This is a genomic window from Sphaerisporangium fuscum (genome assembly GCF_018531465.1).
Taxonomy (GTDB): domain Bacteria; phylum Actinomycetota; class Actinomycetes; order Streptosporangiales; family Streptosporangiaceae; genus Sphaerisporangium; species Sphaerisporangium fuscum.
The window spans coordinates 57,672-115,342 of sequence record NZ_JAHDTF010000014.1 but is presented as its reverse complement, the minus strand read 5'-3'; the positions used below and the strand labels follow the sequence as shown (position 1 = coordinate 115,342).

The window sequence follows — 57,671 nt, the reverse complement described above, 5'->3', positions numbered from 1 at the left end:
CCTACGCCGAGAAGCACGGCGGCAAGGCCCCCGAGAACGGCCTGACCGACCTCACCTGCCCCAACTGCGGCACCAAGGGCTCCTTCACCCAGCCCCGCATGTTCAGCGGCCTGCTGAAGACCTACCTCGGCGCGGTCGAGGACGAGTCGGGCCTGGCCTACCTGCGGCCCGAGACGGCGCAGGGCATCTTCATCAACTACCTGAACGTCCAGCAGTCCTCGCGCAGGAAGATCCCGTTCGGCATCGGCCAGATCGGCAAGTCGTTCCGCAACGAGATCACCCCGGGCAACTTCATCTTCCGCACCCGCGAGTTCGAGCAGATGGAGATGGAGTTCTTCGTCAAGCCCGGCACCGACGAAGAGTGGCACCAGTACTGGATCGACGAGCGCTACAAGTGGTACGTCGACCTCGGCATCAACCCCGAGAACCTCCGGCTGTTCGAGCACCCGAAGGACAAGCTGGCCCACTACGCCAAGCGCACCGTCGACGTCGAGTACCGCTTCAACTTCACCGGCACCGAGTGGGGTGAGCTCGAAGGCGTCGCCAACCGCACCGACTTCGACCTCAGCACCCACGCCACCGCCTCCGGCACCGACCTGTCGTTCTTCGAGCAGGAGACCGGCGAGCGCTACATCCCGTACGTCATCGAGCCGGCGGCCGGTGTCGACCGCTGCACGCTCACCTTCATGATCGACGCCTACACCGTCGACGAGGCGCCGAACGCCAAGGGCGTCATGGAGCAGCGCACGGTCATGCGCCTCGACCACCGCCTCGCGCCGGTCAAGGCCGCGGTGCTGCCGCTGTCCCGCAACGCCGACCTCTCGCCCAAGGCCCGCGACCTGGCCGCCAGGCTCCGCCGCCGCTGGAACGTCGAGTTCGACGACGCCGGCGCCATCGGCCGCCGCTACCGCCGCCAGGACGAGATCGGCACCCCGTTCTGCATCACGGTCGACTTCGACACCCTGGAGGACCACGCGGTGACGGTCCGCGAGCGCGACTCGATGGCCCAGAAGCGCATCGCCCTCGACCAGGTCGAGTCCTACCTCCGCGAGCACCTCAACGACTGACCTCTGTCCAGGTGGCGTGGCGACCCTGACCGCCACGCCACCTGGAGCGGCTGCTCGCCGTGACCGTCAGGTCGTCCGGCGCGAAGACCCTCCGACCTCAGTTCACCGGCACGGGGCCGGGGAAGTGCGGGTTCTCGATCACTCCGACCAGCGTGCCGTCCGGAGCCTTGAGGATGGCGGTTCGGATCCCGCCCCCGTAGTCGGTGACGGCGGCATGGACGCTCGCTCCCTCCTTCTGAAGGGCGGCGGCCGCCTGGTCGACATCCTCCACGCCCCAGTAGGTCACGGGCCCGGGGCCGTTCTCACTGTGCCCGTCGGGGTCGAGGGCCAGCTCGTAGCCGCCGAGGTTGTAGCCGACGTAGAACGGCTCGTCGAAGTAGGGCTCGATGCCGAGCACCGCCGACCACCACCGTTTGGCGGCCTGCAGGTCGTCGACGGGATAGACGACCGTCCGAAGTCCGAGAAACATGACCCGGACGCTACACAGCAGCACCGACAGTTCCGGTGATCACGCGCGGACGATCCCCGCGCGCCACGAAAAGCCATGCGTCGATCGCGTAGGCCACCTCACGCCCAACGGTCGCTCCGCCACCCGGGTGGCCGTATGCACTCGTTCTGCCCAACGAAGCGTCTGGGCTGGGGCAACGCGCGGGCCGGTATGAACGGGACACGGGGGAGGTGCGCGACACTGCTGATCAGGGCCGCAGCGACGGAGGGGGTGGCCTGGGATGCGGATCGTCGTGGACCTCCCCCGCTGCCAGGGCTATGCGCAGTGCGTGTTCCTCGCGCCGGAGGTGTTCGAGCTGCACGGGGAGGAGACGCTGCTGTACGACCCGGCCGTACCGGACGAGCAGCTCGACCGTGTACGCCAGGCCGCGGCGGCGTGCCCGGTCCAGGCCATCCTCGTGGGCGAGCAGGTGAGCGCCGGTGCGCGATGACCTCCGCCAGGGCCGCATCGTCATCGTGGGGGCGTCGCTGGCCGGGTTGCGGGCGGCCGAGACGCTGCGCGAGGAGGGCTTCGCCGGGACGCTGACCGTGATCGGCGACGAGCCGCATCCGCCGTACGACCGGCCACCGCTGTCCAAACAGGTGCTGCTCGGCAAGGTGGCGGCGGACGCCACCGCGCTGCCCGTGCGCCGGGACCCCGGCGCGCAGTGGCGGCTCGGGGTGCGCGCCACGGGGCTGGACCCGGTCGGCAAGCAGGTGCTGCTGGCCGACGGCGAGCCGGTCCCCTACGACCGGCTGCTGATCGCCACCGGGACGCGGGCGCGGCCCTGGCCCGACCCGGCGGAGGCCGCCCTGGACGGGGTCGTCACCCTGCGGACCAGCGACGACGCCGGGCGTCTGGCCGAGCGGCTGGCCGCAGGGCCGCGGCGGGTGCTGGTGATCGGCGCGGGCTTCACCGGTTCGGAGATCGCCTCGGCCTGCCGGGAGCTGGGCATCGAGGTCACGGTCGCCGAGCGGGGCCCCGGGCCGCTGGTGGGCGCGCTGGGCGGGACGCTGTCGAAGCTCGCGGCCGCCCTTCAGTGGGCCCACGGCGTGGACCTGCGCTGTGGAGTGACGGTCACCGCGCTGCGCGGGGACGGCCGGTTCACCGGCGCGGACCTGTCCGACGGCAGCCGCGTCGACGCGGACGTGTGCGTCGTCGCCATGGGGGCGGTCCGCAACACCGAATGGCTGGCGGACTCCGGGCTGGCCGCGGGCCGGCTCGGGATCGCCTGCGACGCGGGGTGCCGCGTCTTCGACAGGTACGGGATCGTCACCGACGACGTGTTCGTGGCCGGCGACGTCGCCCGCTTCCCGCATCCGCTCTTCGAGTACCAGATGATCTCCCTGGAGCACTGGGGCAACGCGGTCGAGCAGGCCGGGGTGGCGGCCCACAACATGGTCAACACGGGGCCGTCGCGGCGCCCCCACCTGGCGGTCCCGGTCTTCTGGTCGAGCCAGTTCGGGATCAACATCAAGTCGGTGGGCGTCCCCACCTTCTCCGACCAGGTGGTCGTCGCCCAAGGCTCGCTGGGCGAACGCCGCCTGGTGGCGGTCTACGGCCACCAGGGCCGGGTCACCGCGGCGGTCACCGTCAACATGGGCAAATGGCTGGAGTACTACCAGGGCCTGATCGAGATGGCCGCCCCGTTCCCGCCCGGGCCCGGCGCGGCCGACGGCCGTCCGCTGGTGACCGAGTTCCCGGTCCCCTCCAACGTGCCGGACCCCAGGGGGCTCTTCCACGGTCCCACCGTCGCGCTCACCGGCTACCTGCCCGACCGGCGGCTCACCGTGGTGCGGCCCGGCTGACCCCTGTCGTCCCTTCCCTGCCACGAGGAGCGCCGCATGGCCGTCGACACCCTGCTGGAGCGCATCACCGACTACGCCAACCGCCCCGACCCCTACCCGTTGTACGCGGAACTCCGCGAGGCCGGGGTGGTACGGCAGACGGACGGAAGCTACCTGGTCGGCACCTACTACGACATCACGGCCCTGCTGCACGACCCGCGGATCAGCGCCGATCCCCGCAACCTCGCCGCCCAGTACCGCGGCGTGCTCCTGGAAGAGCAGCAGATCTCCTTCATCCGGCTCGACGACCCCGAGCACCACAGGCTCCGCGGCCTGGCCATGCGGCCGTTCGGGCCGCCGCACACCCCTGGCCGCGTGGACGCGATGCGCGGCGAGATCGCCGCGATCACCCAGGAACTGATCACGGCGCTGGACGGCCGCACGCGGGTCGACATCGTCGAGGACTTCGCCTACCCGCTGCCCGTGACCGTCATCTGCCGGCTGCTCGGCGTGCCGCGAGAGGACGAGCCGGTCTTCCGCGAGTGGTCCGAGACGATCATCGATTTCGCCGACATCAAGCCTGGCGAGGATCCCACCGAACGCCGGCGAGCCGGCGCCCAGGCCCTCGCGGAGATGGGCCGGTACCTGGTGGACCTCGCCGAGCAGCGCCGCGGCCGGCCCGATGGCGACATGCTGTCCGCGTTCGTCAACGACACGGATCCCGCCGGACCGCTCACCCGGGAGGAACTGGCGGCCACCGCTGTCCTCCTGCTCGTCGCCGGGCACGAGACCACGGTCAATCTGATCACCAACGGAGTGCTCACCCTGCTGCGCCACCCCGATCAGCTGGACCGGTTGCGCCGTGAACCCGGCCTGCTCCCCATGGCGGTGGAGGAACTGCTGCGCTACGAACCCCCGGTCCATCTGCGGCAGCGCACCCCCCTCGCCACCATCGACGTCGCGGGCGTCACCGTCCCCAAGGGCGCGCCCCTGGTACTCGTGCTGGCCTCGGGCAACCGTGACCCCGGACGGTTCCACGACCCCGAGCGGTTCGACCCCGCCCGCCCGGACAACCAGCACTTCGGCTTCGGCGGCGGCGTCCACATCTGCTACGGCGCACCGCTCGCCCGGGTCGAGGCCCAGATCGCGCTCGGCGCGCTGATCCCCCGCCTCGGCACCGCGACCCTGGCGCAGGACCCGCCCCCGTACCGGCGCAGCGCCATGCTCCGCGGCCCCCGCCACCTCCCCATCGACCTCTGACTCTCTGTTCAGGCGGGCAGGTTCCAATTCGGCCCGCCGTCGTCGTCCAACCACACGTACTGGCGATCGCTCGTGATCGTGAGACCGAAGGAGGACTGTGGTGGACGACCGGCTTCCTGCCAGGTCAGGACGGCCTGTTCCACCTGGTCCCACAGCCGTAGAGGGCCGTGCTGACGCACCGTCCAACCGCCCGCGCCATCAGATCGGGTTGTGGCCTGGGAACCGGTGGCGACGTCGAGAAGGACGGTCTCGTCTCCGGTCCCCATGCGTTGCGCCGATGGTGCGCCGAGCTGGGCGACGAACAGGCCGGTCGTGTCGTCCAGAATGTTCGGGTCGATCCTGCTTTCCCGCTGTTCTCCACGGCCGATCAGGTAGTGCGAGAGAGGAGGGGCGACGTGCGGACGAGCAGGCATGAACGCCACGCCGAACGGATCGAAACGTCCGGACGCGGTGCCGTCATCGGCAAGGGTGAGGTGGACGAGGCCGCTGCCGTTCATCCATCCCCAGAACGGTGTGGTGATGGTGCCGCCGTCGCGTACCTGCCAGAGCCAGGCCGCGGGGACGTAGCGAACCGAGCAGGTCGCGATCAGGCGATCGTACTCGGCGTTCTCGTCGTAACCCGCGAGCCCATCACCGACCACCAGTGTGGGGGCGTATCCGGCCGAAGAGATCGCTTCCTCGGCCTGCCGTGCCACACTCGGGTCGTACTCGATCGAGGTCACTGCCCTGTCGCCGAGCCGCCGGCACAGCAAGGCGGTGGAATATCCGGTGCCTGTTCCGATCTCCAGCACGCTGTCGCCGTCGGCGATCTGGGCGATCTCCAGCATCCGGACGACGATGCCGGGCAAGGTGGACGAGGACGTCGGAGCACCGGCGATCGGCTGTAGTGCCTCGATGGCCGTGATACCACCGACCTGGGTCACCCAGGTCTGGTTGGCATAGGCCAGCTCCGCCCACTCCTCGGCGCTCACATCACCGCGTCGCAGAGGGGTCCACAACGTGCCGCTCTCCGTGTTCGTCGCCCGGAAGACCGCGCCACCCAGGAAGGCCTCACGGGGAACCGTCCCAACGGCCTCCGCCCATCTCCGGTCGTGCACGTAACCTTCGGTCATCAGCCGTGTGACCAGGGCTTGCCGCAGGCGTGCGGATCGTAGAGCGGTCACGGCCTCCCTCTCTCCAGAAGATCGGCCAGGGCGTCGGCCACAACCGGTTCCTGCTCTGGGATCCAGGCCCACTGCCCGTTGGGGTTGCACTCCAGGAAGACCCAATCGCCGTTCGGGGTGAGCGCAAAGTCGAAAGCGGCGAACATCAGGCCGTAGCTCCGCATGTATCGTCGGATGGACGACTCCAGCGCAGGCGGGCATGGAACCAAGGTATAGGTGAGAGTGTCGTAGTCGGCCCGCCAATCCAGCAGCCCACTGTCGATGCGGATCGCGAACACCTTCTCGCCGACCACGGTGACTCGTATGTCGGCCACCTTCTCCACCTTTGCCTGAAACATATGCGCGGTAACGGACAAGGTGTCATCAAGCTCGACTGGATCCACAGCCCGTACCCATATCATTCCATTCCCGCCGTTCATATCCTTCTGGAGCGGATGGCGAAGTGGTTTGTACACGACGGGTGCGAAGTCTTCGGCGAACGTTCGAGCTTGGTGGGGATCGTTGGTGATCAACGTCGACGGAACGGTGAGTCCGCATTCGGCGGCCGTTACGAGTTGCCCCGGCTTGTACTCGGCTGCCTGGTTGTGCCAAGGATGATTGACCCAGAGGCAATCACGAAGAGCCGCCAGTACGCCGCCGAAGCCGAAGCGTGCCTCAGCCACGGCGAAAGCGACGTCACGGCCAGGCGCTCTCGGTGAGGCCTGGTAGGGAGTGGGGCGGCGCCACCACACCGCCCGCACCCGCTCGAGAGCGAGCTCCCGACTGGGCGTGCTGATCAGTCCGCTCAGACCCGTGGCGTTGAGTTGCGCCGACATCCTCACTCCTGATCCTGCGATCAAGAAGTCCCCGGGATCGAGCCGGACCACCGGAACGCCGCGATCGTACAGACGCTGGATCACCAGATCGGCCGTGACGTCTTCCAGGCCGGTCACCGTGAGGACTGGAAGCTCCATATCCATGTCAGTCGTTGTCGTAATCCATGACGGAATCGCTGTCGCTTGTCGGATTCGCTCCGTCCTGGCCCGTGGTTGCCGTGGACTTCGAGGTCTGCTTGTTCGTGCCGTGCTTACCCGCTTCGATGATGTCTCCGGTTTCGGTGTCGCGATATATACCGGTTTGAGTAACCGGGTCAAGTTCAACACGGTACGGCCGATACGGCGCCTCGGCCAATAGTGGGAGAGGCATTACTCGGGTCAAACCCCAGGGGTGTCTGTTCTGTGTTTGCATGGCATTCCTTCCGTTCGGTACCGATACGGGTTTCGGGGTGGTGCGTGGAGAAGCCGATTGTCCGGCCGGAACTATCGTGGCTTCTTTTCGTCCTGTCGAAGTGGAGATTGGTGCGGAAGCTCGGGTCTGGTCGTCGGGTCTGTCCTCGAGAGCGCGAGGTACGACCGGATCAGGGCGTCATGTCGAACCAGACGGTGCGGTGGGTGCCGTCCTGTCTCCAGCCCCAGTCGCGGGACAACTCCCGCACCAGCCAGAGGCCGCGGCCGCCTTCGCTGAGCGGGTCGATCTGAGCCGGGACCTGAGGGATGGTGGCGTCCGAGCCCTCGTCCGTCACTTCTATCCGCACGGTCTCGCCGTCGTCGTACACCCGCAGCTCGACCATCCCGTCCGGTCTGCTGCCGGACGCCGAGTGCCGTACGGCGTTGGCGACGACTTCGCCGACCAGCAGTTGAACGTCGTCGACGGCCCGGCGGCCGGCGGTGAGCAGCAGCGAGCGTACGTACGCCCGCGCCACCGCGACCGAGCTGAGCCGGCCGAGAAGATCGACGGACCCGAGAAAACCCATCGTCCTCACTGCGGGACCTCCCAGAGTTCACGGTTGCGAGCTGACACGGACTGCCCTTTCTGATCACGGCACCTGAGCGGCGGATGACATCGAGAAGCGGTGGAACCGGATGCGTCCCCGACCCGGTGGCGGTTACGCTCCGATCATCCGTCGGTACGGATCGTCGTCCCAGCCGCCGCTGGACCGCCAGAGAACCGGTGTTGCGGCAACACGCCGGCAACATCAGGGAGGAGCTGGTACCGATGCACTCTCACCACGACGCGACGAGCGCCCGCATGATCGGCCTGGCTCTACGGCACCTGAGAGAGCAGGCGGGCCTGACGCAGCGGGAGCTCGGCCGACGCGCCCTGTACGACCACACCCGCATCTCCCGCGCCGAACACGGAGAGATCCTCATCCCGCATGAGCAGGCGAGCGCACTGGATAGAGCCTTGACCGCCGGCGGGCTGCTCATCGTGTTGCGGCAGGCGGCCGAGCCCCCCTCGGCTGCCCCTTCCCTCGTTCAGGTAACTGGCGTCGACAAAGACGAGCCGGTCATCCTGGACATGCAGACGCCCGAGGGAAGGACCGTGCGCGTGACCCTTTCTCGTCGTGATTTCGCCCATCTGCTGGCCTCCGGAGCGCTCACCTCCGTACTGCCCGTCCTAGGGGACGCCGATCAGACCCGGCGCGTCGCCCAGGCCATCGAGGAACCGGCCCGGGTCGACGCCCAGGTCGTCGAGTACTTCCGTCGCGTCCTGGCTGAGCACTTCGCCGCTGACAAGATCCTCGGCCCGCGGTCTCTGCTGCGACCGGTACTCGCGCAGATCGATGTCCTCGACGATCTACGCCGCCGCGCTCGTACCGCGCATGTCGATCCGCTCCTGCAGGTCCTCGCGCAGTACGCGGAAATGGCCGGATGGCTTCACCAAGACCTTGGAGAGCTACGGGCGGCGATGTCCTGGTCCCGACGGGCCGCCGAGTGGGCCCAGGTCGCCGGGGATGAACAGATGGCGGCTTACATGCTGGTACGTCAGTCCAACATCGCCTGCCTGACGCACGACTACACCGTCGTCGTGCAATACGCCGCCGCTTCCCGCCGCGACCCGGCTCGGTTGGAACCCAAGCTCAGCGCCCTGGCGGCCCAGCAGCAGGCGCGTGGCCAGGTGATGCTCGGCGAGCACAAGGAAGCGTTCGACCTGCTGGACGAGGCGGCTGAGACCCTTCGCGAACACCCGCAGGTCACGCACCCCGATGTGCCGGTGTATCTGCACCACTACGACCTCGACACTCTCCAGGAGCAGTCCGCCGTGTGCCATAGGGCAGCCGGGCGACCGGACACCGCCGTGACGATTCTGGAAGAGCAGATCACCAAGCTTCCCGACAACCTCGCCCGGGATCGCGGGCACCTCACAGCCAAGCTCGCCGTAGCCGTCGTCCAGGCCGAACAAGACCCCGACCGCTCGGCCCACCTCGGTCGCGAGGCACTCGGCGTCGCCCAGCAGACAGGTTCGGCCCGCATCCACCGCGAACTACGCACCCTCGACACCGAACTCCTTCACCGCTGGCCGGACCACGCCGCCGTGCGCGATTTCCACGAGGAGTTGATGTCGGCGACCTGAGTGGCCGTGGTGAAGGCCGTGACCGCCTCTCGGCCGGCAGGTCGGCGTACAGATGATTGTTTTCGCCCGGACGACGGGCGAGCTCGGGTGCTAGGACTTATGGGTGGAATACGTGCGTCTCGGCTCCAGCGGACTGAAGGTTTCGCGGATCGCGCTGGGGATGATGAGCTACGGGGACCCCGCGAGGCTCGCCTGGAGTCTTGACCTGGACGCGGCCGAGCCGATCGTCCGGCGGGCGGTGGAGGGCGGGGTCACCTTCTTCGACACGGCGGACATGTACGGGGACGGCGCGAGCGAGGAGGTCACCGGACGGCTGCTGCGCAAGCTGTTCGCCCGTCGCGAGGACTACGTGCTGGCGACCAAGGTCTATTACCCGACGGGCGCCGGTCCCAACGACCGGGGGCTTTCGCGAGGGCACATCACGGCCGCAGTGGAGGCGTCGCTGCGCAGGCTGGGCACCGACCACATCGACCTCTACCAGATCCACCGCTGGGACCCGCAGACGCCGGTGGGGGAGACGATGGCCGTCCTCCACGACCTGATCCGGGCGGGCAAGATCAGGTACGCCGGCGCCTCGCTGATGTACGCCTGGCAGTTCGCCAAGGCGCAGCACGTCGCGCGGCTGGGCCGCCGGACGCCGTTCGTCTCCATGCAGACCCGCTACAACCTCCTCTACCGCGAGGAGGAGCGCGAGATGCTGCCCCTGTGCGCCGACCAGAAGGTGGGCGTGCTGCCCTACAGCCCACTGGCGCGTGGCCTGCTGTCCGGCGCCGGGTCCCGCGCCACCGCCCGCGCCGCCGCCGAGGGGAGCCGTTCCCGCCGGGCGGACGGCGACCAGGACGTGATCGACGCGCTGCACGCCGGCGCCCGCGAGCGGGCCCTGCCGCCCGCCCGCGTCGCGCTGGCCTGGACGCTCGCGCACCCGGCCGTGTCGGCCTCGATCGTCGGCGCCACCAAGCCCCACCACGTGGACGACGCCCTCGCCGCCGTGGAGGTGACGCTCACGCCGCAGGAGAAGGACCTCCTGGAGCGGCCCTACCGCCCCAGGTCGCCCTACGGCTACACCTGACCCTCGATCAGTCGCAGTAGAAGTAGTTGGTCTTGCTGTAAGCCCAGCCCGGCGTGCCGTACAGGCCTCTCTTCTCGATCTGGAGCCAGACCGCCGACCTGTACCAGACCTTGTACCTGGGCTGGTAGTGGCAGTTGCGGTAGGCGGCCTGGACCTTGCCCTTGCACTTGGTCCATTTCCCGCCGTTGTGCGCGATGACGTGCCACTGGTGGTCGCCCGTCAGGTTCCAGGCCTGGAGGTCGACTCCGGCGTGGCACTTGTCGGGAGGGCCCGCGCTTCCGCCGCAGCTCTTCTTCTTTCCTTCGGCCCAGATGGTGCGGGAAGTGTGGGTCAGGGCGAAGGGCTTGGTGGCGGAGTAGACGCACCATGACGTCCATCTCGCCTGCAGCGCGCTCGACGTGGCGGAGGGCGACGCCGCGGCCGTGGAGTCGTCGATGCCGGCGGATACGGTCGGCGAGTTCAGGTCGCTGGAGGCGTCGTCCGGGTCGGAATCGTCGGTCGGGACGGTGGTCGGCATGTCCGGAGGGGCGTCGGGAGCGCCGGTCGTGGGATCTTCCGCCGTGGCCGGAGCGCCGACGATCGGGGTGTCGTCGGATACGAAGTACCCGCTGACCGCCACCTGGACGTGCACGGCACCGGAACTGTGGTTGGTCAGCGTGATCTTCTGATCGCCGCTGGTCACCACGGTGTCCGACCCGCTGGAGCTTCCCGCACCGGTGGGGAAGGCGACGCTCGGAAGATTCGTGTCGCTGCTGTCGGCCGGGTAGACCGAGAGCCAGCCTCCCTGTTCCGCGCCCCGCGTGGTGATGGTGAGCGCCGCGGCGGCGACCGCGTCGGGTGTCGCGGCGAGTCGCGAGGAGTCGAAGGTCAGGGACTGGCCTGCGGCCAGCGGAGCCGTTCCGCCGACCCCGGTGCCCTTCGCCGTGTCCACGATCGTCTGAGGGGTGACGCGGGTGAAGTCCAGGCCGTCGGGACCGTCGGAGTCGGCGGTGAAGTATCCGCGGACGCTGATGGAGGCGTTGATCGGGCTGGTGCCGTGGTTGGTGAAGGCGAGCAGCCCGTTCGGGTTGAGCGGCACGATCTGGAAGCCGCTGCCCGGACCGCCGGTGGCGGTGTAGTCGAGCGCGCTGACGTTGGGGTCGGCGGAGAGGACCGGGAACAGCGAGACCCAGCCGTCGGCTGTCTGGTCCTTCACGGTGATGTTCACCGCGACCGCCGTGGCCCCGCTCGCGGGAACACCGGCGTGTCCGGCGACACCGAAGGCCGCAGAGCTGTTGGCGCCCAGTTTGTTGCCTGGGATGCCCCAGTTGTCGCCTCGCTCGGTGTCGTACAGGTAGCCGTCGGCCGGAACCGGGCTGTAGGTGTGCCCGGTGACGGAGGCGTTGTCGGTCAGGTAGTAACCGCTGGTCGAGACGGCCGCGTCGACGGTGCCGTCGCTGGCGTTGGTGAGAGTGATCTTGCCGTCCGAGCTCACTTCGATCGTGTCGGTGTTCGAAGCCGTCCGATTCGCCGTGAAGCTGAGCGAACTGACCGAAGCCGTCCGGCCCGCTGGAGTCGTCTTCAGGGAACCACTTCGAGACGGGTTGACGGCCTCGATGGTCACGAAGGCCGCCGCGACGCCGGTAGACGGGATCCCGGCGCGTCCGGTCACCTGGAAGGTCACCGAGCCGTTGGCGGGGATCTTCGCCCTGGCGGCGCCGGTTCCGGTCCGGGTGTCCAGCAGCGCCGTGAATGCCATGGGGACGAAATGCCCTGCGGTCGCCGTGGCCGCGTGCGCGCTTCCGGCATCGGACGGGGGTGCCGTCAGCAGGCCGAAGGTCGCCGAGAGGAACGCGACGACCATGACGCTCGCCCGCATTCTGGTCACTCGGGATCTCCGGCGGTCGGCCGCCACGACACCCCCGTCGCCGCGTTCCGGACCGGCCGCCGCCCCTTGAGACGGTAATCGATTCGCCATGATGATCCCCCTTTGTGGTCGAAGTCACGAGTGACCATACGCGCGGGGCCCGACGTAGATCGTCAAACCGCGGCGGTAGCTCCGGCCTTCTCGGTGCGGTATCCCGGCCTTGCGATCTGCAACTTCGGCGGTATTGACGACCGCGTCGTCCCGCGGGCGGGGGTCACCTTCCCGGCATGGACGGCGACGGCGCGAGTGAGGAGCCGAGGCCGGGATTCAGGAGTTGCCTTGACGTCAACGTCATGGTTCTAACGTGGCGGTCGGAGGGCCGGCAGGGGGTCGGCCCGAGCTACCGCGTATCGAGGAATGTCCATGAAGTTCGCCATCAGCTACAGCACGCCCTTCTACGGGGCCGATCCCGACAAGCTCGTGGCCTTCGCCCGATTGGCGGAGGAGTGCGGTTTCGAGGCGCTGTACATGCCTGAGCACATCGTGCTGTACCCGGGGGCCAAGGTGGGGCCTTTCGAGATGCCGCCGTCGCTGCCGTACGTCGATCCGCTCGACGCCCTGGCCTTCGTCGCCGCGGCCACCGAGCGGATCCTGCTCGGCACCGGCGTGTTGCTGCTGCCGTACCACCACCCGGTGATCCTCGCCAAGCGCCTGGCGACCATCGACGTCCTGTCCAAGGGCAGAATGCGCCTGCTCACCGTGGGCCTCGGTTCCCTGCCCGGCGAGGCGCAGGCGGTGGGGGTCGAGTTCGCCAGCCGGGGCCGCCGCACCGACGAGGCGATCGACGTGCTGCGGCTGCTCTGGACGGGCGGCGAGGAAGGCGTCAGCTACGCCGGTGACTTCTTCTCCTTCGACAACCTCTGCAGCTATCCCAAGCCGCATGAGGCCACCGGGCTGCCGATCCACATCGGCGGGTCGACCCAGGCGGCCGCGCGCCGGGCGGGGCGGCGTGGCGACGGCTTCTTCCCCGGCGGCGCGCTCAGCCCCGAGGAGCGGGCCGCGCAGTGGGAACTCGTCCGCTCCACCGCCGCCGAGGAAGGCCGCGACCCGGACGCCCTGGAGTACACGCGCTTCGGGTCGATCGACATGTCCGCCGAGAGCGTCGAGGAACTGGCCGCGCAAGGAGTGACCCGCCTCGTCGTCAGCTCCTCGGCCATGGAACCCGATGCGCAACGCGAGGAGCTGACGGCCTTCGCCAAGCGGTTCGGCCTCCTCTGACGCGTGATCATCGGCGACCAGGAGATGACCATGTCACCCACTCAGAACGTCCGCGCCCGCAACGTCGAGGCCGTGCGCACCTACTTCCGGGTGCAGCAGGAGAAGGACCTCGACGCCTGGACCGCGCTGTGGGCCGAGGACGGAAGCCAGGCCATGCCGTTCCTTCCCGAAGGGTTCCCCAAGCTGGTCACGGGACGCGACCGGTTGGAGGCCGTCTACCTGAGCACGTTCGGCGACGGCCCGTCCAGTCGTACCATCCTCGACCTGCGCATCGACGCCCTCGACGACCCGGACAGGGTCCTGGCCCGCTGGCGCGTCCACGCCGGCCTCCCCGGGGGAGGTGTCTTCGACAGCGACTTCGTCGGGCTCTTCGAGTTCGACGGCCACGGCAGGATCCGGCTGCTGACCGAGTACTTCGACCCCACTCCCTTCGTCAGGGGCGGAGCCTGACGGCGCCCGTTCAGCCTCGCCAGACGGTGAGGACCTCCTCGACCCGGCCGCGGATCCGCTCGCGGGCCGTCATGCGGGGGACGCCGGACATCAACAGCTCGTCGTAGTCGGTGTCCAGGTGGCGGACGCTCGCGATCACGGCCAGAGTGATCGCGTCCGCGTCCAGCGCGCGGGCGGCGGCCGTACGGCCCACCCGGCCGCTGCCGCGCTGGGCGGCGTGGTGGGCGATCGCGTCGGCGCGCTCCGCCGGGCAGCGGGGGAACAGGCGGCGGATCTCCTCCGCCATCCGGGCCTGGAACTCGGCGTCCTCACCGGCCCGGCGCTCACGGTCGCGTTCCCGGCGGCGCTGCCGCGCCTCCTCGTCGGCCAGGCACTGCTCCTCGGCCTCCGCCAGCGCCGCCTCCTCCACCAGCACGCCGAGCCGTTCGTACCGCTTGCGGCGCCGGTTGAAGCGGACCACGACGGCCGACAGGCCGCTCGCCTTCTTGGCACGGCGGCTCAGCGCGGCGTTCCCGGCGGGCAGGAGACACAGGTGGTCCATGTCCGCGCAGGTCAGACAGTACGGACGGTCGTCCTCCATGATGAGGTACGGCCCGGTGTCGCCGCATCCGGCGCACGTCCACGCCTCCAGCGGCGAGACGGCCACCAGGTCGGGGGCCTTGTTGTGCCGCTCCTCGATCTGCCGCCGCCGCGACTCGCTCAGCTCGGGGGAGAGCCAGTGGGTGCGGAACCGGCGCTCGGTCTCCTCGTCGCCCCCGATGGTGAAGCGCAGCGGTCGCCGGTCGCGGCTCGCCGCCGCGTACGCCGCCTCGCTCGCCACCAGCCCCCGGGCGAGGGCCCACTCGCGCAGGTGTGACAGGGCCTCCTCCATCCGGTCGCCGTCCACGGGCGCCAGCCGTTCCAGGCTGTCGGCGCGGCCCTGCCGCCAGGTCTCCACGTGGCGGGTCTGCAGCCACCGCAGGCCGGTCAGGACGTCGATCGCGGTCACGTATTTGCGGGTGGCGAGGGCGACCTCCGCCGCCTGGGCCACCCGTCCGCCGAGCTTGCTGCGCACCCGTCCAACCTTGCCCTATCCGGGCGTGCGGTCACGCCGCTTCGCCGTGACCGCCGGCCGGGTCCTCTACGCGGGCTCGCGCCTGCCGTTGCGGGCCTGCCACCGGGTGCGGTGGTCGGCGAGCAGGTGGGCGGCGCGGCGGGCCGCGCGCGGCGAGACGGGTGCGGCCCGCAGGGCGTCGAGCGTCGCGAGCATGCCGGTGGCGAACCTTTCGCCGAGGGGGGTGAGCCGGCGGCCGGTCAGCAGTACGCGGACGACGGAGGCGGTGGCGTCGCGCCAGCGGGCGAACTCCGTCTGGGCGTGGAGGCGCGCGGTCCGCTGCGTCTCGGCGTGCCGCTGCCGTTCCCAGAACAGCGCGAGGCCGAGATGCGCGTACGCCCCCTGCAGCAGCCCGCCGACCGGCCTCGGGTCCTCCCGCCACGGCGCGTAGAACCTCTCGCCGTCCGGCTCGGCGACCAGGGGGAACAGCGTGCCGAGTGCCGTCAGCTTGCCGTGCTGCACCTCGTGGGCCAGGGTCTGGGTGAGCGCACGGGCGTCGGACGGGCGTGACAGCGCGACGCACCCGAAGCCTTCGGGCGAGGTGGCGCTGGTGACCTCGCCGGGCGCGCCGAGGAGCGGGACGAGCACGCCGACGCCCGCCGAGACCTCTGCCGCCACCTCCGGATGCACGCCCGCCAGCAGCCGCCGGCCGCACTCCACCACCGCCTGCCAGCGGGAGAGCTCGCCGGCGGGGAGGCGGGGGGCGCAGCGGCGCACCAGCGGGAAGCGGAAGGGGTCGACGTCGTCCACCAGGAAGCGGACGGCGTGGGGCCCGGTTCCGGCGCTCAGCCGGCGCAGTCCGAGCCACGCCCCGTCCTCGGCGAACGGGTCGGGCGGGATCGGCACGAGGTGGCCGGCGGCCTCCACCGCCGCCCCCGAGGGACCGACCCGGACGACCGCCGGGTCGCCGGCACGCGTGCCGGGCAGCGCGGCGAACCCCAGCGACGGCAGCATCACGCCGCACCGGCCCGGCGCGAGCCGCTCCACGGTCACGGTGAGCGAGATCGGGACGCGGGCGAGGACGGCGGCGCCCGCGGCGAGCGCGGCGAGCCGTCCGGGGCCGGTGGACGCGTCGCGCGGGCCGCGCAGCGTGTGCAGCGCCCACACGCCGACGGCGGGGTGGCCGATCACGTGCCGTACGGCCGCGGGGGTGGTCCGCTGGAGGGCCACGAGCAGGTCGTACGCCTGCCGCACCGCCCCCGCTCCACCCGATACGCCCGCTCGCTCGGCCGGGGCACGTTCCATCACGGCGCGCAGGAGGACCAGGCGTTTGCTGTACTCGGCGGCGGTCAGCAGGCGTGCCGCCTCCGCGCCGCCCCCGCCCGCCGCGATGCGGGCGAACAGTTCGGCCGGCAGGGTGTGACGGCGCGGGGTCACGCGGGCGTGGTGGAGCGGAGGCGGGCCACGTCGGCCGAGAGGCGGCGGTGGATGTGGGTGATCAGCCGGTACAGATCAGGGCAGTACACCGTGGGGTTGGCGAAACCGGACCCGGCCCGGTAGCGGTGGGCGTAGTGCCCCGCCCCGCAGACCCGGCGCACCGCGCACGAGCGGCAGGTCGCCCCGAGGGCGGCGGCCCCCAGCTGGCGGGCGACGACGGGCGGCAGGAGCAGGGCGGCGTCGAGGGAGGCGGTGGCGACGTGCAGGCCGGTGCCGGTGGCCCCGGCGTAGGCCGTCTTGAGCGCGTCCCCCTGCTCGATGGCGCCGTCGGTCTCGATCACCACGCAGCGCATGGGCTCGAGGCCGAGCCCCTCGACCCGGGCGGCGCCGCCGAGCAGCATGTGGATGATCTCCTCGAAGATCCGGACGCCGGTCTCCTTGGGGCTCGCGCCGTACCAGCGGTCGAAGACCTGGATCAGCCAGTCGGCGTACGGGGTGGCGGCGGAGCCGGGACGGCGCCCCGGCGGGGGAGTGGTCCAGTTGCCGTGGGGGAGCAGGAAGTCGACACCGGGCGGCCGGAAGCGCAGCAGCTCCTCGTAGGTGCCCACAGGGTCGTTGCGCAGGTCGACGGTGCACAGCAGTCCGCCGAAGATACGCCGGTAGGGCCCCTCGGACAGCCGCCGGACGGCCGCGGCGACCCGCCCGTGGCTTCCGCGGCCGTCGCGGCGGCGCCGGTGCCGGTCGTGCGCCGCCCGGTCGCCGTCGAGGCTCACCCCCACCAGGACGTCGAGGTCGGCGAACAGCCGAAGGTAGTCGTCGGTGAGCAGCATGCCGTTGGTCTGCACCGACACGCGCACCCGGGTGGCGGGACCGACGGCCGCCCGCATGGTGGCGACCGTGTGGGCGATGAGATCGGGGCCGGACAGCAGGGGCTCGCCGCCGTGCAGCACGAGGTTGACCAGGGGCAGGCCGTGGGCCCCCGCGTGCTCGGCGACGCGCTCGGCGGCCTGCCGGACGACGGTGCGGGTCATCGTGAGCGGCTGGGCACGCCAGCCCTGGTCGGCGGCGTTGTACATGTAGCAGTAGTCGCACGCCAGATCGCAGCGGCTGTGGATTTTGAGGATGAAATTCCGGAAAGGCCGAGGGGTCCAGCCCTGGTCGGCGAGCGCGGCGACGTCGAGGGTATAGGGCCATTCCAAACCCTGTTTATGTTCCACGCCGGGTGTGCTCGCCACGCCGTCGGAAGGTCGTCCCGCCGCACCTGGCTCAGCAATCAATGATCGCCCCACATATGTCTGTTCTGGCAATGTACGAGTAGTGGTGCCGGATGAACCGCCGTCAAGGAAGTTCGATGGAACAGCTCACATCATGCGCGGATTACGTCGCTATGATAGTGAATTCTGCGGTGGTCCGCCCAGTCGTCGGCTGTCCAGGCCTCCGTGAATCCAGGCGGCCGGGGCCGCGGATGGTTCCCTCACCTCGACAGGAGGCGAATCAATGGGGCACGGTGAAGAGCGCGACACCCAGGATACGGCGATATTTCCGGACATCATCGAGTCCGATCTCGTCGACCTGTCGGATCTCCCTCTCGACGTCGTGACCGAAATGCCGGTGTCCGTGCTCGATTTCGCGCTTCGCCGTATCCATCTGGAGGCGATCGAAGGGCCGGTCCTGTTTTCCAACGACTACATCGAGAGCCCGCCGGCGCCTTCCTGAGCTGCGGGCGGGGCCTGTGTGCCGGGGGTCGAAGCGTCGACCGCCTATATACTGACTTGGCTGATCACGGCTCGGCCGAAAACCATCGCGACCGTTTTAGCCGCATTTGTGGCACTTCGACGGAGCGGGAAGTGGAGGGGTCATGAACGACGTCGCCGACACTTCCCCGACCGCCGTCTCGGTGCTCTTCTGTTCCACCAGCGACAATATCGGCCGCACCACGACGATCATCAACGTCGCGCTCATCCTCGCCGGCGCTGGCCTGGAAGTGCTCATCGTGGACGCGCATCGTTCCACGATCAGGGCCGACCATTACCTGCGTCCTTTCATCACGCCGCCGGCCCCCGCCGAACCGCCGTCCGGGCCCCGCGTCGTCACCGTCCGGAGCGACGAGACACAGCTCACCGCGCCGATCGCCGTCCTCCGCCTCGACACCACGGAGACGGATGAGGACGCCTGGACCGGCGCCCTCGACGCGGCCGTCCGCGCCGGCACCTACGACTACGTGCTGATCGACGCGCCCGGCCAGGGCTCCGGCATCCGCCCGGAGGTCTTCGCCGACCGGGCCGACACCGTGGTCGCCTGCTTCCCGCTGAACGCCCGCTCGATCGAGAGCTGCGCCGATCTCGCCGGACGCCTCCAGCAGGCCGCGCGCCGCCCGCTCGGCGTCGTCGCGCTCGGCATCAAGGCCGACAGCGCCGCCCCGGAGCCCCTCCAGCAGGCCAGGGGGGTGGTCCAGCGCCGCTTCTCCGAGCTCGGCCCGGGGGAGGCCGCGCCCTATGTCGAGATCCCCTACACCCCGGCGTACGCCTACACCGACACCCTCGCCGTGCAGAACGAGCCGCCGGGCAGGCCCGAAGGCCTCCGCGCGGCCTACGAGCGGCTCGCGCGCGAGCTCACCGACGGCAAGGTCGGCGCGCTGCGCGAGGTGACGCTGGTGTACTCGCCCCGCCACCGCGTCTGGGCCGAGTGGGCGCGCGCCCAGCTTGAACGTTTCGGGCTGCGGGTGAAGACGACGGCCGTGCGGCGGTTCGGTGGCGGCGAGAATCCCCGCAATGCGTCCGCCGTGCTGGTGATCTCGCCCGCCGGACTCGACGACGAGGCGGCGAGCCTGCTGCGGCGCATGCCCGGCACCGGCACCTGCCTGGCCGTGGTCGACGACCTGCCGCTGCCCGAGGGGCTCTCCCACCACGAGCTGCTCGACCTGCGCGGCCTCACCGAGCCTGAGGCGGTGGCCGCGCTGCGGCGGGCGCTGCGCGTCGGAGGCCCGTCCGCGGCCACCCCGGCCGGGGCCAGGTACCCCGCGGCGGCCGTGCTGTCCAACGTCCCCGTCCGCGTCTCGCCGTTCGTCGGGCGTGACGACGCCGTCGAGCAGACGCGCGACGTCCTGCTCGCGCCCGGCACGGGCCGGGCCGTGTGCACGCTGAGCGGGCCGCCGGGCATCGGCAAGACCGAGATCGCCATGGAGTACTGCCACCGTTTCGGCGGCGCGTACGACATCGTGTGGTGGCTGGCGGCCGGCAGCGAGCAGAGCATCCGGCAAGGCCTCGGCGAGCTCGCCGCCGCCCTCGCCATCCCGACGGCCGCCGACGCCGCCGAGGCGGCCCTGCGCCACCTGTCGTCCATGCGGTCGGGCGGCTGGCTGCTGGTGTACGACGGCGCGCCGGACGCCGCCGGCCTTCCCGTCCCCACCCCGGCCACCGGCGAGCACCGCCACGTCGTGGTCACCTCCCGCACTCCGGTCGGCTCCCGGGACGACGGCGGGCAGGAGCCGCCGGTCGAGATCGGCCCCTTCACCCCGTCCGAGAGCGTCGCCCTGCTGCGCCGCCGCGTTCCCGAGCTGCTCACCGAGCAGGCCGAGCTCGTGGGCGAGCACGTCGGTGACATCCCGCTCGTCCTCGACCTGGCCGGGGCCTGGATCGCGGCCCTGGCCGCACGCCTCCGCCACGACAACGTGCTGCCCCGCGACGCCGTACGGCAGGCGGCAGAGCGTTTCGGCGAGGGGTTCACCCGCAAGCAGGCCGAGCTCCTCGACCGGGACGGCACCGCCCCGCCCGCCCGCGTCATGCTGGAGCTGACCCTCGACAATCTGCCTGACGACATCGGCGGCCAGGCCCTGCGCAGGCAGAACATCGGCGGCGCCGCCACGCTGCGGCTGCTCGAGGTCTGCGCCCTGCTGTCGCCCGACGGGGTGGACCTCGCGCTGCTCAGGTCGTCCGGCATGCTCGCGCTGCTCGCCAGGGCCGAGAGGCTCGACGATCCCCTCATGGTCGACGTCATGCTCCGCACGATGTGCCGGTACGGCCTCGTCCAGGTCGACCTCGGCCGCCCCGCCCTGCCGGTCCGCCTCCACAGGCTCGTCGGTGAGCTGGTGCGCCAGAGGATGGGCCCCCGCCTGGACGGGCTGGTGGCCGACCTCCGCCTCGCCCTGGCCTCCTGGATCCCGCTCGACGGGGACGACGCGGGCGAGGGCCACGCCCGGGTGTACGCCGAGCTCGAACGGCACCTCGACGCGCTGCGCCCCTGGGAGGACACCAGGCCCGAGGTGCGCCGCTGGCTGCTCCGGCAGCTCGGCCGCCTCCTCGGCCGCGACGACAGGCTCGCCAGGGACCGCGTCAAGGAGGTCGCGCTGCTGGCGCTGGGCGAGTGGCACGAGGAGTCCGAGCAGACGCTCAGGCTCTACAACCTCCTCGCCCAGGTCTCCCGGCTGCGGGGCGACTACCGCGACAACGAGGAGTACAGCTTCCGCGCCCTGCGATCGCAGCGCGCGGTCCTCGGCGTCAACCACCCGCGCACGCTGCTCACCGCGGGCGCCCACGCGGCGGCGCTGCGGGCGATGGGCGAGTTCGAGGAGGCGCGCGACGAGGAGCGCGACGTCCTGCGGGAGCTCCGCGAGCTCCTCGGCGCCAACCATCCCCAGACCGGGAACGCCATGCACAACCTGGCGATCTCCGAGGCGCTGATGGGCGACCCGCGGCGGGCGCTCCAGCTCGCCGGGCAGCGCCACCGGCTCCGCGTCGCCCTCAACGGCGAGGCCGACGCCGAGGCGGCGCGCACGGCCGTCGCCATGGCCCGCTACCATCGCGACCTCGGCGAGCTGCGGGAGTCGTACAACCTGCTCAAGGACGTCCTCGGCCGCCGGGGGTCCCTCGGGTCCCCCGCCCGCCCGCGCCTTGAGGTGCTGCGGGCCGAGAGCGGCCTTGCCGTCACCGAACGACGGCTCGGCGCGCCGTACGACGCCCGTGAGCGCGACGAGCGCATCCTGGAGGAGTTCCGCGCCCACCAGGGCGACCGCTACCTCGGCACGCTGATCTGCCGCGCGAGCCTGGCGGCCGACCTCAACGCCCTCGGCAAGTACGAGAGGGCGGCCGACGAGATCACCGCCTGCTGGTCCGACCTCCGGGCGACGCTCGGGCCCGAGCATCCCTACACCCAGGTGTGCGAGATCCTCCTCGGCGCCTACCTCCGCAACTCCGGGGTGCTCAGCGAGGCCGCCGAGTGGGGGAGACGGGCCCTGACCCGCCTCGGCGACCGGCTCGGCCCGTCGCATCCGTGGACGCTCGCGGCGGCGGTCGCCCTCGCCAACACGATGGTCCTGCGCGGCGAGCTCGCCCTGGCCGCCGGCCTGGAGGAGCGGGCCCGCGCCGGTTTCCACGACGCCGGCCTGCCCGGCCACCCGAACGCCCGGCTCCTGGCCCGCAACCTCGCCGACACGCGGAGCAGGATGGCGGCCGGCGCCGCGTCCGACCGGCTCGTGCGCGAGGACATCGACCTCGAAATACCGGGCCTGTGACCCGGTGGCGGCTTATTCGCATCGGCCGGAAGGAAATCGGCACATGACCTCGGAAACCGCTCAAAGCCGCCATCCGCAGGTCGCCCATGTCATCGCCGCGCCGCACGTGGGCGACGCGCACCGCACGCTGATCGACCGGTGCCGCGACGCCGTCGAGACCAATCCCGCCCTGCACTACGTGTCCCACTTCGGCAGCGGCGTCTTCGACTTCTCGGTCGACGTCCTGCACTTCGCCGAACACCTCGACCGGCTGCGGGGCCCGGTGGAGACGGCCCGCGAGCAGCACCTTCGCGCCTGTCGCCGGCTCGTCGTCCGCGTGGAGGAGTTCGACGCCTCGCTGAAGGCGCTGAACTCCGGCGAGCTGATGCGCACCGTGGTGGAGACCGCGAGCGGGGCGCTGCACTGCGGCCGCCTGCGGTCGGGCGAGTACCTCGTGGGCGCCACGCTGCGTGCCGCCGACACGGCCGCGATGGACGACGGCATGAACGACCTCGTGACGACGATCCGGACGCGGGAGTTCCGCCTGGGGGACGAGCATCCCGGCGGCGACCCCGCCGCCGAACCGCCCGAGATCAAGTCGCCGTCGCAGCCGCACGTCGAGACCGGCCCCGCCCTCGGCCGCGCGCGGGAGGCCGCGCTGCTCGACCTGTGGGCCGGCGCGGTCAACGCCGGCGACCTGCACTACGCCGCGCTCTACCGCGACTGGTCCCCCGCCTACGCCGGGGACGTCTTCGGCGATCCCGCCCTCGGGGTGTGGTTCACCGACATCACGGTCGCCGCCCGCCGGGCCCTCTACAGGGACATCGCCGAGCGGCTGCGCACCGACCTCGCCCGGTTGCGCCACGCGCTGCGGACGGTGCTCGACGACACGGTGCGGCGCCTGGTGCTCGACGTGCAGGCGGGCGCGCTGTACGTCCACTGGCTGGGCCCGGCGCCGGGCGACTTCGTGCTCGGTGTCACCCTGCTGCAGGACAAGGTGGCCACCGCCGAGCGCCGGCTGACCGCGCTGACCGACGCCGTACGATCGGTGCTGCCGTGACCCCTGAATGACACGGCGGAGATTCGGTCATGTGCGTTTCCCTGGGAAATCGGCGGACAATTCCAGCGCTTTTCCCATAACGCTTCGTGGATCGACGGCCGCCCGCTGATAACGGTGGTCACAGGTGATGGGCGTACCTAGAATTGTGGCTCGGTGCGGCGATCAGAGATCCTCTTCGGAGGGCTGGAGGACACCCGTGAAGGTGCTCATCCGAAGTGTCGAGTCGCCGGTGGGGCGCCTGGTGGCCGTCCTCGTCGTCGCGCTCGCGGGCCTCGGCGTCGCCCGGCTGTACGACGTCGGCGATCTCGGCGCCGCGCCCTGGTACATCTGGGGGGTCAGCGCCCTGCTGGCCGTCGGGTTGTACGGCAGCGCGTCCGGCATTCCACGCGACGCGGTGCGAGACCTGCACACCGTCGTCCTCGCGGTGACCGTCGGCGTGATGCTGAAGACGGCGCTGATCGCGGTGGTGATGTATCTCGCCTCGGGCAGCCGCCCGGAGACGATGATCCTCGGCGTCGCCGTCGCGCAGATCGACCCGCTCTCGGTCGCCGCGCTGGTCGGCCGGTCGCGGATGTCCCAGCGCGCGAAGTCGCTGCTGCTGGCCTGGGCCTCCTTCGACGACCCGATCACGGCGCTTCTCACGATCTACCTCGTGACCTTCACCCTCGGCCGCGGGAGCGGGCCCACGGGAGGAGTCTCCGCCTACGCCCTCGACCTGGCGCTGAACCTCGCCTTCGCCGGCGTGGTCTGGGCCCTGTGGCTCCTCGCCCGCAGGCTCGTCCCCCCACGCGCGAACGCATTCCCCACCTGGTTCCGGGTGGTGGCGGTGCTGGTCCTCGCGGGCCTGGTCGCGGTCGCCGCCTGGCGGTTCCTCATGCTCGGCATCGCCCTCGTCGGGCTGTTCTACCGGCCCGGGATCTCGGCCCTGGCCGAGCGGGTGACGACCGGTGCCTTCTTCCTGGCGACGCTGGCGCTCGGCGCGCTGCTGTCCGGCGGCGTCGACCTGCGGCTCGGCGTGGTCCTCGGCGTCGCGGCCTTCGCCGCGCAGATCGTCGTCGGCACGCTCATCGCCTGGCACCTCTCGCGGGTCGACCGCGTCTACCTCGCGCTCGGCCAGCAGAACGGCATCACCGCGGTGATCCTCGCGCTCGCCCTGGAGCCGTACCTGCCCTATGCCGTGAGCGTGGTGGCCCCGGCGATCCTCACCGTCAACGTGCTGAACATCGCGACGAACGCCGCCTGGGACCGGCGGCGCGAAAGGGCCGAGATCGAGACGGCCACGGCGCAGGCCCTCACGTCTCCCGACCCCGTCAGGACCGGCCCGGTGCCGGTCGTCAGGAGCGCACGAAAGTCATCGCCGACTCGAAGACGCGCTCGCCGAGCCCGATGAGGGCCTCCTGGGCCTCGGCCCGGTGGAACGACCGGTACGCCTGCTCCAGCGGCCCGGGTTCGGCCGCGTACGGGCCGAACGCGGCCAGGCTTTCGAGCCTGAACACCGGCAGCATCTCCGCCGTGATCTCGTAGCTGCGGCAGATCGCCCGCAGCCCGCGTTCCTGCGCGGGAGTGGGCGCCGGGCCGTCGGGCGTCGGCTTCGCCTGCCGGATCCAGTCGCCGACGCTGTCGCGGAAGGCCTCCAGCAGCTTGTGCAGCAGTACGGCGACCCCCACGGCCTGGAACTGGTCGGAGGTGAAGCCGAGCCGGCGCGGTCGTATCCCCTCGTCCCCCGGGCCGGCGGCGTCCAGGCCGAACACCTGCCTGAACGCCGGTGGTACCCCGCCCATCACGCCCACCGCGTCGAAGGCCCGGTCGAAGTGGCGCCGCACCTCCTGGGGAAGCCGGACGCGGGCGGCGGAACCCTCGTCCCCCGCGGCGAGGTCACCGGCCTCCGCGACGGCCTGAAGGACCTCGCCGAGCCTCGCCCCCGTCGAGCCTTCGAGCCGCTCCACGCGGCCCTCGACGCGCTGCAGGCAGTCGAGGACGGCGGTCTGCTGGTAGGCGATGCCCTCCAGGCGCTGCCGCAGCACCTGCAGCACGCTGTCGCGGCCGCTCGCCTCCAGCCGGGCCACCAGGTCGGCGACGGCCCGCCGCATCGTCGAGCGGAAGTGCTTGTCGCTGTAGACGATGGGCTGGGTGACGGTGATGCCCGCCAGCCGCTGCCGCAGCGGCGCGGAGATGTAGCCGTTCACCACCACCAGCACCTCGCACGGGGCCGAGCCGGTGTCGGCGCGGGCGGCCTCCACGACGCGTTTGAGCCGGTCGACCTGGTCGTCGAGCATCACCGAGTCGGTGGTCAGCACCGCCACCGCCGAGCCGCTCTGCCCCACGAGGATCCAGTAGTCGACCATCTCGGCGTCGCGGCCGGGCCTGCGGGCGAACCGCGTCTCGCTGCGTTCGAAACGCCACGCCCCCGCCTCCAGGATGCCCTCGATCGAGGCCCGGATGTCGTCGCGCGTCGCCACCTCGAAGGCCTCGCGTACGGCGGTGCGCACCACGACCTCGTCGACGACCCCGCGCGGCCCGCGCGCCGCCACCTCCCAGGCGTGATGGCAGAGCTTCAACGTCCTGCGGGGCACGCCACCGGCCAGCTTGCGGATGTACCTCACCGACTGCCGGGTGAACGGCGACAGGTCCCCGGGCGGCGCCCCCTCCTCGGGATGGAGGTAGCGGCCGACCAGCTCCACCGTCTCGTCGTCGGTCAGCGGGCTCGGGCGGATCGGCAGGATGCGCTCGTGGAGGCTCTCGCCGAACTCGCTCAGCGCCTCGGGCAGCACGCAGAACACCAGGAGCCCGCCCACGCTGACGTACACGTTGACGAGCTTCTCGAAGTTCTGCATGAAGTCGGTGCGCCGGTCGTAGGGCCAGTCGAGGACCTTCTCCAGCATGTCGACGATGAAGACGAACCGGCGTCCCGCGTGGCCGTACAGGAAGGCGAAGACGGCGAGCGCGTCGAACACCGAGCTCACGCTGTCGATCGGCGCGTCGATGCCGCGCTCGCGCAGCACGTCGCCGGGGGGATGGCCCATCAGCCACTCCCACACGTGGTCCTGGAACTCGGGGAACTGCAGGAGGGCGAGAGCCCGCGCGAACTTGGCGTGCTCGGTCAGCACCTGCAGGCGCCGCTCCAGGTCGCGGCGGATCGCCGCCTCCGACAGGGCGTACGCCTCGATCACCGCCTGCGGATCGAGGTGGCGGTCGCGCAGCCCGTCGGCCACCTCGCGCAGCGACCGCGCCTGGTCGAGGCTCTCGGCGGTGACGTCGGCGTAGTAGTCGAGCAGGACGTCGTAGAACGCGGCCTTCTGGTCCTTCAGGTCGCTGACCAGCCGGTCGCGGTAGATCGCCCCGAAGTCCCACACCGGCTCGTCGATGAGCCACAGCAGCGGTTCGGACGGGTCGGCGGTCACGGCCAGCGCCAGCCCGCGCGCGATGTGGCTCTTGCCGGTGCCGAAGTCGCCCACCAGCGCCAGGGCGCGCCCCCGGGACGGCACACGTTGCTCGAGGTACCCGCTCAGCTGGTGGCGCACGGCGCGGACGGCGTCGGTCTCGACGGTCAGGGGACGGCCGGGCGCCACGCTCCCGCCGGTCGCGAACAGGTCGTACGAGCCGCTCAGCCGCGCGACCGGGACCACGGGAAACGGGTTGTCCTCGGCGTTCACCCCTGTGATCCCCTTCCACGTCGAGGCCGCGGGCGGCGTAGCAGCCGCGGGTCGTTTCGCCGCTGCTCTTCGAGGGTCTTGAAGTCGTCGCCGGAGATCTCGTTTCGCCCGTCGCGCCGGACGATCTCACCCAGCTGGAAGAACGAGTCCTGCAGCCGTCGCACGGTCTCATAGTGAACATCGGGCGCCACACCGGCCAGAGTCCCTGGGGCTATGATGACGTGCTCCTGGGGCAGGCCGGGACGCGACATGCGAGACCTGACGAAGCTTTCGCAGTCGGCGTCGTCGAGCCGCCCGATCGACAGGTGGGTCACCAGATTCCGCTCCTCCCACGAGAGCGTGGGCGCCATCGACGTCATCACGTCGGGTTCCGCGGTCTCGGCGAAGAAGACGATGCGCCGGTCGCTGAAATTGAGATAAGAGCGCAGGAAATCGACGTGCAACTGGCGGGTCCCGAGCCTGACGAAAGGCAGGATCACGAGCATGAAGTGCTCCCTGTCGCACAGGAAGTCGCTGAGCTCCTGGTACAGGTCGACCAGCTCCCCGCTCGTGTCGCTCGCCAGCTCTTCGAGCTGGGCCGCCGGGTTCGAAAGCTGTTTCCGGACGTCCCCGACGACCCTTTTGAATATTTTCTGGTTTATCGCGTCGAGAGGGCACAACTGCCCCTTGTTATCGTACGCAACTCTGCGCGCCTCGTCGCTGAGATCGACCACGCTCACACCGGGAACCGGCGGCCGGAGCGCCCACTTGTCGCCGGCCGCCCCCTGGTCGGGATCGACGCCGAGGGCCCCGGCCAGGCCGCGCTGCAGGATGTACACACAGCGGTGGATCAGCGCCGTCTTCCCGCTGCCCTCGACGCCGGACACCACGACCAGCCGTCCGGTGGCGGCGAGCTCGTCCACGTCCGCGGCCTGCTCGCAGAACTCCTCGAACGCCTGCTGGGTGTGGTCCACCGGCACGTACAGGTCCCAGTGGCCGCGGTAGCGCCAGGGGCACAGCGGGCTGCCGTTGACGTACCGCAGCTCGCTCGTGCCGCCCACCCGGTTCAGGACCACGGGGATGCCGAAGGTGTTGACCGTCACCCGCGCACCTCCGGGGCCTGCGGCAAAGGTCGGCGCGCGGACCGGCGGAACGGGCGCGGGAACGGCCGGCCGTCGTCTCGGATGAGTGCCTCCGTCTCCCCGACGGTCTCGGCGACGCGCCGCAGTTCACGCCCCCGCAGCGCCACGCGCTCGGCGTGGTTCGGCGGGGCGCCCTCGCCGCCGGGGGCGACGGGCAGCGCGGCGAGGATGCGGTCGACGCGTTCGTGACCGCCTCGGGCGTGCCGGACCTTCTCCAGCTCCGCGGCCAGCTCGAACGCCGTACGGGACACCTCGGCGTCGGACGTGCCCGGGTCGTCGACCCAGGCGTCGACGTAGTCGTGGGCCGCGAGCCGGTAGCGGGCGGCCGCGCGGCGCAGCTCCTCGCGCTGCTGCTGCCGCCGGTTGGCCCGCGCGTCCAGCCGCTGCACGGCGAGGGTCAGCAGCGATCCGGCGACCAGCGGGAGCACGACGTCGAGCGCCGAGAGAAGGGGGTTCGGCTCGTCGGCGGGCTTCAGCTGGGGGACGGTCGCCATCAGGGCCGAGCAGGCACGCGCGAAGTCGTCCGGAGCGGCGCGGCGCCACTCCTCCACGGTGTACTGACGCGAGCGGATGCTCAGGTCGTGCATGGAGTCGGCCATCGGCTGCACGAGTTCGAGGCTCGCCGCGGCCGCCACCAGTTGCGCCCGGTGCGCGGCGGACAGGCAGTAGACGCGCTGGAGATCGTCGTCAGCCCCGTCGCCGGCCGCCGCCGCCCGCGGCGCGCCGAGCACCGCGAGAACGCAGAAGACCAGCGTCGCGAATCGGAAGAGCGCCGCCCCACGCGGCATCCGCATGCCACCACCCCTGTCCGGTCCAACTGTGAAAGTTAGTGCCGTCAGAGGGCGGAGAAAACGCTGTCGGTGAATGCGGTATGACACCGTGATATGGGCGCTTCCGCGGCCACCTGTGACAGACGCCGGCAGGCGGACGGGTATCGGCCGAATTCGCGCGGCCGGCCCATTGATGATGCTCCATTTTGTCGATTACGGACGACTCGGTCCTGGTCGCGTTCCCTGGCGGATCTCCGGACGCCCCCGCGACGTCTCCCCGAAGGGCATCCTCCCCGGCTAATGAAGGCCCGCGAGGGGCCGGCGCGGTCCGGTCAGCGGGGTCGGCGGATCTTCGAGGGCAGGAGATCGACGTCGGAGGCCCTGACGAAGGCCACCCGGTGGCCGTACTGGATCTGGTAGTAGAGGGTGCGGCCCTTGACCACGCGGTGGTCGGCCGGGTCGAAGCTCGTCGAGTAGTAGTACTCCCCCCGGGTGGCGAGGCCGACGGAGTACCGCTGCCCCTGCGGGATCGAGTACTGCAGGGGGACGATCTCCTGCACCGGCACGTCCTTCGGGTACGCCTCCGGCTCGGGGAAGGCCCTGCCGTACACCGGCGTCGCCGCCATGCCCGCCTTCGGGGTCACGACCAGGCCGGTGGCGTTCACGGCCGTCGGGCTGTCCTCGGGGTTGCGGAACCAGGCGAGCTGGCCGAGGTACCAGATGGCCGTCCAGTCGCCGCGCCGCGCGGCCAGGGCGTACTGCTGGCCGGTGGTGGCGCGGGCGCCGTGGTCGTAGACGTCGTAGGTGGACTCGCCGACCGCCTTACGGCCGATGTCCCTGACCAGCGGCGCGTCCTCGCTCGGCTCGGTGTGCAGCCACACCGACGCCGAGCCGTGCGGCGGGCAGTCTTCTCCGGCCTTGGCGCAGCCGGTGTAGCGCGGCCGGTGGTCGTCGTAGCCGGTCGTGATCGTGACCAGGCCCCCGCGCGGCCCGGCGGTGGGCACGAAGGGGTGGCGCAGCAGCTCGAAGTAGTGTCCCCAGTCCCAGTACGGCCCCGGGTCGACGTGCATGCCCGCGACGTTCTTCGCCAGCGTCCCCGGCACGTTGTCGTGGCCGAGGATGTGCGCCCGGTCGAGCGGGATGTCGAACCGCTTGGCCAGGTAGCGCACCAGGCGGGCCGAGCTGCGGTACATCGCCTCGGTGTACCAGGCACCGCCCTTGGCCAGGAAGCCCTCGTGCTCGATGCCGATCGACTTGGCGTTGACGTACCAGTTCCCGGAGTGCCAGGCGATGTCCCTGGTCCTGACGTGCTGGGCGACGTGCCCGTCGGAGGAGCGGATCGTGTAGTGCCAGCTGACGTAGGCGGGGTCGGACACGAGCTTGAGGGTGGTGTCGTAGCTCGCCTCGGTGTCGTGGACGACGATGTACTCGATCTTCTGGGTGCGCGGCCGGTCCGAGAGGTCGTGGTTGCCGTAGGTCTTGCCCGGCAGCTCCTGGTACGGCGCCGGGAGCCATTCGCAGGCGAGCTTCTTCGGGCACTCGGCGCCCCGGCCCTCGGTCTCGCCCGGTCCGAGGCGGTCGGCTTGCTCCATGTGCGGAGCGATCTCCGGCGAGGCGGGCAGCGAAACATCCCAGCCGTCGTCGGTGACGCGGCTCGCGCCCTTCCTGATCACCGAGAACACCTCGCCGGCGAACCACCGGGCCGTCCCGGCGTCCCGCGCGCCGGAGTAGCGGGCCACGGCGCCGTACCAGTCGGCGGGATCGGGGCTCGCGCCCAGCCCGAGCCGCCTCTGGTACTCGGCGAGCAGCGCGGCGCCGCCGAGCACGTTGGCGTCCGGGTCCCTGATCAGCCGGTCGGAGGAGAGCCCGGTGAGACGGGCCGCCTCGTCGGCCGTCTGGCCGCCGGGCGCGGAGGACGGCCGCGCGTCCTCGCCCCGGGCGAGGGCCGTACGCGCGTCGGTCAGGTGCATCGGGCCGTAGCCCGCCGTCACGCTGGGGCGGCCGAGGTTGGCGTCCCAGCGTGACTCCAGGTAGGAGACGGCGAGCAGGACGCGCACCGGCACCCCGTACCTCGCCGCGGCCGCCGTGAACGCCTCCTGCCGGGACGGCGACACGGGTGCGGCGCCGGCCGCCCGGGGGAGGGGGAGGAGGAGCGACACCGTCATGCAGGCGGCGACCGCCAGAGTTGTGCGCAATTACCGACCCTTTCCCCCGTCGAGCACGTGCCGGGGGGAGGCGCACCGGCCGACATCACCGCGATCCACCGTACGTGGGCCGTGGCCGGGGGATCTCGTCCCCGCTGATAGGGCGTTTCACGGAGCAACGGGACATCCGGACCGGTCGCCGTCGGGCGTCGGACATCGTCCGAGGCATGATCGCGACTTCTGTCGCCGTCCGGGCGTCCGGCTATCGTGGCGACGGCAAGGTCGCGTAGCCGGGAGAGCCGGCGCCGAAAGCGCTGGGATGAATGCGAGGACGCCGTGAGCTTCGATCTTGGGGTCTGGTACGCGGACCCGCCGATCACCTCCGAGGAGGCCGCGCGCAGGTACGTCTCCCGGCCTGACGACGAAAGCGAGGCCGCCGAGCCCCGCGCGGAGGTGGGGGCCTTCTACGACGCGCTGACCCGCGACCTGCCCGACCTCACCGCCGACAACTACGAGACCTCGCCGTGGTCCACGCCGCTGACCGTGGGCGAGGATTTCGTGGTGATGCGGGTGGTGTTCCCCCGCGCGGCCGAGGTCTGCCGCGTGGTGCTGCCCCTGGTCGACGAGCACGGCCTGGTGTGCTTCGATCCCGAGGCGGAGCTCCTGCGCGAGGAGTTCGACATGATGGACAAGGTACGTTTCACGGCCGGTGACGCGACGGTGGTGCTGGCCCCCGACTTCGAGGACATACTGCGCGAATCAGGGGAGCCGGCGCAGGACGTCCTCGACCCCGGGGGACCGCGGCACGATCAGTAGCTCGTCAGCAGCCGGTCGAGCACCCGCGTGCCGAACTGCAGGGCGTCCACCGGCACCCGCTCGTCGACGCCGTGGAACATCGCCGCGAAGTCCATCTCCGCGGGCAGCCGCAGCGGGACGAAGCCGAAGCCCCTGATGTTCAGGTCGGCGAAGAACGTCTTGTTGTCGGTGCCGCCCGACATGCAGTACGGCACGGCCCGCGCCGTCGGGTCCTCCGCCTTCAGCGCCGCGATCATCGACTCGACCAGGGCGCCGTCGAACGTCGTCTCCAGCGCGATGTCGTGGTGGACGAACTCCCGGCGCACGTTCGGCCCGAGCAGCTCGTCCACGGTGGCGAAGAACTCCTCCTCGAAGCCCGGCAGGAACCGGCCGTCCACGACCGCGCTCGCCTGGCCGGGGATGACGTTGGCCTTGTACCCGGCCTCGAGCATGGTGGGGTTGAGGGTGTGGTTCAGGGTCGCGCCGACGAACCTGGCCAGCGGGCCGATCGCGTCGATGATCGCCGAGGGGTCCTGCGGGTCGAACGGCAGCCCGAAGGCGTCGGCGACCTCCGACAGGAAGCGGTGCACGGTCGGGGTCAGCTTGATCGGCCACTGGTGGGAGCCGATCCGGGCCACCGCCTTGGCGACCTCGGTGACGGCGTTGTCGGCGTTGAGCATCGAGCCGTGCCCGGCGGTGCCGTCGGCGACCAGGCGCATCCAGGCCAGGCCCTTCTGCGCCGTCTCGATCAGGTAGAGCCGCAGCGAGGGGTCGACCTCCAGGGAGTAGCCGCCGACCTCGCTGATGGCGTGGTCGACCCCCTCGAACAGCCCCGGGTGCTTGGCGGTCATGTACTTGGCGCCGTACTCGCCGCCCGCCTCCTCGTCGGCGAGCCAGGCGAACACCACGTCCCGCCGGGGCCTGCGGCCCTCGGTCACCATCTGCCGCAGGACGGCCAGCATCATGGCGTCCATGTCCTTCATGTCGACCGCGCCGCGGCCCCAGATGTAGCCGTCGCGGACCTCGCCGGCGAACGGGTCGACGCTCCAGTCGGCGGCGTTGGCCGGGACGACGTCCAGGTGGCCGTGGACCAGCAGGCCGGGCAGGCCGGGCTCGGAGCCCTCGATCCTGGTGACGACGTTGCCGCGGCCCGGCGCGCTCTCGACGTAGGTCGCCTCGACGCCGACCTCGGCGAGCCTGGCCATCACCACCTCGGCCGCGGCGCGTTCACCGGGGCCGCTGCCGTCTCCGTAGTTGCTGCTGTCGACGCGGATGAGCTCGGTGCAGAGCTCGGCTACCTCGATCTCGGCGGGGGTCATCGGTACTCCAAGGTGAGCAGGCCGGACTTGCGCAGGTGACCGCGCTTGTAGGCGCGGGTGATCAGTGTGACGTTGACATCGGTGACGTCGTCGAGCGGGCCGACGACGGTCGTGAGGAAACGGTAGAGCTCCGCCTCGTGGGCCGCGACGACCTGGACGATCATCGTGTGCGTCCCGGAGGTGGCGGCGCAGTAGCGCACGCTCGGGTGGCCGGCGAGGGTCTGCCCCACCGTGTCCAGGCCGTGGGCCCGCACCGAGAGCCAGAGCTGGGCCTCCACCTCCAGGCCGAGCAGGGCGGGCTCCACCTCCGCGCGCAGGTGCACCACGGCGCGTTCGAGCAGCGCCGCGACCCGGCGGCGGGCGGTCGGCACCGAGACGTCCAGCTTCTGGGCGAGCGCGGTGAACCCGATGCGGCCGTCGGCGGCCAGCAGGGCGACGACCTCCTTGTCGGACGCGGTCAGCTCCACGCGTTCCGGCAGCGGAGCCGCCGGCGCGGGCGCGCTCGCCTTCAGCCGCGCGACCTCCTCCTCGGTGAGGTAGGGCGCGTGCCACTCGGCCACGGTCTGGAAGGTGTGCAGGACGACCTGGGTGCGGGTCTGCGCGATGCCGGGCGTGGCGGGGATCTGCGTGGTCAGGATCTCGTGCAGAAGCTCCCTGGACGGGGCCACGAGCTCGCAGCCCAGGTCGGCGGAACCGGTGACGGCGTACACCGAACGGGTGTCCGGGCGCGCGGAGAGCGACTCGGCCACCTGCTCCGCAGTGCAGGGGTTCACCTGGACGTGCAGGTGCATCGGCGTGCCGAGGCCGCAGCGCAGCTCGTCGAGGATGGCGGTGACGCGCACCGCCCCGGTGGCGAGCAGCCGCTGCAGGCGCCGCGCCACCGTCCGTTCGTGCTCGCCGACGGCACCGCCGATTTCGCCCCAGGTCGCACGGGGACCGACCTGGAGGGCGGCCACGAGGCGGCGGTCAAGGTCGTCGAAAGTGGTCACGGCAGCCCGTCATGTGTCGGAAATGTAAAGCAATCTACGGATTATTGACTATTTCTACCAGCTAGCTGCACTCTGTACCACCTGAGGCAATCCCGACAGTTGAGGAGCAACCGTGACGAGCGTCACCCCCAGACAGGCCCCGCTCGGCGTCCCCCGCAGCCGAGTCCGCCAGTTGATGGCCGCCAACATCGGCAACGTGGTCGAGTGGTTCGACTGGTACACCTACTCGTTCTTGGCCGTGTACTTCTCCACCCAGGTGTTCCCCAAGAGCGCGGGCAACAGCCTCGTGCCGTTGTTGAGCTCGTTCGCGGTCTTCGCGGTGGGGTTCTTCATGCGCCCGCTCGGCGGGCTGCTCGTGGGGTCGTTCGCCGACCGGTTCGGACGCAAGGCGGCCATGACGTTCACCATCGTCCTGATGGGCGCGGGGTCGCTGCTGGTGGCGCTCACCCCGACGTACGCCGCCATCGGCGTGCTCGCGCCCGTCATCCTGACGGTGGGACGCCTGACCCAGGGACTCTCCGTCGGCGGTGAGTTCGCCGCGGCCACGACGTTCCTGGTGGAGTCGGCCCCTCCGGGCAGGCGCGGGCTGTTCTCCAGCTTCCAGTACGTCAGCACCACCATCGGCCAGCTGTTCGCCTCCGGCCTGGCCGCCCTGCTGGCCGCCACCCTCAGCGAGGCGCAGATGGGGGCGTGGGGCTGGCGGATCCCCTTCGTCGTCGGCGCGGTCGCCAGCCTCGTCGGACTGTGGATCCGCAGGGGCGCCGAGGAGACCACCACCCTGGCCGAGGACATCAAGCAGGGCGTCGCCGAGAAGCCCAAGCTGTTCGAGTTCCTGGTCCGCTACCCGTCCAAGGCCTTCATGATCGTCGGCATCACGATGGCCGGCACCGTGGCGTACTACACCTGGACGACCTTCCTGCCGACCTACGCCCAGCTCACCGTGAAGTTCGACAAGGCCGAGGCGCTCCAGGTGGGCACCATCTCGCTGCTGTTCTTCATGGTGCTGCAGCCCCTGCTGGGCACGCTGTCGGACAAGATCGGACGCCGGCCCCTGCTCATCGCCTTCGGCCTGGCCTTCACCCTGCTGCCGGTGCCGCTCACACGGATGCTGACCGACTCCTTCGCCAGCCTGCTGCTCGTCCAGTGCGCCGGCATGGTCTTCCTCGGCGGCTTCACCTCGATCTCGGCCGCGGTCAACTCCGAGCTGTTCCCGACCCGCGTGCGCGCGTCCGGCGCCGGCTTCCCGTACTCCCTGACCGTCGCCCTCTTCGGCGGCACCGCCCCCCTCGTCGGCACGGCCCTCATCGACGCCAAGAACGCGGGCGCCTTCGCCTGGTACATGTCGGCCCTCGCCCTGATCTCCACCCTGGTCTACGTCTTCGCCCTGAAGGAGACCAAGGACCAGCCCCTGACATGACCCCTCACTTACCTCCCCCCAAGGGCCGGCCCCCCGACAGCACCCCCCGCTGCCGGAGCACCGGCCCTTTTCGTCATGTATTCGCCGTTTATTTTGGGATAATGGGCCAGAATTAAGGATGGCGGGCTATTCGGTGTTGAAGTTGGTTGTCGCTTTACCGTCGTAATAACATGCGGCCATGCCAACGCATGAACACGAAGCCTTGATCCTGCTATTCAAAAATTGTCCGGATCTGGCGGCTGAATTTCTTCTCGATGCCCTCGGCCTTCCGGTGCCGGAATACAGAGAGGCGAGAGTGGTGCGGGGTGCCGATCGAGATGGGACACCCTGGGTGGACACTCGCTCCGTTGGTCGTCGGACCGGCGGCGGTGCCGATCGTGAGTGATCCCGCACAGGCGGTCGACATGCCAGAGCTGGCAGTGTTGTCGGCGATGGCCCACGGTGGTGACGACGATCCCGAGCCGGTTCTCGAGGCGTTGCTGGCCGCGTTGACGGTCGTCGACGAGCAGCGAGCCCGGCTGTACGCTGATTTCGTGCTGATGGCGCTCCCCGAGGTCGCGCGCAAGCATTTGGAGGACTTGATGGCAGTGGGGACCTACGAGTACCAGAGTGACTTCGCAAGAAAATACGTCGCCGAAGGCAAAGCAGAAGGCAAGGCGGAGGGCAAGGCGGAAGCGCTGCTTGTGATCCTTGCCAGTCGCGGGATTCGCGTTTCAGAAGAAACGCGACAGAATATTCTGGCCTGCACGGACATGGCTCAGCTCGACGAGTGGATCCAGCGTGCGGTGGTGGCGACGGTCGTCGTGTCGGCGGACGAGCTCTTCTCCTGACCGTCCGCGCCGGTGGCGTTGGGGGCGGATGGAGTGTGGGGTGTCATGTCGCGGGAGGGTCGGCGTGGATTTCGCGCAGTAGGGCCGCGGCGGCGGCGCTGGTGGGGGTGCCGGTGACGGCTGCCGTCTCCCAGGACGGTACGTCGCCGGCGAGATCGATGAAGCGCACCCGGTCGGTCTTGGTGGAGAAGTACCTCGGCACCAGCGCGACCCCGAGCCCGAAGGTCACCAGGTCGAGCAGTGAGTGGACGTCGGTCACCTCCAGCGTGACCCGGCGCTCGACCCCCGCCGCGGCGAGCACGTCGTCGACCAGGTCGCGCGTGCCCCAGTCGGGAGGGAAGTCGACGAACTTCTCCGCCACCAGCTCCCCGGGCTCCACCTGTTCGCGCCCCGCCAGCGGATGCCCGGGCGGGCACGCCAGGACCAGCGGCTCGCCGGCGAGTGTCTCGACGACGATGTCGTCCGGGCACCGCGCCGGGCGAGAGACGAACGCCAGGTCCAGCCGGCCGCTACGCACCTGTTCGATCAGCTCGCCCGAGCCGCCCTGCCGCATGCTGATCTCCAGGCCGGGGTGCGCGGCGACGAACCGGGAGAGTACGGCCGGCAGGTGCACCACGTGCAGGCACTGCAGCGAGCCGATGGCGAGGCTGCCGCGCAGCAGGCCCTGCACCGCGGCGACCGCGTCCCTGGCGGCGTCGGTCGCCGACAGCGCCCGGCGTGCCTCGACCAGCAGCGCGCGTCCGGCCGGGGTCAGCTCGACCTGCCGGGTGCTGCGCAGGAACAGCGGGGCGCCGAGCTCCCGTTCCAGCGCGCGGATCGACGCCGACAGCCCCGACTGTGCGACGTGCAGGCGTTTGGCCGCCCGCGTGAAGTGACAGTCCTCGGCGACGGCGACGAAGTATTCGAGCTGCCGCAACTCCACGATTAATCACCCGGAACGCTCAATGGGATCAGGTTCTTCTGTTGGACAGCTTAATCGTGGGCATTGAAGACTGTCGGACGTATCGAACCGTTCTCCGAGGAGGAATCCCATGCAGACTCGCCCCATCGGCGACGTCCAGGTCGGCGCGATCGGCCTCGGCGGCATGCCCATGTCGATCGAGGGGCGTCCCGGCGAGCAGCGCTCGGTCGCGACCGTCCATGCCGCGCTGGACGCCGGTGTGACCCTGATCGACACCGCGGACGCCTACCACGTCGGCGCGGACGAGGTCGGGCACAACGAGTCCCTGATCGCCCGCGCGGTGGCGAGCTACGGCGGTGACACCTCCGGCGTGCTGATCGCCACCAAGGGCGGCCACGTGCGTCCGGGTGACGGCTCGTGGACCCTGGACGGCTCGCCGAAGCACCTGAAGGAGGCCTGCGAGGCCTCGCTCAAGCGGCTCGGCGTCGAGGCCATCGGGCTGTACCAGTTCCACCGGCCCGACCCGAAGGTGCCGTACGCCGACTCGGTCGGCGCGATCCGCGACCTGCTGGACGAGGGCAAGATCCGCTTCGCGGGCGTCTCGAACGCCGATCCCGAGCAGATCCGGCAGGCCAACGAGATCCTCGGCGGGCGGCTGGTGAGCGTGCAGAACCAGTTCTCGCCCGCCTTCCGTTCCAGTGAGCCTGAGCTGGAGCTGTGCGCGGAGCTGGGCATCGCGTTCCTGCCCTGGAGCCCCTTCGGCGGGATCGTGCGTGCCGGCGAGCTGGGCGAGCGCTTCGCGGTGTTCTCCGACGTCGCCCGGGAGCACGGGGTGAGCCCGTACCAGGTCTGCCTGGCGTGGATGCTGGCCAAGGCCCCGGTGGTGATCCCGATCCCTGGCTCGTCCCGCCCCGAGACCATCCGCGACTCGGTGGCCGCCGTCGACCTGAAGCTGTCGCCCGAGGAACTGTCGCGCCTGGACGCCGCCTGAGTCCGTCCGGGGACGAGGCCGTGGAGGCGGCTGCCGCGTCGCGGTGGCCGCCTCTTGGTTTGTCCCGAGCAGGTTAATTCTGCTCTACCGCCTCTTGGCAGTCGCCTTCCATACCCCTAAGGTTCAGTGCAATGCCACACATTACATGGCACACTGCACACCTCACTCGGGAGGATTGATGACGTCCGAGCAGCTCAAGCCGCATGCGCGCGGTCGGGCCGGAGCCCTGCGGACGGCCGCGGGTGCCGTCACACCGGTCACGGGGGCGCGTATCACCGGCGGCCTGCTCCGGCAGTGGCAGGAGCGGAACCGGCGTGCGACCATCCCGCACACCATCGGCCGGCTGCGCGCCGCGGGGAACGTCGACAACCTCAGCCGCCTGCTGGCCGACGACCCGCCGCCCTACCGCGGGCGCTATCCCTTCCTCGACACCGACCTGTACAAGACGCTCGAGGGCCTGGCGTACGAGATCGGCGACGGCCACGCGGACGACGCGGCCGAGGAGTTCTTCGACGAGGTCGTCGGCCTGCTGGAACGGGTACAGGCCGAGGACGGCTACCTGAACTCGTTCTTCCAGGACCCGGCCGCGGCCAAGAAGCCGTGGGAGGACCTCGCCTGGGGACACGAGCTCTACAACCTCGGCCACCTCATCCAGGCCGCGGTCGCCGCCGCCCGGCGGATGGGCGACGACCGCCTGCTCGGCATCGCGGTCAGGTTCGCCGACCTGGTCGTCCGCCGCTACGGAGAGGGGCGCGAGGAGGCCGTCTGCGGCCACCCCGAGGTCGAGATGGCCCTGGTGGAGCTCTACCGCGAGACCGGCGACCCCGCCTACCTGACCCAGGCGCGGCTGTTCGTGGACCGGCGCGGCAGGGGCACGATCAAGCACAGCATCTTCCCGCCGGACTACTTCCAGGACCACGTGCCGCTGCGCGAGATGCCGTCGGTGACCGGGCACGCCGTACGGATGGCCTACCTCGCCGCCGGCGCGGCCGACGTCCACCTGGAGACCGGTGACCAGGAGCTGTTCGCCGCGCTCGACCGGCTCTGGGACGACATGGTGGCCACCAAGCTCTACATCACCGGCGGCCTCGGCGCCCGGCACTCCGACGAGGCGATCGGCGACCGGTACGAGCTGCCGTCCGAGCGCTCCTACAGCGAGACCTGCGCCGCGATCGCCACCATGCAGTGGGCGTGGCGGATGTTCCTGGGGACCGGCGGCGCCAAGTACCTCGACGTCTTCGAACGGGTGCTCTTCAACGCCTACGCCGTGGGCCTGTCCGCGGAGGGGACGGCGTTCTTCTACGACAACCCGCTGCAGCGCCGCCCCGACCACGAGCAGCGCAGCGGCGCGGAGACCGGCGGCGAGCCGCTGCGCCGCTCCTGGTTCGGCTGCCCGTGCTGCCCGCCCAACATCGTCCGCTGGATGGCGCAGCTCGGCGACTACGTCGCCGCCGAGCGGGACGGCACGCTGTACCTCGCGACGTACACCGAGGCGACGATCGAGACCGCGAGCCTCGCGGTGAGCGTCGAGACGGATTACCCGTGGGACGGCGAGGTCCGGGTCACCGTCGACCGTGCCCCCGACGGCCCGTACGCGCTCGCCCTGCGCGTCCCCGGCTGGGCCCGCGCCGCCACCGCGACCGTGAACGGTGAGGGCGTCGAGGTCTCCGGCGAGTGGCTGGTCGTCGAGCGGGTCTGGACGGCGGGGGACGAGGTGCGGCTCACCCTGCCGATGCCGGTGCGCGCGCACGGCTCCCACCCCTACCTCGACGCGACCCGCGGCGCGGCCGGCCTGGCGCGCGGCCCGCTGGTCTACTGCGTCGAGCAGCAGGACGTGCCGGCTTCCGTGGACGATCTGGTGCTGAGCGCGCCGCGAATTGTTAGCGCAAACATCTCCAGGTCGGAGCGCGAACTGCCCGGGGCCGTGGTCCTGCGGGTCACCGCGGGCGTCGCGCCTCCGCCGTCACCGGAGCTCTACCCGGAGCTCACCGGGGAACCCCTCGCCGAGCCGTCCGCGCCGGAGGAGGTCCCCGCGACTTTCGTCCCCTACTTCCTGTGGGGCAACCGCAATGCCGAGGCCATGCGCGTGTGGGTCAGGACGCAGTAGCCGCATCCGATCCCATCGAATGAACAGATCGAAAGAAGGAAATATGAGGAGATCGGCTGCTCTGGCGAGCGTCGCGGCGCTCACCACGATGGCGGTCGCCGCGTGCGGCGGCGGGAAGCCCGCGGCCACACAGGCTTCAGGGAAGGCGTCCGCCTCCGGCGGCACCGTCCATATGCTGCTCGGCTCGGACTACTCCCACCTGGACCCGGTCCGGGGCTGGGACGGCGGCGTCAACAACTTCTACCGGCTCATCTACCGCGGCCTGACGACCTTCGGCGCGGGTCCGGGCGCCGAAGGCACCAAGGTCGTCCCCGACCTCGCCACCTCTCTCGGCACCCCGTCGGACGGCAACAAGACCTGGACCTTCACCCTCAAGGACGACATCTTCTTCGAGGACGGCAAGCCCATCACCAGCGAGGAGGTGAAGTTCGGCGTCGAGCGCGCCTGGGACCCCGAGGCCGGGATCGGCTCGCCGTACGCCAAGCTGCTCATCGACGCGCCCAAGGACTACAAGGGCCCGTACGTCTCCGGCGACCTCGACACGATCGAGACCCCCGACCCGAAGACGGTCGTCTTCCACCTGAAGAAGCCGTACGCGGACTTCGCCAGCGCGCTCGTCCAGCCGAACTTCGTGCCGTTCCCCAAGGGCACGGGGGCGGCCGACGCCTTCGACAGCAAGCCCATCGCCTCCGGGCCGTACAAGGTGGCGAGCTACCAGCACGGCACGTCGCTGAAGCTGGTGCGCAACCCGTACTGGAAGGCCTCCACCGACAGCGTCCGCGCCGCCAAGCCGGACTCGTTCGAGTTCACCTTCGGCCTGGACGGCGCGACCGTCGACGAGCGCATGCTCGCCGGGCAGGGCGCGGACGCCGACGCGATCGCGGGCTCGATCCAGCCGGCCACGGTGGCCCGGATCCAGGCCCCGCAGATCAAGGAGCGCACGCTCTCGGGCTACATGGGCTGCACGACGTACATGAGCCTGAACACCACCAAGAAGCCCCTGGACGACGTGCGGGTCCGGCAGGCGATCAACTACGCGGTCAACAAGGACAACGTGGTCGCCGGAGACGGCGGCACGGTGCTGGCGACCAAGGGCTCGGCGATCCAGCCGCCGACGATCGTCGGCCGCCTCGACTACGACCTGTACCCCTTCGACCAGGCCAAGGCCAAGCAGCTGCTCGCCGAGGCCGGGCACGCCGACGGGTTCGACCTGACGCTGGACGTGCGCCCGGTGGCGCGCCAGCAGGGCATGGCGGTGGCCATCCAGGAGGCGCTGAAGCCGCTGGGCGTCAACGTCAAGATCAACAACATGGACACCTCCACCTTCTACGAGGTGATCGGCACCCCCGCCCGGCAGCACGACGCGGCCCTCACCGGCTGGTGCCCCGACTGGTCGTCCGGCGCGACCTTCCTGCCGCCGCTGTTCGACGGGCGCAACATCACCGAGAAGGGCAACAACAACCTCGCCCAGATCAACGACGACGCCATCAACAAGCGCATCGACGAGATCGCGGCGATGAAGGACGTCAACGAGGCCAACGCCGCCTACGGTGAGCTGGACAAGCAGATTATGGAGAAGGCGCCGATCGTGCCGCTCCTCTACGAGAAGAACGTCACGATCATCGGCGCCAACATCGCCGGTGCCTATCTGAACGACTCGTACTCCGGCGGCATCGACCTGGTCTCCGTCGGGCTCAAGGACGCGAGCAAGTAGGCGCGTATGACCACCGCCGCACCCTCGCGTGACGCGACGGCCGACCCCGGGGCGGGCGCGCGCAACGCGCCCGCCACCGAGGGGCGCCGGATCCTGCGTGCCCTGCTGCACGACCGGGGTGCCGTCCTCAGCATGGCGTTCCTCGCCCTGGTCGTCCTGATGGCCGTCTGCGCGCCGCTGATCAGCGCCGTCACCGGCCACGGTCCGAACGAGTTCGACCCGGCCGCCATCGACACCAACCTCGGCGGCCTGCCCCGCGGCTCCTTCGGCGGCGTCAGCGCCGACCACCTGTTCGGTGTCGAGCCGCAGAACGGCCGCGACATCCTCGCCCGCGTCGCCTACGGGGCGCGCGTGTCCTTCCTGATCGCGATCTCGGCGACGGTGCTGACCACGCTGCTCGGCGTGGTCTTCGGCATGCTGGCGGGGTTCTACCAGGGCTGGGCCGACCAGGTGATCTGCCGCGTCATGGACTTCCTGATGGCCTTCCCGGCACTGATCTTCATGATCGCGATCCTGTCGTCGCTGCCTGCCGGGAACCGCTCGGTCCTGCTCGTCGTGGTGATCACCGTGTTCGGCTGGCCGTACCTCGCGCGGGTCGTGCGCGGGCAGACGCTCACCCTGGTGAACCGCGAGTTCGTCGAGGCGGCCCGGGCCTCCGGCGCGTCCACCGGCGCGCTGGTGTTCAAGGAGATCCTGCCGAACCTGCGCAACTCGCTCATCGTCATGACCACCCTGGCGGTGCCCGGCTACATCGGCACCGAGGCGGGCCTGTCGTTCCTCGGGGTCGGCGTCAGCCCGCCGACCCCCTCGTGGGGCCAGATGATCTCCAGCTCGGTGAGCTGGTACGCCATGGACCCGATGTACTTCGCGGTGCCCGGCCTGTTCCTCTTCCTCACCGTGCTGTCCCTCACCGTGCTCGGCGACCGCGTCCGGGCCGCCGCCGACTCGGGGGAGGCGTCCTGATGGCGCGTTACCTCGCAGGCCGGATCGCCGGGCTCGTGCTGATCCTCTTCACGGTCTGCCTGTTCACCTACCTCATCTTCTTCAAGCTGTCGGCGGACCCGGCGCTGATGATCTGCGGCAAGACCTGCACGCCGGACCGGATCGCGCAGATCCGCATGGTCCTCGGGCTGGACAAGCCGTTCCTCACCCAGTTCTGGGACTTCCTGAGCGGCCTGGTCGTCGGGCGCGACTACGGCTCGGGCGTCAACCTGATCCACTGCCCGGCGCCCTGCCTGGGGTACTCGTTCCAGACCAACCAGTCCGTCATGCGGATGATCCTCGACCGGCTCCCGGTGAGCGCCACCGTCGCGGTCGGCGCCGCCGTGCTGTGGCTGATCGTGGGCATCGCCGCCGGCCTGCTCAGCGCCGTCAAGGAAGGGACCTGGTGGGACCGGACCGCGATGGGCCTGGCCCTGGGCGGCGCCAGCATCCCGAACTACGTGCTCGCGCTGTCCCTGCAGTACGTCCTCGTCGTCAAGCTGCAGGTCCTGCCGTTCCCCTCGGTGGTGTCGTTCTCCGACGACCCGGTCATCTGGTTCCAGTCGTACCTGATGCCGTGGATCGTCCTCGCCACCGGGTACGCCTGCCTGTACGCCCGGCTGACCAGGTCGAACGTCATCGACACCCTCGCTGAGAACTTCATGCGCACGGCCCGGTCCAAGGGACTGCCCCCCGTGCTCATGATGCGGCGGCACGCGCTACGGCCCGCGCTCACCCCCATCGCCACGATCTTCGGCATGGACTTCGCGGCGCTGCTCGGTGGCGCGCTGATCACCGAGACGGTCTTCGGCCTCAACGGCGTCGGCAAGATGGCCGCCGACTCCATCGCCAAGAACGATCAGCCGGTCATCATGGCGGTCACCCTGCTCGCGGCGTTCTTCGTGGTGGTGGGCAACGTCGTGGTCGACCTGGTCTACACCGGCCTCGACCCGAGAGTGAGGATCCGATGAGTGAGGAGTTGCTGGTCGTCGAGAACCTCACCGTCACCTTCCCGACGGCGCGCGGCCCGGTGGACGTCGTCAAGGACGTGAACTTCACCGTCGGCAGGAACGAGACCGTCGGGATCGTCGGCGAGTCCGGCTCGGGCAAGTCGATGACCAGCCTCGCCGTGATGGGCCTGCTGCCGCGCGGGGCCGTGACCAGCGGAAGCATCCGGCTGGACGGGGTCGAACTGCTGGGCCGTACGGACCGGGAGATGCGCCGCGTCCGGGGCGAGCAGGCCTCGATGATCTTCCAGGACCCGCTGTCGTCACTGAACCCGTACTACACCGTGGGCGTGCAGATCGAGGAGATGTACCGGGCCCACCGGGGCGGCTCCCGCAAGGCGGCCAGGCGGGTCGTCGTCGAGGCGCTGAAGCAGGTCGGCATCCCGGAGCCGGAGCGGCGCGCCGGCTACTACCCTCACCAGTTCTCCGGCGGCCAGCGGCAGCGCATCATGATCGCGATGGCCCTGGTCTGCTCGCCCGCCCTGCTCATCGCCGACGAGCCGACCACCGCCCTGGACGTGACCGTGCAGGCCCAGATCCTGCGCCTGCTGGGCGACCTGCAGCGCGACACCGGCACCGGCATGATCTTCGTCACCCACGACCTCGCCGTGATCAGCTCGATCGCGACGCGGGTGCTCGTGATGTGCCGCGGCGAGCAGGTCGAGTACGGCACCGCCGAGCAGGTCTTCGCCGCGCCCGGGCACGACTACACGCGGATGCTGCTGGAGAGCATCCCCCGCATCGACGACGAGGTCCCCGCCGACGAGGGGCCCGGCGAGGCTCGAGACGAGGTGGTCCTGTGAGCGACGTGCTGCTCAGCGCCCGCGATGTGACCAAGCGGTTCACCGCCCGCGGCCCCTACGGGCGCAGAACCGAGTTCACCGCGGTGGACGGCGTCGGCTTCGACGTCCGGCTCGGCGAGACCCTCGCCGTCGTCGGTGAGTCCGGCAGCGGCAAGTCCACCACCGCGCGCATCGTCGCCAAGCTGATGGAACCGACCTCCGGCGCCCTCCACTTCGAGGGCGAGGACATCACCCACGCCACCGGAGCCGCGCTCGCCCGCTACCGCGCCAACGTGCAGGTCGTCTTCCAGGACCCGTTCTCCTCGCTCAACCCGCGGCACACCGTCGAACGCATCCTGATGGCGCCGCTGGACTACCAGGGCATCGCGCCCAAGGGAGGCCGCCGGGCGTACACCGGGGAACTCATGGAACGGGTCGGCCTGAACCCCGACCACGCGCAGCGCTACCCCAGGCAGTTCTCCGGCGGGCAGGCCCAGCGCATCGGCATCGCCCGCGCGCTGGCCGTCAACCCCAAGCTGGTGATCTGCGACGAGGCGGTGTCCGCGCTGGACGTGTCCGTCCAGGCGCAGGTCATCGAGCTGCTGCGGCGGCTGCAGCGGGAGAGCGGGTTCAGCTACATCTTCATCGCCCACGACCTGGCGGTGGTGAAGCAGATCGCGCAGCGGGTCGCGGTGATGAGCAAGGGCAAGATCGTCGAACAGGGCCCCTGCGGGGAGGTCTTCGCCGACCCGCAGGACCCGTACACGCGGACCCTGCTGGCCGCCATCCCCCGCATCAACCCCGAATGGGACCGCAGACGGAGGGCCGCCGGGTGATGCACCAGAATCTTCGGATGACCAAATGGGGCTACAGGAGAAGAATCCCGCGATGACCGTTACCGCCACCTACACCATCCCCGGCATGCGGGTGCGCGACCACGTCGCCGACGTCCCGCTCGACTGGGGCGACCCCGCCCGCGGCGACATCCAGATCTTCGCCCGCGAGATCGTGGACCCCGCCCGGGACGGCGAGGACCTGCCCCTGCTGGTCTACCTGCAGGGCGGCCCCGGCGGGAAGGGCCCGCGCCCGCTCGGCCTGGACGGCTGGCTCGGACCGGCGCTGAGGGACCACCGCGTCGTCATGGTGGACCAGCGCGGCACCGGCCGCAGCACCCGCATCGACGGCCGCCGGATGAGCGCCTTCGCGACCGCCGAGGAGGGCGCCGCCTTCCTCGCCTGCTTCCGGGCCGACTCGATCGTCGCCGACCACGAGCACCTGCGGAAGACGATCTTCGGCGGCAGGCGCTGGTCCACCCTCGGCCAGTCGTACGGCGGCTTCCTCACCCTCACCTACCTCTCCCAGGCCCCCGAAGGCCTGAGCGCGTGCTACGTCACCGGCGGCCTGGCCGGCCTCGACCCCTCCGCCGCCGAGGTGTACCGGCGCACGTATCCCCGCGTCGAGGCCAAGAACAAGGAGTTCTACCGGCGTTACCCCCACCAGGTGGACAACGTCGCCCGCATCGCCGACCGCCTGGCCGCCGGCGACGTGCTGCTGCCCGACGGCGACGTCCTCACGGTCCGGCGCCTGCAGTCGCTCGGCATCGACTTCGGCATGAAGCCCGGGTACGAGCGGATGCACTGGCTGCTCGACGAGGCGTTCAACGGCGACGAGCTGTCGGCGGTCTTCCTGCACCAGGTGCTCGCCCGGTCCTCCTACAGCGACAACCCCCTGTTCGCCGCCATGCAGGAGAGCATCTACGGGCACGGCCCGGGCGCGACGGCGTGGGCGGCACAGGCCGAACGGGAACTCCGCCCGCAGTTCGCCGAGGACGCCAGGCCGCTGCTGTTCACCGGCGAGATGATCTACCCCTGGATGTTCCAGGAGATCGCCGAGCTGCGTCCGTTCCACGGCGCGGTCGAACTGCTGGCCGCGCGCGAGGAGTGGCCGGCGCTGTACGACCACGAGCGCCTGGCCGCCAACCAGGTGCCGCTCGCCGCCGCCGTCTACTACGACGACATGTACGTCGACGCCCACCTGCAACTGGACACCGCCGCCCGCGTCGGCAACAGCCAGGTCTGGGTCACCAACGAATACGAACACGACGGCGTGAGCGACCCCCGCGTCTTCACCCACCTGAGGGAGCTCGTCCGTCAGACAGGAGGCGGTGTCACCGATGCGTGAAGGCAGGCCACCGAGGCTGTCGGAGATCCCGGCGTTCCTCGAGTACATGAACACCGGGTGGGGCACCCCCGACCGTACCCCGCCCGTCGTCCCAGGCGCCGCCGATGCCGCGGCCGAGCACCGCGCGAGGCTCGCCGCCGCGCTCCCCGGACGCACCATCGTCCTGGCCGCCGGCGAGGCCCCGACCCGCAGCAACGACACCGCCTACGACTTCCGCCCCGACAGCGACTTCTACTGGGTGACCGGCTGCAACGTGGAGAACGGCGTCGTCGTGCTGCGCGACGCCGGTGCCACGCTCTACCTGCCGCCCCCCGCCTACCCCGGTGAGGCCGCGTTCTGGAGCGACGGCAGGTACGGCGAGCTGTGGGTCGGGGCGGCGCCCGGCCTGGACGACTGGGCGAAGGCCCTCGGCGTCGACGTCCGGCCGCTGGCCGAGCTGACCGAGGAGGTGACGGCCGACGAGGAGGTGAGCCGTACCCTCGCCGAGCTGCGCATGTACAAGGACGACTGGGAGGTGGCCCAGCTCCGCGAGGCCGTGGACCGCACGGTCGAGGGCTTCGCCGCGGTCGTCCGCGAGATCCCGGCGGCGATCGCCGGGCCGGGGGAGCGGTGGCTGCAGGGCACCTTCGACCGGTACGCCCGCGCGTACGGCAACGCCCCCGGCTACGCCACCATCGTCGGCAGCGGCAAGCACGCCCCCACGCTGCACTGGGTGCGCTGCGACGGCCCGGTGCTCCCGGACGAACTGCTCCTGCTCGACATGGGCGTGGAGGTCAACAGCTACTACACCGCCGACGTCACCCGCACCTTCCCCGCCTCCGGCCACTTCTCCGCCGCCCAGCGGCAGGTGCACGACCTGGTCGAGAAGGCCCACCGTGCCGGCCTGGCCGCCGTCGCCCCGGGCCGGAGGTTCACCGACTTCCACCACGCGGCGATGGAGGTGATCGCGCACGGCCTGGCCGACTGGGGGCTGCTGCCGGTCTCGGTCGACGAGGCGCTGTCCGACACCGGCCAGCACCACCGCCGCTACCTGGTCTGCGGCATCGGCCACCACCTCGGCCTCGACGTCCACGACTGCGCCAAGTCCAGTGAGGAGGCCTACCAGGGCGGGGTCATGGCCCCCGGCATGGTGCTCACGGTCGAGCCCGGCCTGTACTTCCACGCCCACGACCTGACCGTCCCCCCGGAACTGCGCGGCATCGGCGTCCGCATCGAGGACGACCTCCTGGTCACCGAGAACGGCGCCGAAGTACTCTCCGCCGCCCTACCACTGGACGCCACCGGCCTGGAGAAGTGGATGGCCGACGCGGCACACTGACTCGTCCTCCCGCCGGGGCTGAACATGCCGAATGTCGGCCCCGGCCCGGCATGCGGTCACTGGTCCCGTGCGAATGCGCTGGTCGTCGGGGTCGGCGGGGTGTCTGGCCTGCGGTCGGGTGTGAACGCGCCGGATGCCGGACTCAGCGGGTGTCTGGTCACTCGTCGGGCGTGAACGCGCCGGACGTCAGCCCCAGCGCGACGGACGCCACCGCCGCCCGCCCGGCGCTATGCAGCCGGTGCAGCTCGGCCTCGAAGGCGAACAGCTTGCGGAACGCCTCGCCGTACCGCCGCTGCTCGTCCAGCGGGAGCCGCGGCACCTGGGCGCGCCGGACGTCGAAGCGGGTCAGCCCCGACTGCGTCCCACCGGTGGGCACCGACAAGGTGCGTACGAACCCGGCCAGGAAGTACGGATCGAGACGCCCGGGATCAGGTCTGAGGAGAGTGAGCCGCGAGCCGAGCAGCAGCCCGCCCTCCTCCACGACCCGCGCGGCCACCTCCCGGTCCCGCGTCCCGACCACCACGTCGCCCGGCTCGACCACGATCCTGTCCCGCGGCGGGGTACGGGGCGTCGGCTCGTAGCTGATCTCTCGCGGCTGCGTCCGCGCGGTCGGCTCGGCCGCGATCCTGTCCCGCGGTGGGGTCTGGGTCGTCGGCCTGAAGGTGATCTCTCGCGGCTGCGTCCGCGCGGTCGGCTCGGCCGCGATCCTGTCCCGCGACCTGGTCTGGGTCGGCGGCTCGGCCGCGATCCTGTCCTGCGGTCGGATCCGGGCCGGCACCGGCTCTCCGGTGAACAGGTGGGCCGCCTCGAGAACAAGCGCCCCCGAGCCGTCCGCCTCGTACCGGCCCGCCTGGTGGACCGTGAGCGCGCCGGTGCGCTCCAGCTCCGGCAGGGGCACCATCGGCATCTCCCGGACCTGGCCGGGAACCACCTTGGGCAGCAGCGACGCCAGATCCTCGAGACGGCGGGGAAAGCCCTCCCGGAACGTCACATAGTCGCCCGCCGCCTCGTTCGCGACACCCACGTACCGCGCCGGGGTCACGTCGACGTTCTCGTCGATCAGCTCGATGATCGGGACGGTACGGCTCTCGCCGGGCACGTCGATGTCCCGGTCCGGGTCGGCCTGGAACTCCCGCCACCGCTCGACGATCGCGTCGAACGTGGCCGGCTCGGCCTCGCACATCAGCACCCGCGACGGGGTACGGCCGTCAGGCCTGCGCAGCACCCAGATGTGCACCGGAAGCCCCGTACCGGGCGCCATCTTCGGCGGCAGGCCGATCACGGCCTGGACGGCGCCACGGCGGAGCAGGTTGCTGCGGATCCGCCTGCCGGACCGGCGTTCGGCGGCTATGGCCGGCATGAGCATGACCGCGACACCCCCGGGCCGCAGGTGGGCGAGCGCGTGCTGCACCCAGGCCAGCTCCGACTCCGACCTGGGCGGCAGGCCGTACTCCCAGCGCGGATCGCCCGCCAGCTCCTCGTATCCCCAGTTGCGCTCGTTGAACGGCGGATGGCACAGCACGGCGTCCACGGCCAGCCCCGGCCAGGCGTCCCGCCGCAGCGAGTCACCTGCCTCCACCTCACCGTCGACCCCGCCCAACGCCAGCCGCACCCGCGCCAGCCGAGCCAGCGCTCCTTCACCCTCCTGCCCGTACACACGCTCCAGCCCGGCCTTCTGCCCGTGCGCACGCTGTAGGTCGGCCTCTTGCTCGTGCGCACGCTGTACGTCGGCCTCTTGCTCGTGCGCACGCTGTCGGTCGGCTTCCTGCCGGTCCGCGTGCTCCACGCCGGGCTCCTGCCGGTACGCGCGCTGTACGTCGGTCTCTTGCCCGTACGCGTGCTTCACACCGGCCATCGCGGCCGGCAGGGTACCGAGGCCGCAGGCGGGATCGAGGACCGTACGGGCATCCGGCCCGGCCAGCCTCGCCATGAAGCCCGCCACCTCGGCCGGCGTCTCGGCCAACCGCCGGGAGTGGACGTCGGCGAACCGGTCCAGCAGGAAGCGGGTCGCCTCCGCCGTCCCCTCCTCTTCCGCGAGCTGTCGAATCAGCTTCCACGCCGGCTGCGGCACCAGGCGGGACGTGCCCTGCCCGCACAGCAGCTCGGCCGCCTCCGCCACGACGTCCCCGAGCCGCAGATCGTCCGCGGCCATCCTGATCTGCTGCCAGACGCGCTCACGAAGGGGCAGCTCCTCGACCTTGCCCTGGGCGAGCAGCCACGTCTCGACGTCCTTCAGCGAGAAGGTCGGACTGGTGGCCGTCCCCCCGACAGGCTCGGGAAAGTCCTCGTACCGCCGCCGCCAGTTGCTCACGGCCGCTCGGCCGACCCCCGCCATCCGCGCGATGTCGGCCGAGGTGACGGTAGCCCCATCTCCGCTGATCGCCGACCTCCCACTCGCACGCCCCGGCCGTTCCCACGACGGGCACCCCTGCGTGGATGCAAACGTAGCCTAGGAGGCTGCGGGAGAGGATTAAGGGGTTCGGAGCCCGTGTATCTCGTTCACGCACGATAGGTCATCTGATGACCGCTGGTGAATGGCCGTCGGCACCCTGGCGATGAATATCCGCTCGTCGTCGGGCGTGAGGAGGGCGTCGCTCAGACCGGAATGATTCCGGGCAGCCGTGGGGATGCGTACCACTCGGACTTGTGCTTGTGCAGCAGGGTCCTCGCCGCCCGGCTCGAGGTGGCACCACCCTCGATCGAGGACCTTCGGGCGTACGCCGGCGACAGCCGGTTTCGTGATCACTTGCGCCATCTCGACGATTTGGAGTAGGCGCCGGCCGCCTTGTGGATGCCGGCGGCCGGGCTGGTGAGATCAGGAAGGGAGTTCGCTGACGAGGCCTGCCATCGGCAGCGCTTCGGGGATCGGCCGGGCCGGGGTGTTGCCGATCGCCACGACGGGTATCGGATTCGGGATTTCGATGCCCTCGCGGCGGTAGCGCGCGTGCAGGAGCTTCATGAACTCGTGCACGACGAGGAACTTGGCGGCGTACTCCCGCACGCGCAGGGTCACCGAGAAGTTGATGCTGGACTCGCCGAAGGTGTGGTAGCGCACGACGGGCTCGTACTCGGGCATCGCGCCTTCCACGGTCGACAACACCTCGCGGCCCACCTGGACGGTGATGCGTTCCACTTCCTCCAGATCGCTGTCGTAGCTCACCCCCACCTGCACCAGCACCGACAGGTGCTGCACCGGCTGGTTGAAGTTGGTGAGGATCGCGTCGGCGAGCTTGGCGTTCGGCACGACGACGGTGTTCCCGGTCAGTTGCTCGACGGTGGTGTTACGCCAGTTGATGTCGACGACGCGGCCGTCCTCGCCGCTGTCGAGGCGGATGAAGTCGCCCGGCTGCACCTTCTTCGACACCAGGACGTGCACGCCGGCGAACAGGTTGCCGAGGGTGTCCTGCAGGGCGAGCGCGACGGCGAGGCCGCCGACACCGAGTGCGGTCAGCAGCGGAGTGATGGAGACGCCGATGCTCTGCAGGATCACCAGGACGGCGATCCCGATGATCAACACCCGGGTGATGTTGACGAAGATGCTCGCCGATTGCGCCACACCGGACCTGGCGAGGGTCACCGACCGCACGACCTCGGCCGCCAGCCTGGCGACCGACAGGCCGACCAGCAAGATGACCACCGCCACCAGGATCCGGTCCAGGACGCCACGGACCGGCTGCCGCACCCCCAGCACCTCGATCGCCGACCACATGCCCGCCGTGAGCGCGGCCGGCAGGGAGATGGCCTTCAGCAGGCTCCACACCATGTCGTCCCACGTCCCCGGCGTGGCGCCGGCCCGGTGGACGAGAACCCCGAACCACAACCGCAGCAGCAGGCCGATCAGCAGAGCGCCTGCCAGGCTGCTGCCCGCAATGATCAACGACGTCGCTTCCATGTGCTCAGCCATCGGTCATCCTCTTCGTCACCTTTTCAGTTCTTCATTCGGTAGGGGCGCTACGGCCGTCGGACCGTTCCTCGGACGTGCCGGAGACAGCGGTGACGTGCTCGTCATCGCGACGATCTCTACGCACGTGAGGCGGAGGCCGCGCTTCCGGACGGGTCACCGACAGGGGCCCGCGGCGGCGGGACGGCAGGTGCGGGGGCGTCCTCACACGTCGGTGAGCAGGTGCTCCTCCGCCGCCGCCCGGTTCGTCACGGCCGGCTCCGGGTCCAACGTGGGTGCGCCGGGCGGGGGCGAGTGCCTTCCGGCCTGTGCCGGGGCGCCTGGGGCGGCCCGCTCCATTCCTTGCCGAGGAGCATGCCGAGGTCGGTCACGGGCGGGGCCGCCCCGCCTCGACGTGGTCGTCAAGGGGCGGTGCGTCGATTCCGGAACGTGTGGCGCCGGAAGTTCCGCGCGTGGCTGTGTCGGTCAAAGGTCCCTTCCCCGTTTCGTCACCCGGGGACAAGCATGCCGTAAAACGAGGGTTCATCAGGTGCGGGACGATGAAATATCCCGATATGACCCTGATATCCCAATGCAGGCCCTGAGGGTGCGGGCACGACCGCCGGGAGCCGGTGCCCCCGCATCCAGCGGCTGAGCGAGGGCACCGGCGTTCCATGGAGGAATGCCGAGAGGCGGGAGAACGCCGGTCACTCTCGGCCGTCCACACCTGACAGCGAGGTAGATGCTAGTCCTCCGACGGCGCGTAGTACTTGGAACGATGTAACAGTTGAATTTCGTACGACTCCCCGTCCCGCCAGGGGCGTCCGGGTGCGGCGTGGCGCTGTCTTCGGCCGTGGTGATGCTCTTGGGGATCAGGTTACTCCTGTGGTACAGATAGCGAGCTTGCCGTTACATACCGTTGGCGTATCCGCGATCACGTCTGGATAGCGTGCCTCTTCATGCCCCCCAACTTCACCCGCCTCTACCAGGCCGTCCTCCGGGACACGACCGCGCCGATCTCCCTCCGGCTCCGCCGCACCTTCGGGGAATGGCTCGTGGGGAAGGGGCTGCCGTTCCCGGACGCCGGCCTGCCGGCGCAGGAGTTCGACGCGGACGGCACACGGGCCCGCCTGGAGCGCAGGGGTGACTGCGGCCGGTACGTCGTCGAGGAGACGCGGGAGGGGGCGCTGCTCCGTACCCGGATCACCTACCACGAGCCCATTCCGGGGCTGGCGGGCTGGGTGGTCGTCACGGTGGACGAGGACGGCGCGACCGGCGGGGGCGACGCGCCCGGCTTCCTCCCGGCCTACCTGCGCACCGCGCGGATCACCGACGGAGCCGTCCACCTCACCGACGCGCCGGACGTCCTCGACGAATACGAGATCCCCAGGCTGATCCATACCATGGCACAGCGGGAGCGCCGGGTGCCGCTGGTCATCGTGTCCGTCGATCCGCAGGACGCCGCGGCCGCCGGCGGGAGGGCCGACCACCTGGCCGCGGCGACCGCCGGTGCCGGCGTGGTGGTGCGCTTCGCCGACGCGCAGGCGCAGCGCCGCTTCAACGAGACGATCGGCCCCGATCTCAGGGTGTTCGGCGGTGGCATCCGCACGTACGTGGCGCCGTTCGACCCCGAGGCCGAAAGCCACCCCTTCCGGCACAGGCCGATGGGGGGCGCCATGTTGCGCGCACAGAGCGATCGGGCTCTCGGGCTGGTGGCGGGTGGGGCGATCGGGGAGACCGCGCGCCGCGCGTTACCCGACGATGTCGGGCGGGCCTACCGGATCGTCTCCCGGATCCTCGCCGGCAAGGCGCGGCCGGGCGACATCCACGACGTCGTCGTGGCCCGGCGGGCCCCGGCCGACCAGGAGAGGGAGGAACTGCGCCGCAGGATGATGGCGCTGACCGTACGCCCCGGGCCGGTCGCGGCGCCCTCGCCCGCCTCCGGCGGGGCCGACAAGAACGGCGAGCCGCGCCTGAGGCCCGCGCCCGCCTCCGGTGGCGTCGAAGAGACCGCCGAGCCGCGTGCGGGGTCCGCCGCGGCCGGGCAGCCGGTCGCCCCCGAGGGCGGGCCGGCGTTCGACGTGGCCGAGCTCGCCCGGACGGTCGCCGCCGCGGTGGTCACACAGATGCGCGGTGAGCTGGAGGCGGCCCTCGACCTCGCGGCCCAGGCCCGGGGAAGCGGCCCTGAGAGCGGCCACCTACTGCGGCAGATGCGCACCCTCGGGGCCCACGTCGACGGACTGCGGGAGGCCGTCCTCGCGCGCCGGCGTGGTGAGGACCTGCACGCCCACGAGGCCCTGCTCGCCGAGGCCGAAGGCGAGAGCGAACGGCTCGCGGCCGAGATGGAGCGGCTCCGCGCCGAGCACGAGCTCCTGCAGAACGAGTACGCCGAAGCCGTCGCCAATGCCCGCAAGCTGGAGAAGCGCACGCGCTGGCTGGAGACGCGACTCGCCGCGTCGGGCCGGCCGGCGTACGGCGTGGCGGCCGAGGAGCCCGACTTCGAGCCGACGAGCCTGATGGACGCCCTCAACATGGCCCGCGAGACGCTCGGCCACGTGATGATCGGGGACACCGACACCGCGGCGACGAAACTCGACCTGGCCTACCCGACGCTCAGCCGGGTCTGGGCCGCCAAGACCTGGGACGCCCTGCGCGCGTTGGACGCCTTCGCCAAGGCCAGGTCGTCGGGAGAGTTCGCGGGAGGTTTCCTGCAGTGGTGCATGAGCGCCGCCGATCTCACCATTCCCGCCGGCATGGTCGCCATGAGCGAGTCGAGGACCGTGCACACCAACGGCAGGTACAGCACGAGCCGCACCTTCAGCGTGCCCGAGGAGGTGCACTCATCGGGCAGGGTGCTCATGGAGGCGCACATCAAGCTCCGCAAGGGCGGCACCCCCGCGCCGCGCATCCACTTCCACGACGACTCCGGTGGCGCCACCCGCAGGATCTGGGTCGGCCACGTGGGAGATCACCTCCCGAACACCCTGACGAACTGAGACCTTGGCCGTTCCGTGGTCAGAAGTGGAAGACGGCGCCCTTGGTGGTGCGCAGGACACAGGCGTTCGGGAAGGTCTCCTGGTATCGCTCCGACCCGTTGGCGAACGCGGTGACGGGATCGTAGATGTGCGGGCAGATCCCCTGGAGGCGGATGCCGGCGATCGAACCGTACCTGGCGATCAGGTCGCACGCCCGCCCCGGCTGCGGGTGGTCACCCCACGGGGGATTGCAGCGCAGCGACGCGTGCCTGACCCTGTTCCACTCCAGCGGCCGGTGCGGGTCCTTCAGCGAGCCGGGGACGACGCTGAGCCTGTAGAAGGCGGGGACGGAACGCGCGGTCTTCTGCGGAGCGGCGTAGGCGGTTCCGGAGGCCAGAACGGTGAGCGCCAGGACGCCGGCTGCGCCGAGGGCGTGACGGATGCGCACGAGGATCCCTTCAGATGGGAGGTTTCACTGTCGGCAACATCATAATTACCATCCGCTCATGATCACGCTCATCCGTCCGGGTGTCGGCCCCCACCCGGCCGGTCCGGGGCAGGGCCGTGTAACCATGAAACGAGACGGCCCCCCACGGCTCGTACGGGGAGACCACATGCTCGAAGTCATCGGCGTCGGCATGGGACGAACAGGTACGTATTCGCTGAAGGTGGCTCTGGAGAGGCTCGGCCACGGGCCGTGTCACCACATGGCATCGCTCGGCGGCGACCTCGACCGCATCCACGGCTGGGAGGCGGCCGCGCGTGGCGAGCAGGTGTCCTGGGAGGAGCTGCTGCGCGGATACCGCGCCACCGTGGACTGGCCGGCCTGCTACTTCTGGGAGGAGCTGACGGCCGCGTACCGCGACGCGCGGGTCATCCTGACCGTACGCGACCCTTGCCGGTGGTACGCCAGCGTGCACGAGACGATCTACAGGTCCAGCCACCGGCAGCGGGGGTGGGCGGGCATGGCGATGCGGCTCGAGGACCTGGCCTGCCAGGGGCTTCGCCACCGCCGCCGCATGTGCGAGCGGGTCATCTGGGAGGGCACGTTCGGAGAACGGTTCGGCGACCGGGACTACGCCATCGAGGTCTTCGTCTGGCACACCGCCCACGTCATGGCACAGGTCCCCGATGACCGGCTCCTGGTGTACGAGGTGTGCCAGGGCTGGGAACCGCTGTGCGAGTTCCTCGGCGCACCCGTACCGGAGGAGCCCTTCCCCCGGCTGAACGACACCGCGTCCTTCCGGCGGATGACCGCCAGGCGCCGCCGCCACGTGCTCACCCTCCGCGGCACCGGCTCCGACGACAGGACGGCCGTCCGGTGAACAGCCCGGCCGGGGGAGTGGGACATGCGTGACGTGATCGCGTCTCTGCCGGCGCCGGCGCGGAGCGCCGCCTACCACGCCGAAGGGTGGTGGCGCGGTGGGACGTTCCTCGACGACCTGGGTGACGCCGCCGCGCGGACGCCCGGCCGTACCGCCTTCATCACCTGGCGCGACGCCGAGAAGCGGGAGGTCACCGTGACCTTCGGCGAGCTGGACGCCGCGGTCGGCCGCCTGGCCGAAGGGCTGCGCGCCCTGGGGGTGCGGCACGGTGACGCCGTCGCCTACCAGCTCCCCAACTGGTGGCAGACCGCCGCGCTCGGCCTGGCGTGCCTGCGGGCGGGGGCGATCGCCGTGCCCATGATGATGACGCTGGGCGCGCGTGAGGTCGAGGGGATCCTGTCCGGCACGCAGGCGAGCGTCTGCGTGGTGGCCACCACCTGGGACGGCCGGTCACCGGCCCGGCTCCTGGCCGACCTCGCCCCCCGTCTGCCACGGCTACGCCACCGCGTGGCCCTCGGCGAAGCCGTACCCGCGGGCACGATCCCCTTCGACGACCTGCTGGGCAACACGTCGGGCCTGCTAGCGGACAGGTCGGACCTGCTCGGGAACACATCGGACCTGGACGGGAACCCGTCGGGCCTGCTCGGGAACACAGCGGGCATGCGGGACGGACGGTGCGCTCCGCTGGGTAGAGGGGCCGACGAGGTGTCGGTGGTGCTGTTCACCTCCGGCACCACCGGACAGGTCAAGGGCGTGCTGCACACCCCCAACACGCAGTACGCCTCCACCCGCTCCCGGCAGAGCGGCCTGCACGACGCGCCGTACCCCCGGGTCGCCACCCCGGCGAACATCACCCATTCGGTGGGCATGCGGACCAACGTCCTGCTTCCCCTGGTGACGCGCTGCGCGTCGGTGTTCGCCGACACCCGCGACCCGGACGTCTGGCTCGACCTCCTCGCCCGGCACCACGTCACCCACTTCCTCGCGGCACCCGAGATGCTGAACCGCCTGGTCCGGGCGCAACGGCGACGCCGGCGCCCGCTCTCCGGCCTGCGCCTGGTGACGAGCACGGCCGCGCCGCTGCCGCCGTCACTCGTGGAACCCGTCCAGGAATGGCTGTGCCCGCGGCTCGTCAACGGCTTCGGTATGACGGAGACGGGCGGCGTCACCGTGACCTCCGCCGACGACCCGCCCGACTGGCCGGGACGCAGCATCGGCCGCCCCACGCCAGGGCGCGAGGTGCGCCTCCTGCCCGACTCCCCGGACCCCGGCGAGGATCCGGCGTTCCGCCTCCAGGTGCGCGGCCCGTCGGTGTGCGTGGGGACGTTCGGCCTGCGCGACCGGCGGATGACATGGCACCCGGACGCCACCGACGGCTGGTACGACACCGGTGACCTGGTCCGGGAGGACGGGCGCGGCGGCCTGCGCTACCTTTCCCGCGTCGCCGACCGGATCGGGTGCCCGCATCCGATCCCCGTCCTGGAGGTCGAGGACGAACTGCTGGGACACCCGGCCGTGGCCGACGTCGCCGTCGTCGGCTGCCGGGATCCCGACGGGGACGGCACCGGGGAGACGGTGTGCGCCGTCGTCGTCCCCGACGGTCCCGCCCCCGACCTCGCCGGCCTGCGCGACCACCTGCTGCGGACGGGCATG

46 protein-coding genes (2 of these 46 cut by a window edge) are annotated in these 57,671 nt (G+C 70.8%); 27 read left to right on the top strand and 19 right to left on the bottom strand.

The annotated features are described in order from the left end of the window. Positions 1–1,067, top strand: the 3' portion of a protein-coding gene (locus KIK05_RS18270; RefSeq protein WP_214411942.1) for a glycine--tRNA ligase. It extends 322 nt beyond the left edge of the window; 1,067 of the gene's 1,389 nt are visible here — the last part of the coding sequence; its start codon lies beyond the left edge, outside the window; it ends in the stop codon at positions 1,065–1,067. Between the two features lie 97 nt (positions 1,068–1,164). Here the strand turns inward: KIK05_RS18270 and KIK05_RS18265 are convergent, their stop codons facing one another. Beyond that, positions 1,165–1,536: a VOC family protein gene (locus KIK05_RS18265; RefSeq protein ID WP_214411941.1), complete on the bottom strand. Its 372-nt coding sequence runs from the start codon at positions 1,534–1,536 to the stop codon at positions 1,165–1,167. 259 nt (positions 1,537–1,795) lie between these two features. On the opposite strand from KIK05_RS18265, the gene KIK05_RS18260 reads away from it, so the two are divergent. From KIK05_RS18260 to KIK05_RS18250, 3 genes are read left to right on the top strand one after another with little or no spacing between them, the layout of a single operon-like run. Then, positions 1,796–2,005: a ferredoxin gene (locus KIK05_RS18260; protein WP_214411940.1), complete on the top strand. Its 210-nt coding sequence runs from the start codon at positions 1,796–1,798 to the stop codon at positions 2,003–2,005. After that, positions 1,995–3,362: an NAD(P)/FAD-dependent oxidoreductase gene (locus KIK05_RS48910; protein ID WP_214411939.1), complete on the top strand. Its 1,368-nt coding sequence runs from the start codon at positions 1,995–1,997 to the stop codon at positions 3,360–3,362. Before KIK05_RS18260 ends, KIK05_RS48910 begins: the two co-directional genes overlap by 11 nt. 36 nt (positions 3,363–3,398) lie before the next feature. Then, positions 3,399–4,601 (top strand): cytochrome P450, encoded by a 1,203-nt coding sequence (locus KIK05_RS18250; RefSeq protein ID WP_214411938.1) that lies wholly within the window; start codon positions 3,399–3,401, stop codon positions 4,599–4,601. Between the two features lie 8 nt (positions 4,602–4,609). Here the strand turns inward: KIK05_RS18250 and tgmC are convergent, their stop codons facing one another. The 4 genes from tgmC to KIK05_RS18230 all read right to left on the bottom strand — a co-directional run bounded on the left by tgmC (position 4,610) and on the right by KIK05_RS18230 (position 7,556). After that, positions 4,610–5,764 (bottom strand): ATP-grasp peptide maturase system methyltransferase, encoded by a 1,155-nt coding sequence (tgmC, locus tag KIK05_RS18245; protein ID WP_308249980.1) that lies wholly within the window; start codon positions 5,762–5,764, stop codon positions 4,610–4,612. Continuing rightward, the gene (gene tgmB, locus KIK05_RS18240; protein ID WP_308249979.1) at positions 5,761–6,696 is read right to left on the bottom strand and encodes an ATP-grasp ribosomal peptide maturase; all 936 of its coding nucleotides are present in this window, start codon (positions 6,694–6,696) and stop codon (positions 5,761–5,763) included. Before tgmB ends, tgmC begins: the two co-directional genes overlap by 4 nt. Positions 6,697–6,724: 28 nt before the next feature. Next, entirely contained in the window at positions 6,725–6,991 is a 267-nt protein-coding gene (gene tgmA / locus KIK05_RS18235; RefSeq protein ID WP_214411937.1) for a putative ATP-grasp-modified RiPP, read from the bottom strand. Between the two features lie 169 nt (positions 6,992–7,160). After that, on the bottom strand, positions 7,161–7,556 hold the full coding sequence (locus KIK05_RS18230; RefSeq protein ID WP_214411936.1) for an ATP-binding protein: 396 nt from the start codon (positions 7,554–7,556) through the stop codon (positions 7,161–7,163). 242 nt (positions 7,557–7,798) lie between these two features. Between KIK05_RS18230 and KIK05_RS18225 the strand changes: the two genes are divergently transcribed. Further along, entirely contained in the window at positions 7,799–9,157 is a 1,359-nt protein-coding gene (locus tag KIK05_RS18225) for a helix-turn-helix domain-containing protein (RefSeq protein WP_214411935.1), read from the top strand. A gap of 103 nt (positions 9,158–9,260) precedes the next feature. Then, on the top strand, positions 9,261–10,226 hold the full coding sequence (locus KIK05_RS18220; RefSeq protein WP_214411934.1) for an aldo/keto reductase: 966 nt from the start codon (positions 9,261–9,263) through the stop codon (positions 10,224–10,226). Positions 10,227–10,233: 7 nt separating this feature from the next. Here the strand turns inward: KIK05_RS18220 and KIK05_RS18215 are convergent, their stop codons facing one another. Next, positions 10,234–12,093, bottom strand: a complete 1,860-nt coding sequence (locus KIK05_RS18215) for a hypothetical protein (protein ID WP_214411933.1) — start codon at positions 12,091–12,093, stop codon at positions 10,234–10,236. Between the two features lie 402 nt (positions 12,094–12,495). On the opposite strand from KIK05_RS18215, the gene KIK05_RS18210 reads away from it, so the two are divergent. After that, a complete protein-coding gene (locus KIK05_RS18210) occupies positions 12,496–13,350 on the top strand; it encodes an LLM class F420-dependent oxidoreductase (RefSeq protein WP_214411932.1) in 855 nt (284 codons plus the stop codon). A gap of 30 nt (positions 13,351–13,380) precedes the next feature. Next, positions 13,381–13,800: a nuclear transport factor 2 family protein gene (locus KIK05_RS18205; RefSeq protein WP_214411931.1), complete on the top strand. Its 420-nt coding sequence runs from the start codon at positions 13,381–13,383 to the stop codon at positions 13,798–13,800. 10 nt (positions 13,801–13,810) lie between these two features. Here KIK05_RS18205 and KIK05_RS18200 read toward each other — a convergent pair whose 3' ends face one another. The 3 genes from KIK05_RS18200 to KIK05_RS18190 form a co-directional block, all read right to left on the bottom strand. Continuing rightward, positions 13,811–14,854, bottom strand: a complete 1,044-nt coding sequence (locus KIK05_RS18200) for a DUF2293 domain-containing protein (protein ID WP_214411930.1) — start codon at positions 14,852–14,854, stop codon at positions 13,811–13,813. 66 nt (positions 14,855–14,920) lie between these two features. After that, on the bottom strand, positions 14,921–16,270 hold the full coding sequence (locus tag KIK05_RS18195) for an HEXXH motif domain-containing protein (protein ID WP_214411929.1): 1,350 nt from the start codon (positions 16,268–16,270) through the stop codon (positions 14,921–14,923). Beyond that, positions 16,267–17,469 (bottom strand): FxsB family cyclophane-forming radical SAM/SPASM peptide maturase, encoded by a 1,203-nt coding sequence (locus tag KIK05_RS18190; RefSeq protein ID WP_214411928.1) that lies wholly within the window; start codon positions 17,467–17,469, stop codon positions 16,267–16,269. Before KIK05_RS18190 ends, KIK05_RS18195 begins: the two co-directional genes overlap by 4 nt. Positions 17,470–17,767: 298 nt before the next feature. Here KIK05_RS18190 and KIK05_RS18185 point away from each other — a divergent pair, with 298 nt between their 5' ends. The 4 genes from KIK05_RS18185 to KIK05_RS18170 all read left to right on the top strand — a co-directional run bounded on the left by KIK05_RS18185 (position 17,768) and on the right by KIK05_RS18170 (position 24,208). Next, positions 17,768–17,986, top strand: a complete 219-nt coding sequence (locus KIK05_RS18185) for a hypothetical protein (protein ID WP_214411927.1) — start codon at positions 17,768–17,770, stop codon at positions 17,984–17,986. A gap of 142 nt (positions 17,987–18,128) precedes the next feature. After that, entirely contained in the window at positions 18,129–21,779 is a 3,651-nt protein-coding gene (gene fxsT, locus KIK05_RS18180; RefSeq protein WP_214411926.1) for an FxSxx-COOH system tetratricopeptide repeat protein, read from the top strand. Between the two features lie 43 nt (positions 21,780–21,822). Then, positions 21,823–22,818, top strand: coding sequence for a hypothetical protein (locus tag KIK05_RS18175; protein WP_214411925.1), 996 nt, complete (start codon positions 21,823–21,825; stop codon positions 22,816–22,818). Between the two features lie 196 nt (positions 22,819–23,014). After that, positions 23,015–24,208, top strand: coding sequence for a cation:proton antiporter (locus KIK05_RS18170; protein ID WP_214411924.1), 1,194 nt, complete (start codon positions 23,015–23,017; stop codon positions 24,206–24,208). On the opposite strand, the gene KIK05_RS18165 is transcribed toward KIK05_RS18170, so the two are convergent. From KIK05_RS18165 to KIK05_RS18150, 4 genes are all read right to left on the bottom strand, one after another. Further along, positions 24,153–26,471, bottom strand: a complete 2,319-nt coding sequence (locus KIK05_RS18165) for a hypothetical protein (RefSeq protein ID WP_214411923.1) — start codon at positions 26,469–26,471, stop codon at positions 24,153–24,155. The genes KIK05_RS18170 and KIK05_RS18165 overlap by 56 nt on opposite strands. Next, positions 26,468–27,553 carry a hypothetical protein gene (locus tag KIK05_RS18160; RefSeq protein ID WP_214411922.1) on the bottom strand — a complete coding sequence of 362 codons (1,086 nt, stop codon included), beginning with the start codon at positions 27,551–27,553 and terminating at the stop codon, positions 26,468–26,470. Before KIK05_RS18160 ends, KIK05_RS18165 begins: the two co-directional genes overlap by 4 nt. Then, on the bottom strand, positions 27,550–28,386 hold the full coding sequence (locus tag KIK05_RS18155) for a hypothetical protein (protein ID WP_214411921.1): 837 nt from the start codon (positions 28,384–28,386) through the stop codon (positions 27,550–27,552). Before KIK05_RS18155 ends, KIK05_RS18160 begins: the two co-directional genes overlap by 4 nt. A 308-nt stretch (positions 28,387–28,694) precedes the next feature. Further along, the gene (locus KIK05_RS18150) at positions 28,695–30,557 is read right to left on the bottom strand and encodes an N-acetylmuramoyl-L-alanine amidase (RefSeq protein WP_250562996.1); all 1,863 of its coding nucleotides are present in this window, start codon (positions 30,555–30,557) and stop codon (positions 28,695–28,697) included. A 285-nt stretch (positions 30,558–30,842) separates the two neighbouring features. On the opposite strand from KIK05_RS18150, the gene KIK05_RS18145 reads away from it, so the two are divergent. Continuing rightward, positions 30,843–31,322, top strand: a complete 480-nt coding sequence (locus KIK05_RS18145) for a hypothetical protein (protein WP_214411920.1) — start codon at positions 30,843–30,845, stop codon at positions 31,320–31,322. On the opposite strand, the gene KIK05_RS18140 is transcribed toward KIK05_RS18145, so the two are convergent. Both KIK05_RS18140 and KIK05_RS18135 read right to left on the bottom strand, forming a co-directional pair. After that, positions 31,316–32,620, bottom strand: coding sequence for a M20/M25/M40 family metallo-hydrolase (locus tag KIK05_RS18140; RefSeq protein ID WP_214411919.1), 1,305 nt, complete (start codon positions 32,618–32,620; stop codon positions 31,316–31,318). The two genes, KIK05_RS18145 and KIK05_RS18140, sit on opposite strands and share 7 nt — an antisense overlap. After that, positions 32,617–33,609: an Lrp/AsnC family transcriptional regulator gene (locus tag KIK05_RS18135; protein WP_214411918.1), complete on the bottom strand. Its 993-nt coding sequence runs from the start codon at positions 33,607–33,609 to the stop codon at positions 32,617–32,619. Before KIK05_RS18135 ends, KIK05_RS18140 begins: the two co-directional genes overlap by 4 nt. A 112-nt stretch (positions 33,610–33,721) precedes the next feature. On the opposite strand from KIK05_RS18135, the gene KIK05_RS18130 reads away from it, so the two are divergent. Continuing rightward, on the top strand, positions 33,722–35,026 hold the full coding sequence (locus tag KIK05_RS18130) for an MFS transporter (protein WP_214411917.1): 1,305 nt from the start codon (positions 33,722–33,724) through the stop codon (positions 35,024–35,026). A 347-nt stretch (positions 35,027–35,373) separates the two neighbouring features. After that, entirely contained in the window at positions 35,374–35,856 is a 483-nt protein-coding gene (locus KIK05_RS18125; protein WP_214411916.1) for a hypothetical protein, read from the top strand. A 43-nt stretch (positions 35,857–35,899) separates the two neighbouring features. On the opposite strand, the gene KIK05_RS18120 is transcribed toward KIK05_RS18125, so the two are convergent. Continuing rightward, positions 35,900–36,778, bottom strand: a complete 879-nt coding sequence (locus KIK05_RS18120; protein ID WP_214411915.1) for a LysR family transcriptional regulator — start codon at positions 36,776–36,778, stop codon at positions 35,900–35,902. Positions 36,779–36,887: 109 nt separating this feature from the next. On the opposite strand from KIK05_RS18120, the gene KIK05_RS18115 reads away from it, so the two are divergent. The 9 genes from KIK05_RS18115 (at position 36,888) to KIK05_RS18080 (ending at position 47,838) form a co-directional block, all read left to right on the top strand. Beyond that, on the top strand, positions 36,888–37,748 hold the full coding sequence (locus KIK05_RS18115; protein ID WP_214411914.1) for an aldo/keto reductase: 861 nt from the start codon (positions 36,888–36,890) through the stop codon (positions 37,746–37,748). A 178-nt stretch (positions 37,749–37,926) separates the two neighbouring features. Continuing rightward, on the top strand, positions 37,927–39,855 hold the full coding sequence (locus KIK05_RS18110; RefSeq protein ID WP_214411913.1) for a glycoside hydrolase family 127 protein: 1,929 nt from the start codon (positions 37,927–37,929) through the stop codon (positions 39,853–39,855). Positions 39,856–39,898: 43 nt separating this feature from the next. Further along, on the top strand, positions 39,899–41,569 hold the full coding sequence (locus KIK05_RS18105; protein WP_214411912.1) for an ABC transporter substrate-binding protein: 1,671 nt from the start codon (positions 39,899–39,901) through the stop codon (positions 41,567–41,569). 6 nt (positions 41,570–41,575) lie between these two features. Then, positions 41,576–42,532: an ABC transporter permease gene (locus KIK05_RS18100; RefSeq protein WP_214411911.1), complete on the top strand. Its 957-nt coding sequence runs from the start codon at positions 41,576–41,578 to the stop codon at positions 42,530–42,532. Then, positions 42,532–43,521, top strand: coding sequence for an ABC transporter permease (locus KIK05_RS18095; protein WP_214411910.1), 990 nt, complete (start codon positions 42,532–42,534; stop codon positions 43,519–43,521). Before KIK05_RS18100 ends, KIK05_RS18095 begins: the two co-directional genes overlap by 1 nt. Continuing rightward, on the top strand, positions 43,518–44,360 hold the full coding sequence (locus KIK05_RS47005; protein WP_250562995.1) for an ABC transporter ATP-binding protein: 843 nt from the start codon (positions 43,518–43,520) through the stop codon (positions 44,358–44,360). The genes KIK05_RS18095 and KIK05_RS47005 overlap by 4 nt, the downstream gene beginning before the upstream one ends. Further along, entirely contained in the window at positions 44,357–45,175 is an 819-nt protein-coding gene (locus tag KIK05_RS47000; RefSeq protein ID WP_308249978.1) for an ABC transporter ATP-binding protein, read from the top strand. The genes KIK05_RS47005 and KIK05_RS47000 overlap by 4 nt, the downstream gene beginning before the upstream one ends. Before the next feature lie 52 nt (positions 45,176–45,227). Beyond that, positions 45,228–46,520 (top strand): alpha/beta fold hydrolase, encoded by a 1,293-nt coding sequence (locus tag KIK05_RS18085; RefSeq protein ID WP_250562994.1) that lies wholly within the window; start codon positions 45,228–45,230, stop codon positions 46,518–46,520. Continuing rightward, a complete protein-coding gene (locus KIK05_RS18080) occupies positions 46,513–47,838 on the top strand; it encodes an aminopeptidase P family protein (RefSeq protein ID WP_214411909.1) in 1,326 nt (441 codons plus the stop codon). The genes KIK05_RS18085 and KIK05_RS18080 overlap by 8 nt, the downstream gene beginning before the upstream one ends. 157 nt (positions 47,839–47,995) lie before the next feature. On the opposite strand, the gene KIK05_RS18075 is transcribed toward KIK05_RS18080, so the two are convergent. Together KIK05_RS18075 and KIK05_RS18070 are read right to left on the bottom strand one after the other, a co-directional pair. After that, positions 47,996–50,149 (bottom strand): N-6 DNA methylase, encoded by a 2,154-nt coding sequence (locus tag KIK05_RS18075; protein ID WP_214411908.1) that lies wholly within the window; start codon positions 50,147–50,149, stop codon positions 47,996–47,998. 504 nt (positions 50,150–50,653) lie between these two features. Beyond that, a complete protein-coding gene (locus tag KIK05_RS18070; RefSeq protein ID WP_214411907.1) occupies positions 50,654–51,742 on the bottom strand; it encodes a mechanosensitive ion channel family protein in 1,089 nt (362 codons plus the stop codon). A 935-nt stretch (positions 51,743–52,677) separates the two neighbouring features. Here KIK05_RS18070 and KIK05_RS18065 point away from each other — a divergent pair. Next, positions 52,678–54,714: a type IV pilus assembly protein FimV gene (locus KIK05_RS18065; RefSeq protein ID WP_214411906.1), complete on the top strand. Its 2,037-nt coding sequence runs from the start codon at positions 52,678–52,680 to the stop codon at positions 54,712–54,714. 19 nt (positions 54,715–54,733) lie between these two features. On the opposite strand, the gene KIK05_RS48905 is transcribed toward KIK05_RS18065, so the two are convergent. Further along, entirely contained in the window at positions 54,734–55,141 is a 408-nt protein-coding gene (locus tag KIK05_RS48905; RefSeq protein WP_214411905.1) for an SSI family serine proteinase inhibitor, read from the bottom strand. A 166-nt stretch (positions 55,142–55,307) separates the two neighbouring features. Here KIK05_RS48905 and KIK05_RS18055 point away from each other — a divergent pair, with 166 nt between their 5' ends. Both KIK05_RS18055 and KIK05_RS18050 read left to right on the top strand, forming a co-directional pair. Then, complete coding sequence (locus KIK05_RS18055) at positions 55,308–56,018, top strand: sulfotransferase family protein (RefSeq protein WP_214411904.1); 711 nt, start codon at positions 55,308–55,310, stop codon at positions 56,016–56,018. A 24-nt stretch (positions 56,019–56,042) separates the two neighbouring features. After that, positions 56,043–57,671, top strand: the 5' portion of a protein-coding gene (locus tag KIK05_RS18050; protein WP_214411903.1) for an AMP-binding protein. It continues 114 nt past the right edge of the window; 1,629 of the gene's 1,743 nt are visible here — the first part of the coding sequence; it begins with the start codon at positions 56,043–56,045; its stop codon lies off the right edge, out of view.

Bases quoted from the DNA above. Each gene is read 5' to 3' on its own strand.
- KIK05_RS18100 (WP_214411911.1), top strand. From the start codon at position 41,576: ATGACCACCGCCGCACCCTCGCGTGACGCGACGGCCGACCCCGGGGCG.
- tgmA (WP_214411937.1), bottom strand. From the start codon at position 6,991: ATGCAAACACAGAACAGACACCCCTGGGGTTTGACCCGAGTAATGCCT.
- KIK05_RS18205 (WP_214411931.1), top strand. From the start codon at position 13,381: ATGTCACCCACTCAGAACGTCCGCGCCCGCAACGTCGAGGCCGTGCGC.
- KIK05_RS18110 (WP_214411913.1), top strand. From the start codon at position 37,927: ATGACGTCCGAGCAGCTCAAGCCGCATGCGCGCGGTCGGGCCGGAGCC.
- KIK05_RS47005 (WP_250562995.1), top strand. From the start codon at position 43,518: ATGAGTGAGGAGTTGCTGGTCGTCGAGAACCTCACCGTCACCTTCCCG.
- KIK05_RS18225 (WP_214411935.1), top strand. From the start codon at position 7,799: ATGCACTCTCACCACGACGCGACGAGCGCCCGCATGATCGGCCTGGCT.
- KIK05_RS18140 (WP_214411919.1), bottom strand. From the start codon at position 32,620: ATGACCCCCGCCGAGATCGAGGTAGCCGAGCTCTGCACCGAGCTCATC.
- KIK05_RS18085 (WP_250562994.1), top strand. From the start codon at position 45,228: ATGACCGTTACCGCCACCTACACCATCCCCGGCATGCGGGTGCGCGAC.
- KIK05_RS18260 (WP_214411940.1), top strand. From the start codon at position 1,796: ATGCGGATCGTCGTGGACCTCCCCCGCTGCCAGGGCTATGCGCAGTGC.
- KIK05_RS18250 (WP_214411938.1), top strand. From the start codon at position 3,399: ATGGCCGTCGACACCCTGCTGGAGCGCATCACCGACTACGCCAACCGC.
- fxsT (WP_214411926.1), top strand. From the start codon at position 18,129: ATGAACGACGTCGCCGACACTTCCCCGACCGCCGTCTCGGTGCTCTTC.
- KIK05_RS18175 (WP_214411925.1), top strand. From the start codon at position 21,823: ATGACCTCGGAAACCGCTCAAAGCCGCCATCCGCAGGTCGCCCATGTC.
- KIK05_RS18070 (WP_214411907.1), bottom strand. From the start codon at position 51,742: ATGGCTGAGCACATGGAAGCGACGTCGTTGATCATTGCGGGCAGCAGC.
- KIK05_RS18055 (WP_214411904.1), top strand. From the start codon at position 55,308: ATGCTCGAAGTCATCGGCGTCGGCATGGGACGAACAGGTACGTATTCG.
- KIK05_RS18115 (WP_214411914.1), top strand. From the start codon at position 36,888: ATGCAGACTCGCCCCATCGGCGACGTCCAGGTCGGCGCGATCGGCCTC.
- KIK05_RS18080 (WP_214411909.1), top strand. From the start codon at position 46,513: ATGCGTGAAGGCAGGCCACCGAGGCTGTCGGAGATCCCGGCGTTCCTC.
- KIK05_RS18210 (WP_214411932.1), top strand. From the start codon at position 12,496: ATGAAGTTCGCCATCAGCTACAGCACGCCCTTCTACGGGGCCGATCCC.
- KIK05_RS18155 (WP_214411921.1), bottom strand. From the start codon at position 28,386: ATGCGGATGCCGCGTGGGGCGGCGCTCTTCCGATTCGCGACGCTGGTC.
- KIK05_RS18230 (WP_214411936.1), bottom strand. From the start codon at position 7,556: ATGGGTTTTCTCGGGTCCGTCGATCTTCTCGGCCGGCTCAGCTCGGTC.
- KIK05_RS18065 (WP_214411906.1), top strand. From the start codon at position 52,678: ATGCCCCCCAACTTCACCCGCCTCTACCAGGCCGTCCTCCGGGACACG.
- KIK05_RS18185 (WP_214411927.1), top strand. From the start codon at position 17,768: ATGGGGCACGGTGAAGAGCGCGACACCCAGGATACGGCGATATTTCCG.
- KIK05_RS18095 (WP_214411910.1), top strand. From the start codon at position 42,532: ATGGCGCGTTACCTCGCAGGCCGGATCGCCGGGCTCGTGCTGATCCTC.
- KIK05_RS18265 (WP_214411941.1), bottom strand. From the start codon at position 1,536: ATGTTTCTCGGACTTCGGACGGTCGTCTATCCCGTCGACGACCTGCAG.
- KIK05_RS18105 (WP_214411912.1), top strand. From the start codon at position 39,899: ATGAGGAGATCGGCTGCTCTGGCGAGCGTCGCGGCGCTCACCACGATG.